We start from the raw sequence: 57,671 nt of genomic DNA on the forward strand, positions 1-57,671 counted from the left end.
GGCCAGCCGCCGTACGCGCAGGCGCACGATGACCGGGCGGCCGTCAACCGGCACGTCCCTCACCGTTCGGCGGTGATAACCGTGCACCTTCGCTGTCGGCGTCCCGCACACCGGACACGGCACCGCCACGTCCCGGGTCCGGGCCGAGACCACCACGACGTCACCGCCGTCCGCCACGTCCTCGACAACCAGCGCCGAAAGCCCCGAAAACACCGTCCCCATAAGGGAGTTGATATCCACCACAAGATCATGATCAAGGGCGGCTACTCGGCGTCACTACCGACTACGGGCCAGAGCCGAATGTCTTACAGTCCCAACAGCCTCTGAGCTGGACAACGGTGTGAGGTTCCGGTCGGGCTGGGCCATCCGGATCAGACGGTCCCGTTCCTCCTCGGTCGGGCGCAGTGTGTGGGCCACGGCGTCCATCACCTCGGCCGACATGGTTTCGCCGTAGCCCTGTTCCAGGCGTGGGTAGTACGCCTATGACACTCCCGCCAGCTGCGCCGGCTCCTCGCGTTGCAGGCCGGGTACCCGCCGTCGCTCGCATAGAGGGCAGGCCGATGTCCTTGGGATTGAGCCGGGCTCTGGGGGACCGTGGAAACTGCTTGAGCTCGGCACGCCGGTCAGTCCGGCACACAACTCGTCGTGGGTCGTACATGTGAAGACATCGCTGTCCTCCGTCTGCCAAACGTGCTCCCAGATGCGGAGGAGCGTAGCTTCTCCGGCTGGTCGGCGCGCAGTTGACGAGATCGCACACCGTGTGGCATCACCACTCGGCCCAACTGCGCGCCCACGAGGTACGTAGAGGTATGTACCCGTCGCCGAGACTCGGGCCCTGCTACGTGCCGGACGGAAGGCCGGCGCCGGCAACACTGCCGCTGACGCCGGTCATGATGGCGTTGATGATGCCCTGCTGGGTGACTGTGAGGGAGCGCCGGTTGAACAGCCCGAACCCGTACCGATCGGTTGCACCGTTGTCCCAGTAGATGGAGGCGGCGCCGTACTTCTTGGCGGTGGCCGCGACGGCCCGTGCGAAGTCCGCGCGATACCTGTTGTTCGACGAATCGAAGGATGACTTGTCGATGGCGCCGTATTCGCCCACCACCACCGGATACCCCTTCGTGACGAACACGTCGCGCATCATCTTGAACTGCGCGTCCAGATAGTCCTCCTGGCCCCAGGTCGAGGTCCTCGACGGGTTGGTCGCTGACCGGCCCCACTGCGTGATGGTGCCGCTTTCCTCTCCGGCGAAGTCCCACGGGCTGTAGTGATGAACGGAGATCATGATCCGCCGCTCACTTGCGGGAATGGAGGAGGAGCGGTACTGGTCGGACGGAAGGGCGAAGCCGTAATTCCCCGCGGTGTAATCGATGTTCGTGTTCCAGCCGGCCACGAGCAGCCACCTCGAACTGTTGTTGCCGCCCGTCTTCCGCACGGTGTCCACGAAGATCTGGTTGTAGCTGTTGATGTTCGAGTAGCACGGTTGGGTCGGGCGGCCGTACTGCCCGTCGAACTCCTCGTTCATGGACTCCAGGATCAGGCGCTGGTCGTAGTTCTTGAACCTGTTCGCGATCTGCTGCCAAGCCTTCTCGTACTTGGCCTTGATCGTCGTCTGGGAGGGAGAATCGCAGATCAGCCAGGAGCCGTTGACGCTCTTGTACCCGTCGCCGTGCATGTTGATCAGCACATGCAGGCCTCTGTTGTAGGCGTAGTTGACGACTTCTTGGACTCTGTTCAGCCAGGCTGCGTTGATCGTGTAAGTCGGGCCGGGCCCTATGGCTCCCAGGTAGGAGACCGGAATCCGGATCGTCTTGAACCCCGCCGCCCTCACTTTGTCGATGAGGGCCTGCGTCACCGTCGGCTGGCCCCACGCTGTTTCGCTGGGGTATCCGTTGGTTGTGGCTTCGAGTTGGTTCCCCAGATTCCATCCGGCGCCCATGTCGGCCACGATCTGAGAAGCGCTTGACTGTGCCACGGTATCGGCCGATGCCTGATGTGCCGCGCCGTACACAGATGCGGCAACTGTCAACAGGACGGCAAGGAAAGTGACTCTGATCTTCCCTGCTAGTGAAACCATGTGCTTTCCTCTCTTGCGTCCTTGAGGGTGTTGGGCCCTCAAGTGGATCTATTTGTAGGAGTGGGAGCGGCTGCCCGCTGTTCGGGTGGTGGTGTCCGGCCTGGAAACGTGCACAGCCGACTGCGCGGCGGCTGACCTCGCGGGCGTCCTTGGGAGGCCACGCACCCTCTACGGCCCGGATGCGCGGCGATCGCGGCGGACGCGCGCACCCGAGCCGTGTGGTTGCTCCTCAGCTCAGGACGGATTCCCAGGTGGTGGTGGAGGAGGTGGCGTCGGCGCGAAGGCGGTCGCGGGCCCCTGCGTCGCGGTAGAGGCTCCACCGCATCCAGTCCACGGAGGTGTTGACGGTGCGGGAGTCGCCGAAGTAGTTGCTGTGCCCGGCGCCGCGGAAGGTCAGGAACGCCTTTCCGGCGGGCAGTTCCCGGTACGCCTGGCGGGCGGAGGAGATCGGGCACGTTCCGTCCCGGTCGCCGTGCGTGAACAGGACCTTGGCGCGGACCGACGTGCTCGGGTTGCCCATGTCCACACAGGACATGGGGATCGCGGCGGTGATCCGTGCGTCCGGCCAGGCCGTGAGAAGGCCGTGAGTGGTCATGCCGCCCATCGAGTGGCCGGAGACACCGACTCCGACCGCTGTGTTGATGTGGCCGGCCAGCGGGTCGCTCGCCGTGTTGAGGGCGAGGGTCCGGGTGATGACCTCGGAGACGTCCTGGGACTGGTTGCCGTCGTAGACGTCCTGGCCACTGAGGTTGGCGAAGTGGGGGGCGGGGACGATGAAGCCGGCCTCGGCCAGGGGGCGGATGATCGCCAGGGAATTCTGCGGGCTGCTGCTCAAACCGTGCATGAACTCGCAGACCGGGAAGACGCCTTGGGCGACGGGGGCGTTGGTGACCGGGGAGCCACCGGGGGCGCCGGTGGCGGGGTAGTAGACGTAGGTGGTCCACCGGCGGCTACCGCGGCTCCAGGCGTACTGGCGCACGCCGACCGCGAACCGCTGGGTCGGGGCTCCCGCCCGCGCGGTGGCACCCGCCTGGCCCATGCCGAGCAGGGACATGCCTACGCCAGCGGCTCCGACCGCGCTCAGGGTCAGGAAGCTACGCCGTTGCATGGTCATGAAGACTCCTGGTGTGGGGGGTGTGCGGAGCGCTACTCGGTCAGGCGCCGGGAAGAGACGTCGGTGATGCCGCGGCGGTGGGGCTGACCCAGGTGGTGGGGGGAGTGGTCGTGGGGGTGGTCAAGTCGGCGAATCGCGCACGGTGGAGGACGTTCCGGTCCTGCCCGTGGTGGTCATCGGCGTGGTGTGGCCTTGCCGGCAGAGACGCGGCGAGCCGCTGAACACCGGCCGAACCGTGACTCATCGTGGGATCGGCCCTCCGCGCACACCTGCCCGCCTGTCTGATGGGGAGGTGTTGATTCTGCGGAAGCGGCGCAGGGGTGCCTCTCCTTCCACTCGTCGTGTGCCGCACCACTGGGAGCGTTCCCACCTGTCCTGCAACAGGTACATTCCCGATCGGGCGCCGATCTGTCAATCATTGGCGCCCAACTCTGTTGTCTTCGACGCGGATTCGACAGATCGCAGGCGCTGGAGGCACCGTGTGACGTCTTCGAAGCCCGCCCGATCACACTCGCGGCGGCCTGTTGTCAGCTGTGGCCGACGCCCGCACTCATGCCGGCGATCGTATGGGCCCTGATGTCGGGGTGCGGCCGCTGCGCGAATCGGGTCACTACGGAGCGGACATGGTCCTGGGCCGGCTGGAGCAGTCCGTCGTACACCGCGACGCAGACTTCCCGCGCTCGCGACCGGGGCCAGTCGGGCGGCAGCAGACCGATGGGGAGCAGCGGGTCCAGAATGGGGAAGTGCCGGTAGGCGTGCATGACCTCGGTCCGTGCGCGCACCGCGTCGGCACCGGTGACACGGTCGGTGCTGATGTGCGGAAGCAGGCCGCTCCAACGGTCGATGAAAGCCCGGTAGTGCTCGGCGATGCCGGGCAGGTCCCACGCCTCGACCGGGTTGCGGTCGGCCTCCGTATGCAGTTCCTCCTGCCGCGCGCGGAACACGGTCACCGCTCCCCGCGCCAGATCGGCCACCTCGATCCGCCCCTTGGGGGTTAGAGGGTGCGGTGACACCCAGAGCGCGTCGTACAGCGGCGCGAATCCGCGCCACCGCAGCGCGGTGCGCAGTGCGCGCCGCCGCGTGCTCTCCTGTTCCGGGACGGAGAAGGCGATCAGTGTCCACCGACCGTCCCATGAGTCGGGTTGGGTGGTGAAGGTGGCGATCGAACTGGCGCCGCTCCACAGATCGACGGCGGCCTGCGAGGTGAGCCGGTAGGAGCTGTACCGTCCTTGCCTGCTGCTTTCCAGCACCCCACGGCGCATCAGCCTGCTGATCGTCGTACGGGCGGCGCCCGCGGTCACCTGGAACTCGCCGAGCAGTGCCACGATCGCCGCCGACGGCAACCACGCCCGGACGGGGAACGTGTAGTCGGCGATCAATGTCACCGTGAGCCCCTGCGGCGATACGTCGCTTTGCCAGCCGGGCGACTGCACGGGGCCGGCGGCGCCGTCACCCTCGTGGGAGAAGATCTCCTCGAGGTGGGACAGGTTCGGCAAGGTCGGCTCCGGCGCGGTGGACAGGGTCGGCATCACTGTAACGGTTGTGGGATCGCCGGGTGCAGCTCCGCCGCGATTGCTCCACGAGGCGTGATCTCCGCGCGCAGCCGAAGGCGCGACGGCAGCGCCCAGGTGTGTAACACCGGTGCACTTGGAGGGCGGCGGCAGCGAACAGTCGTCCTTGGCTCCCTACTTGCGGGGGACGGCGCGTTGGGCGATGTGGGCGTTCGTCATCGTCAATGTGGTGGTCGTCGAGGTGCTGCCGGGTCGCGCAAGAACGAGGCGCTGACCGTTGCGGTTCGTGACGACTCGTCACTACGACGAATGGGAGGCGGCCTGGACAGAATCGACCCGGTGCAACGCCACCGAGGTTCTGGAACTACTTGGGGTCACGCGCGTACACGTGGATGCACTCCACGACGGCTGCAGCATCCAAAGGTGAGAGTCGGCGGCAGTCCGCGACCAATTCGGCAGCGATGGCCGCGAGCGTCCTGTGATGCTGGATCAAGGCTTGGGCCAGGATGTACAGGCGGCGCAGGCCGCGAGAGGCGACGGCCAGCTTCGGGTCGAGTTCGTGCAGGAACCAGCGCGGCTTGTTGCCGATTGCGGTGCGCCGGGCCACCGGGCGCCGTTGGTCGACCAACAGCTCGATATCCCGACTCGGCCGTCCAGGCATGCCTTGGGCAGGTCGGGCTCGCGCGGAGCGAGCCGGGCCACCGCCTCGGCATCGATCGGGACGGGCTTCCCGCGCTCCCGGGCTGAGCGTAGTGCGCCGCCATCGGCCGGGTGTGAACCCGCACTACCCCGTGCCCCCAGTCGAGCAAGTCTGCCTCGCACCGACGGGTCACGTGGCGGCAGTCCTCGACGAGCCGGGGCCTGTGGCATCAACGGGCGAAAGGCGACACAGGCGGGGGCCTGCGTTCGAGCGGACAATCAGGGCCGGTCCATCGTGCTCGTACGTGTCTGGTACTGCCTCGCTGATGTTCGCAGGCACTTGCGGCTACGGCGATCGCAGCAGCCGGGGTGGCGAGGAAGGCGTGCACTCCCCGGTGAGCGGGGAGTGCACGCCGGGGATTGCACAGCGAGCAGGCTCGTATCACTCCGTTGCGAAGCGCCCTGAGGAGGATTCTGCGGCACGCGCGGACGGCGTGTCCGACGGTGTGAGCACCCGGCGTACCGCGTCGGCGAGTGCGGGAGCCGCGTTCGCGTCGGCATCGGCGATCCCGACGCCGTAGCGGAACCGCACGGTCGCGCCGTCCTCGACGGTCAGCTCCTCGCTGAAGAACGGTGCCGGGTTGAGGCAGGCGAACTCCTCGGTCCGGGCGAACCACTGCGGCGGGTGACTCGGGTTGGCCGCGTCGTCGACCATGAGCACGAGCGACTGCGCGTCCGTCTCGTCGTGGCGGCCCGCGAAGCCCATCCACTCCATGCGCCGCCCGCGGACCTCGTCACCGCCCAGGCCTTCCTCGGTCACGAACTGCCCGCCGGTGAACGACCGAGGGCCCCGCCAGAACAGGCCGCCGTAGCCGGCGTTCTCCCGTCCCTTGGTGGTCGGGGACCCCATGGCGACGTCCGTTCCGGAGACGTTGGTCATCTGCGTCTCGAACGTCAATGCCCAGGCCTGCGGGGAGATCAGGCGCGCTCGCAGCGTCCTGCGCTCGGTGAAGAACAGCGCGCCGGACTGGGTGGTCCAGTCCAGGTCGTGAGCGAACGTCGCCGTCCCGTCGGTCCTGTCCAGGTCGACGACCCGGCGGTGGGCCTGGGTTCCGTTGTTCTGCAGCTGGACGTAGAAGCGTCCGTGGAGGTACGTGGGACCGCCCCAGAAGTTCTCCTCGCCCACGTGGGGCAGAGACCACGCGATGCCCTTGTGCCACACGTGGTCGTGGGGACGGAACAGGCTGACCACCTTGCCGGCCCGGGTGCGCAGGGGGTGGATGTAGGGCTTGGGTGATTCCAGTTGGACGGTGTCCGGCTGGTACACGTAGCGGAACAGCTCGGTGTCGCCGTCGCGGACCGTGACCGAGGTACCGAGGTCGTGTCGGATCTCAAGGGCGTTCATACGAGGGCCTCCTTGACCGGTTCCCACGGCACGGCGCCGCCGTCCATGCTGAGCGCGAAGGGGTCGTCGTCGGTCAGTTCGCCCGCGGCGACGCGGACACCGCGGAAGGCGGAGGCGTAGGTCGCCGCCGCGAACTCCAGCGTGCGGCGCGCGTCTTGCAGACATACGCCGGGTTCCTGTCCGGTCTCCCAGGCGTTGAACACGGCCTCGATCTGGAGCCTGTGGCCGCTCGTGATGTCCGGCTCGGCACCCTCGATCCAGAGGTCCGAGAGACCCTCGTGGCCGGGGGCCGGGGTGAACCGCCAGTGTTCCTCGCGGTAGCCGTAGAGGTGTTCGAGTTCGACCGTGGCGTATTCGAAGTCGAAGCGCAGGCGCGAGGTCTCCCGGGGGGACAGCAGGGAGTTGACCACCGTGGCGAGGGCTCCGTTGTCGAACCGGACGGCGGCGATCGAGACGTCCTCGGTGTCCGTGGGCCGGGCCTGGCGCTCGGCGAGTGCAGCGATCTGGGACCAGGGGCCGAGGACCGACAGCAAGAGGTCGAACTGGTGGATGCCGTGTCCCATCGTGGGGCCGCCGCCCTCGACGTCCCAGCGCCCCCGCCACGGCACCTCGAAGTACGCGTCGGGCCGGTACCAGAGGGTCTCGCAGGTGGCGACCAGTGGCCGGCCCAGTGCGCCGGAGCCGGCCAGCCGGCGCAGGCGTACCGCCGCCGCGCCGTAGCGGTGCTGGAAGACGGTCAGAACCTTGGAGCCGGTCTGCTCCTGCACCGTGGCCAGTTGGTCCATTTCGCGCAGGCTCAGTGCCGTCGGCTTCTCCACCAAGGCGGTGACGCCGGCCCGCATCACCATGGATGCCAGCGGTACATGGGTCTGCGGGGGCGTACAGATGTGTACGAGATCGAGGTCTTCGCTCTCCAGCAGAGCCTGCGGGTCGTTGAAGACGTGCGGCACGGAGAATCGGTCGGCGAACTCGGCGGCACGGGTGGGGTCGAGGTCGGCGACGGCGACCAGCCGGGCGCGTTCGGAGAGTTCGGCTAGGGCTTCGGCATGAGCGTGGGCGATACCGCCGGTGCCGATGATGGCCACGCGGTACGGCGGCCGGGGGCTGGGCATGGGTGTTTTCTCTCTCTTGGTTCCTGACCCACTTCTCGTGGGCTCCCGGGGGCCGTGGGCAGCGGCGACGGCCCCCGGAAGGAGGTCACTTGGCCGCGTCGATCTCGCCCTGGAGCTCCTTGATGAAGGCCTTCGCGGCGGCTTCGGGCGAGGTCTTCTTGAAGTAGACCTCCTGGCTGTAGCGCTGCAGCTCCGGCTCGATGCCGCTTCCGCCGTTGGGCGTCACGACCGGCGACTCACCCGGGGTCACGGCGTTCATGTAGTCGGCTGCCGCCTTGTCGGTCCCGGCCAGAGTCGGCTGGAGGTGCTTCAGCATCTCCTTGTTGGCGGGGATGCCGCGCTCCGTCTTGAGGATGTCGACGGCCTTGGGGTCGTTGAGCATGAAGTTGATGAACGCGGCCGCCTCGGCCGGGTGCGCGCTCTGGCTCGAGACCGCCCAGTACATGGAGGGCTTGAAGAAGTTCGCCTTGGTATCGCCGACACGAGGCATCTGCAGCAGCTGCACCTGCGCGCCCGCGGCCTGCTGGATGGCGGTGATCTGGGTGTTGTACGCCCCCATCATGGCCGCCTTGCCGGTGGCGAAGCTGCCGGCGGTGACACCCGCGGTCAGGTCCTCGACCATCGTCGACGTATTGACGCTGGCCCCGGAGGAAAGCAGGTCCAGACCGTACTTCCACATGGCGGCGAGCGTGTCGGGCTTCAGCGAGACGTTGCCGTCCTTGTCGAACAGGTTTTCACCGTGCTGACGAGCCCAGTACTTGACATCGCCGGCGGAGAAGCCGGGCGCGCCGGCCGCACCGTGGATCTTGCCGCCGCTCTTGTCCGTCAGCTCCTTCCCGACCTTGGCGTAGTCGTCCCACGTCCACGTTTTGTCGTCGGGAACCTCCACGCCGTACTTCTTGAACAGGTCGGTGTTCACGAGGATGGACATGACGCCGACGCCGACGGGAAGCGCGTACTGCGTTCCGTCGATCTGTCCGGTGGCCAGGGCCTGGTCGTCGAACTGCGAGGTGCTGAGGAGTTTCTTGGCCTTGTCGAGGTCGTACAGCGCTCCGCGGTCGGCGTACGAGGCGAGGTACAGCTCGTCCATCTGGACGACGTCGGGGGAGTCCTTGGCCGCGGTCGTCGTGGCGAGCGCGTCCCAGTAGCCGTTCCAGTCCTTGTACTGGCCCTTGACCGTGATGTTGGGGTACTTCTTCTCGAACGCCTTGATGACCTCGTCGGTGAGCTGGGCGCGGGCGTCCGCACCCCACCAGGTGGCGCGGATGGTGACCGGCTTGTCGCCGAGCTTGGGAGCGGACCCGGTGCTACTGCCGGAGCAGGCGGTCAGTGCGAGCGAGAGTGAGACCACCGCTCCGATCGCGACGCGTCTGAAGGGGCTGGGGTTCATGTGCTTGTCCTGTTCCTGAAGAGTGGGTCGGGTTGATGGCTGCGGTGCTCCCGAACGGCCATGACTCGGTCGCCTCCGCGTGTCCGGCAGTAGCCCCCGCGGTTACTTGCCGCCGGTGGTCGCGATGCCTCGCAGCAGGAAGCGCTGCCCTGCGAGGAAGACGAGGAAGACGGGAACGAGCGACACGACGCTCATGGCGAACACCGAGCCCCAGTCCGTCGCGCTCTGCTGGTCGACGAAGGTGCGCAGCGCGAGAGGTGTGGTGTACATGTCCGGGTCGGTCAGGTAAATGAGCTGGGTGTAGAAGTCGTTCCAGGTCCAGATGAAGGTGAAGATCGCGGTGGTCGCCAGGGCCGGGACCATCAGCGGCAGGATGACGTGGAAGAAGATCCGCGCGTGCCCGGCGCCGTCGATCCGCGCCGCCTCGTCGATCTCGCGCGGGATGCCACGGATGAACTGCACCATGAGGAAGATGAAGAAGGCGTCGGTCGCCAGGAACTTCGGCACAATCAGGGGCAGGAAGGTGTTGACCCAGCCGAGTTCCGAGTAGAGGACGTACTGGGGCACGATGATCACGTGGACCGGCAGCATGATCGTGACGAGCATGATGGCGAACCACACGCGCTTCGCCTTGAACTCGAGTCGGGCGAACGCGTAGGCCGCCAGGGAGCAGGCGAGGAGGTTCCCGAGGATCGCGCCGGTGACGACGATCGCCGAGTTGATCATGTAGTGGCTGAACGGTTGGGAGAAGGCGTTCCAGCCGTTGCTGTAGTTCTCGAAGCGCGGGTGCGTTATGGCGAGTCCCGCGCTGCGGAAGATCTGGCTGTTGGGACGCAGCGAGCTGACCACCATCCACAGGACGGGGTACAGCATCGTGAGGGCGCAGAGGGCCAACAGGCAGTGCTTGAGAGGGGCGCGCACGGCGCGCCTGAGCCGGCGTATCGCGTGCGGGCGGGGGGCGGGCAGCGAGGGGGGTACGGCTGCGGTGCGGTCAGTCATCGTAGAACACCCAGTACTTTGAGGCCCAGAAGTTGACGGCGGTGAAGGCCGCGACGATGAGGAGCAGGACCCACGCGAGCGCGGACGCGTATCCCATGTCGAAGTGGCCGAAGCCGCGCTGGTACAGGTACAGCGAGAAGAAGAGGGTGGAGTCGGCGGGCCCTCCGGTTCCGCCGGAGACCACGAAGGCCTGGGTGAAGGTCTGGAAGGCGTGGATGATCTGCAGCACCAGGTTGAAGAAGATGATGGGTGTCAGCAGCGGGATGGTGATGCTGCGGAACTGGCGCCAGCGCTTCGCGCCGTCGACGGAGGCCGCTTCGTAGAGGGAGGTCGGAATCTGCCGCAGCCCGGCGAGGAAGATCACCATGGGTGAGCCGAAGGTCCAGACGTTCAGGACGACGAGGGTCGACAGCGCGGTTCCCGGCTCCGAGATCCAGCCCTGCCCCTGGACACCGACGAGGGACAGGGCCTCGTTGACAAGGCCGTTGGTCCCGAACATCGCACGCCACAGCACTGCGATCGCCACGCTGCCGCCGATCAGTGACGGCAGGTAGAAGACGGAGCGGTAGAAGGCGAGGCCCCGTACTCCCTTGTCCAGCACCAGGGCGAGCCCGAGGGCCATTGCCAGCTGCAAGGGGACGGAGACGAGGACGTAGCTGAACGTCACCTCGAGCGACTTGTGCAGACGCTCGTCGTCGAGCATGCGCGTCCAGTTCTCGACTCCGTTGAACTGCGGCGGCTGCAACAGGTTGTACTTGGTGAAGCTGAGGTAGAGCGAGGCCAGCATCGGGCCGAGAGTGATCCCGAAGAGCCCGACGAACCAGGGCAGTAGGAAGAAGAACGCCGCCTTGTTCTGCTGTCGCGCGCCCCGTTGGGACCCGCGCAGCCGGCGTAGTTCGTTGATGGAGCTCACGGCACTGCTCCCTTGAGCGGCGGCATCGGCACACAGTGGTGCGGGCCCGTCCCGGGCCACGCGTCAACCGAAAAGTGATCGTTCACTTTGTGGGTTGCGAGGACCATAGTGAACGATCACTTTTTGCGTCAAGAGTGTGTAGTCTCTGACTTCACCGAACGTTGGCGGAAGGGTGGGGGAAGCGGATGGATGGCGCTGACACGGCGCGACGACGGCCTACGATCACCGACGTGGCGCGGCTCGCCGATGTGTCACCCCAGACGGTGTCGCGGTATCTGCGGTACAACGGCGGGCTGAAGCCGGCGACCCTGGAACGCGTGGAGAAGGCCATACGGGAACTGGACTACCGTCCCAACCTGGTGGCGCGGTCGATGCGTACGCGGAAGACCGGCCGACTGGCGATCCTCATGCCCGCCATGGCCTTCAACCCCTCGCGCATGCTGGCGGGTGCCGGCGCGACGGCGCAGGACGCAGGGTTCTTCGTGGATGTCGTGAGTGCCGGGGGCGGCGTACGCGCGAGGAGCGACCGCCTGCTGGAGCTCGCCGATTCGGGACAGTACGAGGGCATCCTCTCCCTCGCCCCCGTGCTTCCCGCCGTGGAGAGCAAACTGCACCAGAGGACGGCCGTGGTGATCTCGGCCGACTTCGACGACGAGATGCGCGGCATCGGGCAACTGGCCGACGCCACGCCCCTGGTGCGGATGATCGAGCACTTGGCGGCGCTCGGTCACTCCCGGTTCCTCCATGTGGCGGGCGACGCGCAGTTCGCCTCCGCGAGGGCGCGCAAGCAGAGCTATCTGGAGACTGTCGAACGCCTCGGGGTCGAGTCCGTCGGGGTCTTCGACGGAGACTGGTCGGGAGAGTCCGGCATCGAGGCGATACGGTCGCTCCCGAGCCATGCGCGGCCGACCGCCGTGATCGCGGCCAACGACCTCGTCGCCGCCGGCGTCGTCCGGGGCGCCCGGGAGCGCGGCTGGGACGTGCCCGGCGACCTCAGCGTGACCGGTTGGGACAACGCCGGGGTCGGACAGTTCATGACCCCGTCACTGACCACCGTCGACGTGGAGCTCGAACAACTGGGCAGTACGGCCATGGCCAAGCTGATCGCGGGTCTGAGGGACAGCGCGCCCGAGACGGCTGAGGGCTCCCTGTTCCGCATCATCTGGCGGGAGTCGACGGCCGAGCCGCCCGCGGCAGGGCGTCTCAGCCGCAGGCGGTGACCAGCGCCACGGCCGGGTGGGCGCGGAGCAGGCGGACCGTGTCCGTCCCCTGCGCCTGCACCGCCCATCCGGCCCGGCCTTGGGGGCGGGCCGAACTGGCCGCGCACGCCGCACGTTCTCAGGTGCGCATCGTCCTCAGTTCGCGTAGACGTCAAGCCGGCCGCACATCCCGAACTTCCCCCGGGCAGCGGGCTGTTCAGACCTCACAGCGGCATCTGCGAGGTGGGGGGACTCTCCTCGCTCCAGCCAGTCGAGCTGCGCCCCGGTGGCCGCGGCGGAGGCCTCGGCACCTTGTCGCCACCGCTCGCGCCACTCGGCGATGCGGGGCCGTACGAGCGCGGCGGCCACACGGTGGAACGCGGCCAGGGCCTGCGGCCCCTTGGCCTCCCGGAGTGCCCGGTAGCCCTCCAGAGCGAGGTCCCGCCGGGCCCGGGCGACGCGCTCCTGCTCCTCCTCGGGCGCGTCGACCGGAATTGCGGTGACACGGGCGTACGTCTCCGGATCGGTCAAGTACTCCGGGGGCAGAGTGAGGACCGCATCCCCCGCCTCCGGCAGCCCGCTGTTCTGCATCAGAACGGTGATCCGCAGATCACCCTCGTTGACCAGCCGGTGGATGGTGCCCGGCGTGAACCAGGCGACCGTGCCGGCCTGGAGCGGAGTGACCTCGTACCCGGAAGCGGTCAGCGTCTGCACGGCCCCGCGACCGCCGGTGACGACGTAAGCCTCTGAACACGCCAGGTGCATATGAGGGGTACCGCCGCACACTCCGTCGGCAGCAGGCCAGTCGTACACCGACAGATGCGAGATGGCGACGCCCCCGGGTAGTCCGGTGTTGGTTGCGTTCATGTGTGTGTCAACACTCCAGTTCACTACAGTAAGCGCTTTCTATCTCTCTTAATTTACGTCCCGGCCGCCCAACCCGTCAATGTTCCGTTTAAAATCAGACCCGAATAGCGAAGCCGCAAGGAGGACGATGTGAACAATGGGTTGGTAGGCAAGAGCGTCTACGCCTTCGGCGACAGTATTGTGTACGGACATGTGTATCCCCACAGTTTCGTGGACGTAGTTGCAGAGCGCGAGGGAATGTCCCTCACCAAGTTCGCCCGGAACGGCGCGACCATAGGCGCCGACGCGCATGCTTCCGGAGGGCAGATACTCACGCAGGTCGAGCAAGCGACCGACATCGCGCCGGACTTCGTCATCTTCGACGGAGGCACCAATGACGCGCAGTCCATTTTCCGGGACCGCGCGTACACGCTCAGCACCTACGTGGAAGAGTTGGAGAAGACGCTGCACGTCATGGGGCGGAAGTGGCCCACCGCCCGCATCGTGTACGTCGCCGCCCACAAGCTCGGTTCGCGGGACTGGGACACTCAGGTGGCGCTGCGCGAGGTGACCTTGGGAGCCTGCCGCACGTGGGACATCGCCGTTGCCGACGTCTTCGGAGAGACCGCGTTCGACACGCGCGATGACACCCAGCGTGCGAAGTACACATTCGACGATCTGGTCAACGGTTTCCCTGGCACAGAGGGATCGGGGACACATCCCAATGAGGCGGGTATCGCCACGTTCTACGTGCCGGTGGTGAGCTCCACGCTGCAGCATATTTCACATTGACCAGTTGGCAATCGGATCTGCCTGGCCGATATCGACCAGGCAGATCAGATTCCTCATTTTCATGACGTCAGCCTGAGCCGAACATCGTGGGTGGACGAGGAAGCGCTTACTGAATCGGTGCCCTTACCGAAATACTCACGCCACCAGCTGTCCTGGCTGTCACTGGCCGAACCCGGTACCGCGCGAGATCCGGACGTCGTCCACGTGGACTGCCCCGCGCTCACCCCCGTTCGAGTACCACGCGACCTTCGCGATCCCCGGCATCGAGGTGCGGAACGCCGCGTCGTTCAGCACGCGATGGCCGTCGATGTCCAGGTCGAAGCGCTGGTTCACGGTGTCCACGGTGAGCGTGACCCGGTACCACTTGCCATTGGTGTACGTACCGATCACGGAGTCCGTGGTTCCCTGATACGCGTGGATCTCGCCGCGGGCGAACGCGACGCTTACGGCTTGGACGCCGCTGGCGTTGTACACGTAGGGCAGCCCGAACCAGCCGGCCTGCGTGTCGTTGCGCATCACCTGCGTGTCGATGGTCACCATGCCCTGCAGCGGGGTGCTGAAGAGCCGGGCGAGGTTGGTCCCGTCGGTGCCGCCGCCTTCGATGGTGCGGGTCAGTCGGACGCTCTTGTCGGTGGCGGACGGCGTCTCCACCACGGAGACGTCGTTGTTGGTCGAGATGACTCGCCATCCGTTGGTCCCGTCCGCGAGCGTTCCGGTCGCCCGACCGTCGAAGGTGTCCGTGAACGCGATGTTGGGCGCGCCGCGTTCGAGGGCACCGATCTCCGGACCGTTCCCGATCGGCACAGGAGACCCGGCGTTGTCGAGGCCTCCGTTGCTGGTGACCGTGGCTCCGGCGTCGATGAACACCGATCCCGACTGGAGCGCGAAGTTCGTCGCCGTGCCGAGCCTCGGGCCGTTCTCGTCGCCGTAGGGTCCCGTGACGGAGGCATTCACGAACTGCGGAGCGCCGACCACGGCGTGCGCGTCGGACGTGGGCACGGTCGTCAGGTTGTCCGAGTAGCCGTTGTTGTTGTAGATGATGGTCGACTTTTGCACGAACGTGGGCGCGGACTGCCCGGAGACGAACAGGTTGTTGGTCAGCGTCGCCTTGCCGGAGACGCCGCCGGTCACCATGTTCGTCGAACTGGTGTTGGCGAAGGTGTTGTTGTAGATGTTCGCCACCGTGCCGCCCGTCTGCGACAAGTGGAGGTTCCACCGCGTGCTGCCGGTGATGACGTTGTAGCGGAGCACCACGCTGCCGAACTGGACGCTGGAGTTGCACGCGCAGAGCAGGATGCCGTCGCCGTTGTCGTGGAGGTAGTTGTACTGGAACAGCTGGTTGGTGGTGCCGATGTCGGGATCCAGGGCATTCTGGTCGGCGCCGCCCGACGAGAGGTGGGTGCCCATGATCTCGTTGTGCTGGACGGTGATGCTGTCGGCCATGTTGGTCTCGACGCCGGAGACGCCGACCTGGTCGATCACGTTGCCTTCGACGAGTCCGCCCCGGGTGCCGGTGAGGTAGATGCCGTTGCAGCCGTAGGGGGTGTTCGCCTGTGTGATGTAGTTCCCGCGGAACGTGACGTTGGTGTACGGGGTGTACCTCGAGTCGGTGGCAGTGGCTCGCTTGCCCCAGCCGGTGAAGACGGCACCGGGCGCGTCACCGGCGTACTGCTTCGTGACGATCCCGCTGAACGAGGTGTTCTTGATGGTGGAGTTCTCCACCGTGATGCCGTCGAGGACCGTGGGGGCACCGGGCGCGGTGATGTCCTGGACGCCGGTGAGGAAGGCGATGCCGCCGGTGTCCTTCGAGCGGTCCCAGCCCTGCTGGAAGGTGATGCCCGGCTTGTTGTCGGCGGTGCTGCCGCCGACCCACTTGACCTCGCCGGTGACGTCGTGCACGTCCACCGAGTCGATCACGAAGTGGTGCAGGGTCTGGCCGTTGTCACCGTGCACGCCGATGCCGCGGAAGTCGCCGAGTTTCGAACCGTCGGTCGTCCCCGTGGGTACCGCGTTCGACACGTCGAGGTTGCGGATCTCCCAGTACTGCTGGTTGTTCAGCCGCACCGCGTCGCCGACTGCGCCCTGGCCGGCGATCTTCGGCTTGGCGCCCGTTCCGTAGCTGTCGATGGCGATCGGGGCGCCGTCGGCGCCGGACCCCTTCGGCCAGAGCTGCCCGGTCCAGCTGTCACCGGCCTCGAAGCGGATGGTGTCGCCGGGCTGGAACGTCGTTGCGTTCACCTTGCTCAGCGAGCGCCAGGGCGCGCTGCTGCTGGTTCCGGCGTTGCTGTCGCTGCCGCTTGTGCTCACGAAGTACGTGGTGCCCGCGGCGAAGGCCCGCTGCGCGGGGATGAGCACGATCGACGCGAGCACGACGGCCAGCGCGCACAGTGCGGCGGCTGTCGCTCGTGACACAAGTCTTCGGTTTACGGTCATTGTCCTCTTCTTGTCGTCCGTGGTGGTGAGGTACCGGCTCCTGTCGTGACGCCTCCAGCCGAGACGTCGCGTAACGACTCGGGGCGCCGGCGGCTCGGGACCGGACGGTGGACGCACCAACGGGTGCGCGACGACATGGGCACTGGTCCGGCCGGACACGCCCCATCGGGGGTTGAGCTCGGTGGCGATTCCAAGAGTCGTGCTTCCGGTGTCACAGTGCCCTCCCGGATGTGCAGCGGGCCTTCGAGAACGTCATGCCTGCCCCTCGGGGCCGCGTCGGGAAAACGTATTCCGCGCAGTGTGCCCAGCGGTGATCGAGTGCGTCAAGGTTTCGAGCAGATGAACGTCAGCGTTGCGGAGGCCCCTGCCGGAAAGCCGACGGCGCCATGCGACAGCGAGCCGTGCGGCAGCCCGGCTGCTTCGTAAGGCGCTCGTCACTGGCTGCTCAACCCGTCGCCCGGCGGGGCCCAGCAGCGCAGGCGCATCTCATGGCCCCCGGCGCACGGGCGGGGCAGGCCGGGGGTCGGGCCTGCCCCACCCAAGGGCTCGGTTGCTCAGTCGGTCATGCCACCTTGACCAGCTTCCAGCGCTGGTTGCTGCCGCCGTTGGTGTACCACTGGTCGATGGGGGTGTTGTCGGTGGTCCCACCCTTGTACACGTCCACCTTGTACCCGTTCGACCGGGACTCGATGGTGTAGCCGCCGCTGTCGCCCGGGGCGATCAGCCACTGCTGGCTGACGCTCCCGCTGGGGGTCTTCAGCTGCAACTGGGTGCCGGGCCAGGTGGAAGCCGCGTTGATGTCGAGGGACTTGCCGCTGGTGACACCCGTGACGGTGAGGTAGCCGCCGCTGGTGTAGGCCAGTTTCCACTGCTGGCTGCCGCTGTTAGCGTCGGTCTTCTGAACGACGGGCGTGCCGTCGCTGGTTCCACCGTTGTAGGCGGTGAGCACCTTGCCGGTGCCGGCGCTGATGATCTTGTAGGTGCCGGACAGGTCGCTGACCGGCTCGTGGGTGACGGAGAAGTTGGAGTACTCGACGGGGTAGTAGCCGGCGGTGCCCAGGCCGGCCAGGCCCGCACCGTAGCTCGTGTCGGTGACCGTGCCGACGGTGTTTCCGTCGATCTTGGCGATGATGGTGCTGTTCTGGAAGGTCAGCGACAGGTTGTGCCAGGTGCCCGTGCCGGGAGCGGTGACGGTACCGCTGGCAAGGGTGGTCCAGTTCCACGCTTTGCTGCCGGCGGTGTCGGTCTTCAACAGCGACCAGGATCCGGTGTCGGACAGGCGCAGGTGGTAGGCGTTCATCCCCCCGGCGCTGAACTTCGTCTGGGTGCCGACACGGCCGAGGAGCTCTGCGGAGCTGCCGCTCTGCTCCAGCAGTACGTCGGAGCTGACCGTGTAGTTGCTCCAGCCGACGTCGCCCACGAGGGTGTAGGGCTGGAGGGCGTTCGTGGCCGGGTACCACCAGACGATCGGCTTCTGGGGTGCGGTCTGGCGCAGGCACTGGCCGGTGCGGCCCCCGGTGCAGGGGGCGGCCTGGAACGCGCCGTTCATGGAGGCGAAGTACTTCGCCTCCTGCCCGGTGCTGTAGCCGGCGAAGGAGTCCGAGTAGGGCATGACGAGCCGGTTGCGCGCGGGCGAGGTGGCCGTTCCGGCACCCTGACCGGTGGTGGTGGTCACGGTGTAGACGTGACCGGGGTCCAGGGTGAGGGTGTACGTGCCGTTGCTGGCGGTCAGGTCACTGTTCTGCACCATGCGCGGGGTGGCGCCGCCGGGCTGTGACAGGTCGGTGGACCACACGTGCAGGGCCCCGCCCGGCAGGCCGCCGGCGATGTCGAGGGTGACCGTCTGGGACGCGGTGGCGTCCATGGTCTCGAAGACGGTGCTCCAGGCGCTCTTGTCGGGCGCGGTGTAGCTGACGTAGCTGCCGTTGGCGCGGTCGCCGCCGAGGTAGCCGGAGGCGCTGTCGAGGTACTTCCAGCCGGGTGAGGTGAACTGCGTGGTCTGGGCGATGGACCAGGCGGTGCGGGAGACACTGTAGGCGCCGGACCACGGCTGGTTCGCGGTGACCAGGCCCTGGTCGTGGAAGTAGAGGTTCTGGTAGTCGGCGGCCAGCATGGGCCAGTTGATGTACGCGCTCATCTTGGCGTCGAGGTAGCCGCGGTTGATGGCACGGGCGACCGGGGCCGCCCCCGTCTCGGCGTTCTCCGAGCCGTTCTCGCTGGCCCAGAGCTGCTTGCCCAGCGACTGGGCGTCGGCGGAGGAGGAACAGGTGGTCATCGCGGACGCGTACGTGCAGGGATAGTGCGCGCCGACGATGTCCACGGCGCTGTTCAGGGCGCTGTCGGTCTTCATGGCGGTGGCGATGTTCCAGTTGGTCTCATCGCTTCCGACCAGCTTGGTCGAGGTGTAGCCGTTCGCGGCCAGGGCCGACTTCAGGTTCTCGTAGAAGGAGGCGCTGTACGTCTTCTCGTTCTGGCCGCCGAGGTAGTCGATGCTCAGGCCGTGCTGCTTGGCGCAGCCCATCCAGTCGATCAGGTAGTTGATCCCGTCCGTCGAGTAGAAGTTGCCGTTCCCGATCCAGCCGGGGGCGCCCCAGGCCAGGGCGAAGAGCTTGATGTCGGGGTTACGGGCCTTGGCCTGCTCCATCGCCCACCACTCGTAGCCGGCGTTGCAGTCGATGTCGCCCTTCGAGTGCTCGAAGCTGGCCTCGGAGCCGTCGGTTGAGTTGGTGTCGCCGCCGATCTCGACCTTGAGGATCTGCAGGGACGCGCCGTAGCCGGGCTTGAACAGGTAGTCCAGGATCTGGTTGCGCTGGGTGGACGGGTAGTCGACCAGGAGGCGGGTGTTGCCGCCGCCGCCGCTGATCGCGCCGATGCCGTCGAAGGTGCGTCCTGCGCTGGTGCCGTCGACGGTGATGGCTGTGTCGGTGGCGGCGTACGCGGGCGACACTGCTCGGCCGGCCAGCAGGGCCAGTCCCATGAGCAGGGCGGCCAGGGCCGCCAACCGTCTGATGTGCCTATCAGGCAGGCCTATGACGTCGTGCACGGGAGATCCTCCTGGGAGGGAGTGCGGGTGTGGGTGTGGCTTGCACTGAGACTCCGTCGCGTTGACCGCAGAGGCGGGGTCCGCCCGGGGGAGGAGTCTTTCCGCAGTGGGAAATCGTATTCCGCGCAGTGTGCCCGTCCGTGATCGAAGGCGTCAAGCATCGGTCAGCGGGTAAAAAATGCGGCTTTGATGCGGCAGTTCTGGTGGTCCGCAGGCGCTGTGCATGCCAGCGGGAGTGATCGGCTGTGAGGGTCGGTTCAGACGACGCGGATCGCCGTGCTGTCGCGCACCACGACCTGCCCGCGCATCATCAGATGCTCTGCTTCCGTACGGTCCGCGAGCGCGAGGCGGACGGCCTCGGCACCTGCCTGCGCCAGCGGCAACGACACGGTCGTCAGCCGCGGTGTCACGTCGATCGCGAGCTCGATGTCGTCGAAACCGGTCACCGAGACCTCGTCTGGCACCGCCACCCCGGCAGTACGGAAGGCGGACATCGCGCCGATGGCGATGGTGTCGTTGGCGGCGAGGACCGCGTGGGGCGGCTCCAGCCCCTCGGCGACCAGCCGCCGCGCCGCGTCGAACCCTCCTTGGCGGCTCACCGGGCAGTGCGAGATCCGGATGTGCCGCTCCTCGACGCCGCCGTCGCGGAGACCGGCTATGAAGCCCGCGGTACGGGCCGAGACGTTCCCCTTGCCGCGTACGCCGGCGAGGATCGTCACGTGCCGGTGCCCCGCCGCGGCGACGTAGCTGGCCAATTCCCTCGCAGGGCCGTGATTGTCGAAGCTGATGGAGTCGAACGGCATGTCGGTGTCACCGACGATCACCACCCGGCCGCCCTCGCGTTCGTAGCCGAGCAACTCGTCGAGCAGGCGCCCGCCGAGGGCGTTCGTGTCCAGGCGGCTTGACGTCAGAATGAGCGCACGCGGCCGCAGAGCACGCTGCAGGCGGACGGTTTCGAGCTGCCGCTCGGCGGTGCCGTGGGTCGACGAGACGGTCACGAACGCCCCGGCGTCACGCGCCCGCCGTTCCATCGCCGCGGCGACCATTCCCATCGACGGGGTCGTGAGATCGTCGCCGACGACCGCGATCGAGTCGTTCGCGCGCCGCATCGCCCGGGCCGCGGCGTCCGCGGTGTAGCGCAACGCTGCGGCGGCGGAGACGACCCGCTGCCTGTATTCCTCCGCGACCGTGCGGGAACTGCCGCCCAGCACTCGCGAGGCGGTCGAAACCGACACACCGGCGGCCGCCGCCACGTCACGCAGGGTGACGGTCGGCCTGGCTGAATGGGGCATCGCGCCGTCCCTCCCGCTCCTCGAAAACGAGCCGCCGCCGACGCTACCCGAGGATATCCCCGGCCAGGCCGCAGAGGTGCGGACGATACTGCCGGTGACTGACTCGGGATACGGTAGCCCGGCTGGTCGGAGGTCGCGTCGGCTCGGTCGGATTCCGCATGGCATGTGCGAAAGCGGTGAGCGCTCCGGCCTGCGGAGTGACCCTCGGTAGTGATTCCGCGACTTCCAGGCGTTGGGCGGCTCGGGCACAATGTGCGGCATGGAAGATGGAGCGGCAGCGCCTGTACGGCGTCGTGGGGAGGCCGTATCCGAGGGGCGCCAGGTGACCCTGCATGATGTGGCGCGGACAGCGGGCGTCTCACAGGCGACGGCGTCGCGGGTGCTCAACGGCAGTGTCCGCAACGTCCGGCAGGAGAACATCGACCGCGTGCTCACCGCGGCCGCGGAACTGGACTACGCACCGCACCTGTCCGCCCAGGCGATCGCGCGGGGTTCGACGAACATCGCCGCGCTGGTCGTCAGCGGTGTCGACGACCCGTACTTCTCCTCCATCGCGGCAGGTGTGACGCAGGCAGCCGAGGCCGCCGGACTCATCGTGACCATGGCGGTCGCGGACCGCTCCCCGGAGCGGGAACTCCAGATCGTCGGGACGCTGCGCGGCATGCGCCCCCGCGTGATCATCATGACCGGCAGCCGCGTCGACGGCGCCGATGCCCGCGACGCACTCGTCGAGGAGCTCCACGCCTACCGGGAAGCGGGCGGCAGCGTAGTCCTGATCAGCCAGCACGACCTGCCGTTCCACACCGTCAGCATCGACAACTACGGGGGAGCGCGGCAGCTTGCCCGCGCGCTGGTAGGGCTCGGCTACCGGCGGTTCGCGGTGGTCCGGGCGGGGACCGGCCTCAGGACGTCCCGTGACCGGTGCAGCGGGTTCGTGGAGGGTCTGCGCGAGTTCGGCATCGACGTCGACGAACGGCTGGTGGTCGAAGCCGAGTTCAGTCGCCGAGGGGGGTGTGCGGCGGCCCGGGAGCTCGTCCGGCGTGGACTGGACGGAACGGAACTCGTCTTCGCGGTCAGCGACGTCATGGCGATCGGTGTGATGACCGCATTCCGCGACGCCGGGCTCGTCCCTGGCCGGGACGTCGCCGTCGCCGGCTTCGACGACATCGGCCCGGCGGTGGACGTCGTCCCGGAGCTGACGTCCGTGAACGTGCCTCTGCAGCAGGTCGGACTCCGTGCGATGGAGCTCGCGCTCTCCGACGATGACGCCCCGCGGATCGTACCGGTCGACACGAACGTCGTTCTGCGGGCAAGCACACCCCCTCGATGACCGTGCGGGCGATCACGCGGTGAGCGTCGGTTGTCCGGGACGGCGCGGTCGTGCCGGGCGCGGGCGCTGCCCCAGCCACGTGCTTCAGGAAGCGGTGTCGTCTGTCTCGCCGAGGCCGAGGAGCGCGGTGAAGCGGGCTTCGGCCCGGTCGATCTCCCCGAGCTGAGTGAGGATCGAACCGGGGGTGGAGTCACCCACCACCTTCTGCATCAGCGGGGTGCGGTCCAGGATCGCGTCCCGGATCGGCTGCAGAGCGCGCGGCGCGTGATGGAAGACCTGCCCGAGGGCGTAGGCGTGCTGGGACTGCCGGGCGGTGTGCGGCTTGCGGGGGGCCTCGAAGGCGTCGAGTGCCTGGCGGACAGCGGCGTAGTCGCTCAGGTCCACACCTGCCAGGCGGCGGCCGATGAAATAACCGTCCTCAGTGGCCATACCGGCGCCGTACCCGGCGTACGGGGACGTGGGGTGAGCGGCGTCGCCGACGAGAGTGGCGCGGCCCTTGGACCACTGCTTCAGCGGCTTGCGGTCGCGGATCACCCAGCGCTGAACGTGCGCGGGGTCGGTCGCGGCGATCAGCTGGGGGAGCGGACGGGCGAAGGCCTGACCGAGGCTGGTCGCGGTCGAGTGCAGGTCGCCCGAGAACTCCCGGCTTGCGTCGAACGCTTCGAGCACCCACCACTGGTGGCCGCCACGTCCCTTGTTACGGATGGCGGTCCAGCTCCCCTGCACAGTGCGGGTGTGGGAGAGGACGCACATCCCGGGCTCGGTCTCGACGCTCTCGTCGAAGGTGTAGCCGCCGAAGATGTGCAGGTTGTGCTCGCGCTTGGGGCTGTCGCCCCACAGAGTGCGGCGGACCAGGGAATCGATGCCGTCCGCGCCGATCACGAGGTCCGTCTCGTGGACTCGTCCGTCCGCGAGGTGCAGTCGAACACCGCTCTCGTCCTGCTCGACGCGCTCCACCGTGTGGTTGACCTGCAGGACGCCCCTTGGCAGCGCATCAAGCAGCCGCTCGTACAGCTCGGGGCGCAGCAGGCCGATGAACCCGCCGCCGTAGTCGCGGACAACCTGCTCCGGAAGGGCCGCTCGGACCCGGCGGCGACCGCGGGCGTTGCGGAACTCGGACGTACAGGGCGCACCCAGGTCCTCGGTGTTCACCCCTAGCAGCCCGAGTGCCTTGATGGGGGGCGGCCACAGGTTGAGGATGTTGCCGGCGGGTCTGGCGTGCGGGTAGCGCTCGAACAGCACGACGTCGTGGCCGGCCTGATGGACGGAGAGCGCGGCGGCCATGCCACCGGGTCCGGCACCGATGACGGCGACGCGGCCGCGCTTGGCGGGAGGTTTCTTCATGGTGGGTTTCCTCAGCCTTGGTCGTCGTTGACCTGCCTCAAGCGACGGTGTGGAGTTTCGCGGCGGTGGCGGCGGTGATGTCGTGGTGGGTGACGCCGGGGGCGATTTCGACAAGGACCAGGCCGTTGTCGGTGACGTCGATGACGCCCAGGTCGGTGATGACGCGGTGGACGCAGGCCCGTCCCGTGAGGGGCAGGGTGCACTCGTCGAGGATCTTGGGGCTGCCGTCCTTGGCGGTGTGATCCATGAGGACGATGACGCGGCGAGCGCCGTGGACGAGGTCCATGGCACCGCCCATGCCCTTGATCATCTTTCCGGGGATCATCCAGTTGGCGAGGTCGCCGGTCGCGGACACCTGCATGGCCCCGAGCACGGCGGTGTCGATGTGGCCGCCGCGGATCATTCCGAAGGACAGGGCGGAGTCGAAGAAGGCTGCTCCCGGGAGCACGGTGACGGTTTCCTTGCCGGCGTTGATGAGGTCGGGGTCGACGTCGCGTTCACTGGGGTAGGGCCCGGTGCCGAGGATGCCGTTCTCGGAGTGGAGGACGACGTGGACTCCGGGCGGGAGGTGTCCCGGGACGAGGGTGGGCAGGCCGATGCCGAGGTTGACGTAGGAGCCGTCGGTGAGTTCGGCGGCGGCACGGGCGGCCATCTGGTCGCGGGTCCAGGGCATCAGCTGTGCACCGTCTCTCGTGCCTGGAGCGCGGAAATCGTACGCCGTTCGATCGGTTTTTCGGCGGCTTGCGCGGGCGTGAGGGCGAGGACCCGCTGGACGAAGACGCCGGGCAGATGGATCGCGTCAGGGGGCAGCTCGCCCGGCTCCACGAGTTCCTCGACCTCGGCGATCGTGATGCGGCCGGCCATGGCGGCCAATGGGTTGAAGTTGGCGGCGGCCTTGTTGAAGACCAGGTTGCCGTGACTGTCGCCGCGCCAGGCGCGAACGAGCGCGTAGTCGGTGGTGATGCCGTGTTCGAGGACATGCGCGCGACCCCCGAAGGAGCGCTTCTCCTTTGCGGGGGAAGCGAGGGCGATGCTGCCGTCCGCCGCGTAACGCCAGGGCAGGCCGCCGTCTGCTACCTGTGTGCCCACGCCTGCCGGCGTGTAGAAGGCCGGGATGCCGGCCCCGCCGGCCCGTAGCCGCTCGGCCAGGGTGCCCTGCGGTACGAGTTCTACCTCCAGCTCGCCACTGAGGTACTGGCGGGCGAACTCCTTGTTCTCGCCTACGTAACTGCCCGTCACGCGGCTGATGCGGCCGTCGGCGAGCAGTAGGCCGAGTCCTTGGCCGTCCACGCCGCAGTTGTTGGAGACGACCTTCAGACCGGTGGTGCCCTGGGCGTGCAGGGCGTCGATGAGGGCGGAGGGTATGCCGGACAGACCGAAGCCACCAACGGCGAGTGAGGCCCCGTCGGAGATGTCGGCGACCGCCTCGGCGGCGCTCGCGCTGACCTTGTTCACGTGCGGGGCCTTTCAGTCAGAGGTCGGCCGGGGGTCAAAGGGAGGAGCCGGGCAGTACCGTCGACCTGTCGCCGACGGCGACGAGACCGCCGCCGGTGATGTACGAGGCCTCGCCGGAGGTGACGAGGACGACGGCGTCGAGCACCCCGTCAGGGAGGCCGGCCCGGCGGAACGGGATGTGGCGGCGCCTTGACCGTGCCCGGCCGCGCGCGGTCCCGGTGACGACGACCCTGTCGGACGGCCTGCTCTTCGCCGCGCGGTTCACGGGCGCGTTCGCGGGCGCGTACGGGCGCGAGGGACGGTCACCGGTTCGGCGCCGGGTACCACGGTGTTGGAGACGGTGCCGATGCCCTCGACGGTGAGGGTGACGGTGTCGCCGGGCTTGAGCGGCGGCGGGTCCTGGCGGCCGCGTACCCCCCAGAGTTCGGCGAGGCAGCCGCCATTGCCGCAGGTGCCGGAGCCGAGTACGTCGCCGGGGCGGACCCAGGTGCCGCGGGAGGCGTAGGCGGTCATCTCCTCGAAGGTCCAGCTCATGTTGGACAGCAGGTCCTTGCCGACGACCTCGCCGTTGATCTCGGCGGTCAGCGCCAGGCGCAGGAATCCGTCGCTGTCGCGGTAGGGCTCCAGCTCATCCGCGGTGACGAGGTAGGGGCCGAGTGTGGTGGCGGTGTCCTTGCCCTTGCAGGGGCCGAGGCTGACCTGCATCTCGCGGGACTGGAGGTCGCGGGCGGACCAGTCGTTGTAGATGGTGTAGCCGATGATGTGGTCGCGGGCCCGCTCGGGGGTGAGGTCGCGGCCCTCGCGGCCGATGACCGCGGCGACTTCGAGTTCGAAGTCCAGCACTTGGCTGCCGGGCGGCACGGGAACGTCCTCGTGAGCGCCGAGGACCGCGTAGGGGTTGGTGAAGTAGAAGGTGGGCGCGTCGTACCAGGCGTCCGGGGCGCCCGGGACTCCGTCGATGTTTCGCCGTACGCCCTCGACGTGCTCCTCGAACGTGATGAAGTCGCGTACGGACGGCGGTTGAAGCGGCGGCAGCAGTCGCACCTGGGAGACGTGCGGGCCGCGCGGCACGTCCAGGCTTGCGTTGCCCGCCTCGCGCAGCGCCTCGGGACCGGCCTGGACCAGGTCGAGAAGCCTCCCCGTGCCGGGGCAGGGGTAGAGGGTGCCGTCGTCCTCGACGGTGGCGAGACGGCTGCGGCCGTGCTGCTCATAAGTGGCGAAACGCATGGCATTCCTAGGGAACTGGATGAGTTGACACAGGCCGGGGGCCCGGCGACATGGCAGGCGGGGGAGTACGCCGGGCCCCCGGGGTCAAGGGGTCAGACCGGCGGAGCGACGAAGACGCCGCGGTCGACGTCGTTGAGCATTTCCTTGGCGACCATCTCGTTCATCGGGTTGGACGTGCCCCACTGGTCGGCGTTCTCGGGCTTCGTCAGGTCGTAGATGTGCGGGTGCCAGGTGTCCTCGTCCAGCTTTTCGAGCTCGGTGGTGTACTCGACGGTGTTGCCGTGCGGGTCGAGGAAGTACGTGAAGGTGTTGTCGCCCGCCATATGCCGCCCGGGGCCCCAGATCTTGCGGGCGCCGGAGCGCATCACGCGGCCGGAACCGCGCATGTACTCGTCGATGCCGCGCATCTCGAAGGAGAGGTGCTGCAGGGAGGCGTGCGGACCGCTGGCGATGGCCATGGAGTGGTGCTGGTTGCTGATCCGCATGAAGTGCATGACGTCGCCCATGTGCGGCAAGGTCATCGTGTCGGACAGCCGGAAGTCGAGGTGCTGCTCGTACCAGGCGCGGGTGGCGTTGATGTCGGGAGAGTTCAGGACGACGTGCGAGAGACGGACCGGGATGGACTCCTTCTCCTCGATACGACGGTGCTGACGCGCCTCGACGTCGGCCGAGACCTCGATGGTGCGGCCGTCGATGTCGAAGAAGCGGAAGCCGTAGCCGCCGCCGGGGGTGTCGACCTGGCCCGGCTGGGAGATCAGCTGCACTCCACCCGCGAGGAGTTGCTCGGCGAGCGTGTCCACGTCGGCGGGGTTCGCCGCGCCGTAGGAGATGAGGTCGAGGCGCTTCTCCTCGGCCTTGCGCAGCCGGACGATGTACTGCTCGGGGGAGCCCTCGGCGGCCAGGAAAGAGATACCGGAGTCCTCGGCGACCTTGGTCAGGCCCCAGACGCCGGCGTAGAAGTCGAGCTGCTTGTCGTAGTCCGGCACGGCCAGGTCGACGTGTCGCAGGTGGGTGAGCAGACGGTTGGTCATGTCGGGCTCCTCAGTTGAGACGCAGCAGCGCTGCCGCGTTGCCGCCGCGTACGGCGTGGAAGTGGGGGGCGGGCAGGTCTGTGACGTCGCGCAGAGCGCCGAGCGGGTCGTCGGTGCCCATGTCGAAAGGGAAGTCGGAGCCGAGCAGCACCCGGTCGGGGCCGGCCACCCGGATCAGCTCGCGCAGGACCTCCGGGTCGTGGACAAGGGAGTCGAAGTACAACTGCTTGAGATAGCTGCTGGGCGGGTGCGCGCAGCCGCGGGCGTCGGTGCGGGCGAGCCAGGCGTGGTCGGAGCGGCCGATGTGGGTGGGCAGATAGCCGCCTCCGTGGGCGGCGACGATGCGCAACCCCGGGTGCCGGTCCAGGACTCCGGAGAAGATCAGATGGGACAGGGCGACGGCGTTCTCGGTCGGCTGGCCGACGGTGTTGGACAGGTACCACCGGTTGAGGCGCTCGTCGAGCGTGCAGCCGAAGGGGTGCAGGAAGAGGATCGCGCCGGTTTCCTCGGCCCGTGTCCAGAACGGCTCGTACGCGGGGTCCGACAGTTCGTGTCCCGGCGCGTGGCTTGAGATCTCGACACCGCGCAGGCCCAGGCCGAGGGCGTGGTCGAGGGCTTCGACGGCGAGGTCCGGGTGCTGGAGCGGGACGAGGCCGAGGCCGTGCAGCCGCTGCGGGGCCTGGGCGACGTGCGCGGCGGTGCCCTCATTGGCCAGTTCCCACGCTGTGCGGGCCAGGTCCTCGTCGGCCCAGTAGTGGTAGTGCGACGGAGACGGCGAGACCAGCTGGACGTCGACCCCGGAGGCGTCCATCGCGGCGAGCCGGGCCTTGACGTCGGTCAGCCTCGGGAAGCGGTCCCGGAACATCGGGCCGCTGACGGCGATGGCCTCGGGGCCGTTGCGGCGGGCGTCGAGATCGCGGGCCGCGGCCAGACCGGGGTGTCCGGCGACGGCTTCCTCGACCTGAGGGAGCAGGACGTGCGCGTGGACGTCGATCGTGGGTGTGGAGCTCTGGGGACTCACGGCGTTCACGGGGTCTCCTTCAGGACGGACATCGTGCGGCCCATCAGACCGGGTGCGTCGGCGTCACGGACGCCGTCCAGCTGCCACTGACCGAGTTGCACGGATGCCTCGACCACCATGCGGACACGGCCGATCCGGCGTTCGTAGAAGCCGGTCAGCAGAGCGTCCAGGGAACTCCAGTCCTGCTCCTCGCTCAGCATCTCGGCCAGTACGGAGGCGTCCTCCAGCGACATGGCCGCGCCCTGGGCGAGCGTCGGGGGACAGACGTGGGCCGCGTCACCGATCAGGACGACCCGGTCGCGGTGCCAGGAGCCATCGACGAGCAGTCGCTCGAACCAGGTGTAGTTGACCTGGGCGGGGTCGGTGATGCTCGCGGCGATCTCCGGCCACGCACCCCCGTAGGGCGCGGCCAGCCGCCGCATCTCGTCCGCGTACGTGGCCGGGTCGATGGAGGCGCGGTCGCGGTTGGCCTCGACGAGGTAGGCGTAGATGGTGTTCTTGCTGGTGGGGCAGTAACCGGCGATGTAGCACGGTCCGCCGTAGGACAGCTGCATGCGCTCCACGCCCTCGGGGCGGGGCACGGGGACGCGCCAGATGGCCATGCCGGTCGGTTCGGGCTTGTCGCTGATGCCGATCATCGCGCGCGTGCGGGAGCCGACGCCGTCGGCGGCGATGACAAGGTCGTAGCGGCCCTCGGTGCCGTCGCTGAACCGGGCGGTGACGCTGGACGCGTCCTGGATCAGTTCCTCGGCGGTGGTGCCGAGGCGCACCGTCGCGCCGCTCTCGACGACGGCCTCACACAGAATCTCCTGGAGCCGGGGCCGCTGCATGCCGAAGATCGAGGGCAGGTCGTCCCCACCGGTGTGGTGGTCCTGCTGGACATGGAACACGGTCCCGTCTGGCGCGGCCATGCCGACGGCGTCGACGGCGTAACCGCTCTCCCGGACCTCGTCCCATACGCCCACTTCGCGCAGCACGCGCAGCGCGTTGCCCTGGAGGGTGATGCCGGAGCCGAGCACGTTCCAGTCGGGTTTGGCCTCGATCAGCTCCACAGCGATGCCCGCCCGCCGCAGCAGCACGGTCACGGCGTTGCCGGACGCGCCGCCGCCTATCACGAGGACGGTGCGGGGAATGGGGTCGTTCATGGGTTCTCCCTGAGATGGTGCCGCGCGACTGCGAGCGGCGGAGGGGGTCTTGCATGCCGGGCGGGCGAAGGGGGGAGCCGTCCGGGCGCAGCCCGCCCGGCAAGCCAGGGCGCTACTTGACGGCGATGGGGTTGACCGGTGAGCCGACGGACCCGGTGATGGGCAGGGGCGCGGCGGTGAGCCAGAACTCGTACCGGCCGTCGGCGGCGCAATGTGCGGCGAGGGCGTCGAGGTCCCACATCTCACCGATGAGCAGACCGATGTGGGGGATGGCGACCTGGTGCAGCGGCTGGAAGGCGTCGTCGAACTCGTTGGGCCGCACCTCGAAGCCCCAGGTGTCGGTGGCGATCCCGGCGATCTCGCTCCGGTGCAGCCAGCCGGCCGTACTGAAGCTCAGCCCCGGGGCCGGTCCGCCCGCGTAGGCGCCCCAGCCTTCGTGACGGGCGCGGGCCAGCCGCCCGGTGCGCACGAGGACGAGGTCGCCCCGACCGACGGACACGCCGTGCGCCTCGGCGGTTGCGGTCAGGTGCTCCTCGGTGATGGCGAAGCCGTCGGGCAGTTCGCAGCCCTCACCGATGACCAGGCCCACGTCGAGGAGGACCCCCCGCCCGGCGACGTGCGGAGCCATGTGCTCGATGCCGGTGACCAGGTCGCCTTCGGAGGTGACGACCTTCTCCGCCGGGCGGCCGTTCCACGCCATGCCGTGATCGAAGATGTGCCCGAGCCCGTCCCATTGGGTGGAGCACTGCAGGGGCATGGCGATCACGTCGTCGGCGCCACCGAAACCGTGCGGAAAGCCCTGGCCGCCCAGAGCGGCCTCGGTGCCGGTGGCGAGCATCGTGTGCACCGGATTCGTACGCCGCAGCCAGCCTTGCTGCGGGCCGTCCATGTCGAAGGCCTGTGACAAGGAGAAGCTGACGCCGTCGCGGATCAGGGCCGCGCCCTCGCGGCGCTTGGCCTCGTCGAGGAAGTTGAGCGTGCCGAGCACGTCGTCCTCACCCCAGCGGCCCCAGTTCGAGTACGCCTTGGCGGCCTCGGCGATCGCCGCCTCGGGATCTGAACGGTCGATACGGCCGGCGCTCATCCGGCCTCCTCCGCGACACAGCGGGTGCGCTGGGCGCCGAGCCCGGTGACCGACCCGTCCATCACGTCGCCGTCGCGCAGCAGCCGGCCCCAGTGGATGCCGTTGCCGGCCGGGCTGCCGGTGAGGACGAGGTCGCCGGGAAGCAGTCGGGCGGTCTGGGAGATGTACGAGACCAGCCGTGCGACGCCGAAGATCATGTCCTTGGTGGACTCGTCCTGCATGTTCTCGCCGTTGAGTTTCAGGGTGACCTGCAGGTCGGAGGGGTCGGCGATGGAGCCGGCCGGGACGATCCACGGGCCGAGCGGGGTGAAGCCGGGGGCGTTCTTGCTGCGCAGCCAGTCGGTGCCGATCGGGGGCATGTCCCGGCGGAAGACGGTCGCGCGGTCGGTCAGGTCGTTGGCGATGGTGTAGCCCGCGACGTACTCCAGCGCCTTGTCCACGGTGACCCGGTAGGCGGGGCGGGAGATAACTGCGGCCACCTCCAGCTCCCAGTCGGGCTTCTCCGCCCAGGCGGGTAGCACCACGTCGTCGTAGGGGCCGCTGATCGTGGTCGGCAGGCCGATGAAGACGTACGGGAGGTCATCGGCGGCCCGTTTGTCCATGACCGCCGCGACCTGGGCGCGGGCCTCCTCGACGGTGCCCGGGGCGTCCGGGGCGCGGTGTGCGACCGCCAGGTCGATCACGTGCTGTCGGTAGTTGGCTCCGGACTGGAAGATCTGCCGGGGCTCGACGGGCGCGTGCACCGTCATCTCCGCCAGGGGCCGCCAGTCGCGCGTCGGATCCCCGGCGAGGGTGTGCAGCCGCGGCAGCTCCTCGTCCCAGCGCTCCAGGAGCGTGAGCGTGGTCAACGCGGGTTCGTTCAGTGCCGTGCGCAGGTCGAGCGCTCGGCCCTCCGGCGTCACGAGGCTCGGGAACCTGGTCTCGCCCGGTGCCGAAAGGGTGCCGATGGCGAACGGTCCGGAGAAGGGGGTGAAGGGTGCCGACGTGGCTGCGGATGTCACGGAGATTTCCTCCCGATTGCGGTGCCACTAATCTGGCCCGTAGATTGCAATCAGGGAAATTGATTTCCTGTATATAAGAATCCAGCCGGTGAATACCGATGATGCTGGCTCCGGAATTGGGATGCTTCGTGAACTTGGCCAGCCTGGACCTCAACCTCGTCGTTGCCCTGCGCGCCCTCCTGCAGGAGCGCAACGTCACCAGGGCCGGCGAGCGCATTGGGCTCAGTCAACCCGCGATGAGCGCGGCCCTGGCCCGGCTGCGCCGCCACTTCGACGACGACCTGCTCGCCCGGGTGGGCGGAGGGTACGAACTGACCGCCCTCGGGCGGGCCCTCCTCGACCGGACCACCACCGCGTGCGACCTGCTGGAGCGCGTCTTCGCCAGTCAGGCCGAATTCGACCCTTCCCGCGAGGAACATGAGTTCACGCTGATCGCCTCGGACTACGCGGTTGCCGTCTTCGGCACCGAACTCGCCCGCACCATCCAAGCCGAGGCACCAGGCATCCGGCTCAGGTTCAAACAGGTACCGAACGAATTCATCGACAGCACCGGGTCGCTGCTCAGCACCGTCGACGGGCTACTGCTGCCCCACGGCATCATCCGGGGCTTCCCCACGGTCGAGCTCTACCAGGACAGCTGGGTCTTCCTCGTCGCCGACGACAACCCCGAGGTCGGCGAGCAGCTCACCCTCGACGACCTGGCCCGACTGCCATGGGTGACGTACCAACGAGCCTACGACGCCCCCGCCGCCCGCCAGATCGCCATGCTCGGCATCGAGCCGCGCGTGGCGGTCTCCGTCGACAGTTTCCAGCTGATGCCACTTCTGGTCGCGGGCACCCGCCGGGTCGCTCTCCTTCAGAGGCGTCTCGCCGACGAGCTGGACGGACTCGCACACGTCCGCATCATGGAACCGCCCTACGACGCCGTGCCGATCCAGCAGGCCTTGTGGTGGCATCCGGTCCACATGCACGACGCGGCGCACATGTGGCTGCGGGACACGATGGCCCGGGTCGCCGAGATGATGGAGGCGGCCGGTCGGCCTACGACTACGACCTCCTGTCCGCCCAAATGAGGGTGGGGCTTTGTGCTGCATCGGCAAAACACAACGCCGAGCCACGGCCGACGCCGAATGGCGGCCGGAGCGTGGAGCCGGTTTGAGTAGTTGCTGCTGCTCTGGCTGGAACGGTTCGCAGGCCGGTCCCGTACCAGCGGTGACGATCGCTGCTTGCGCTGCGTGTACCGGGTCGTGTCCCCGGGATGGGCGTGCAGGTAATCGCGGAAGATCCACTCGTTCCGACTCCGCGGTCAGGGAGGAGGGCCGCTGCTGCCCCGCTTACAGCCCCTGTGGTCACGGACAACGGGAGGAGCGGACGGTCCATGGCTTCGTGGACCTGCGCCGAGCCCACAGATGGAGGGCACTTCCGGTCCCTCTGTATCCGGCCTGGCCGCCTCGACAACGCACACGCAGTCGTGCGTCAGGTCGGCCAGTCAGCGCAGGAGTCTGCGGATGATGGTGGTGGCGGCGCTGATGTCGGTGGGCTGCCCGGTGAGGAGCTCGCGGTAATAGAAGGACTCGGCGACCCGGACGACGGCGTAGGCGAGGGTCGGGGCGTCGATGTCGTCGGGTTCGCCGATCTCGGATTGGATGAGCCGGCTGACGGTCTCGACTAGGCGGTCCTGGATGACGCCGTCACGCGAGGTCATCACCCGTAGTGCGGTGTCGGGGTGGTCGGCGACGAACCGACGCATGGCCGGCAGTTGTGCGCTGATGGTCAGCATGGAGTGGACGAGGTCGGCGACCTTGTCGGCGCCTTGCCCGCGGCTCCGGGGATAGATCTGGGCGAACTCGGTTGTGGCGATCGCCCAGATCGCCTCGCCGATCAGGCGGTCGCGGTCGCCGTAACGCCGATACAGGGTGGCGCGGCCGATACCGGCCTCGGCAGCCAGCGCCCGTGCGTCGATCCAGCCGTCCCGCAGGAACATCGCGACCGCAGCACGCAGCACCGGCTCGTCCGGGGGCAGCGGAGGCGGAACCTCTTGCATTTGAGACATCACCGCCCTAGTGTCTCACTTAATCTGACGAGACACATGAGCACCAGTGTCTCACTTTTGGGGGGAGTTGCCGTGGCCACAGTGAGGCGGACAATGCCGTTCGCGATCTACGTCATGCTGTTCGCGGCCCTTGCACTTCAGAGCGACCTCACGGCGTTCATGGTCTGCAACCTGCTCGTGCAACTGGCCGTCTTCGTCGTGGGCGCGTGCCTGCCGGCCCACCGCACCGGGTTCATGTCCTACGTGGATGTGGCCTGGCCGTGGGGCCTGGCCCTGATCGGGGTGCAGGTCCTGGCGTTCGGCGGCCTGGATTCGCCTGTGGCTGTCGCCACTGCAGCGATCTACCTGCTGATGGGCATGCGTATGGGCGCCTGGGCGCTGCGGTTCATGGTGTTCAAGCGGCTGCCCGGCGAGTTGCCGCGGTACCAGTACCAGCGGCGCCGATGGGAGCGCGACGGGTTCCGCAACGAGAAGGTGTCGCTCCAGGTCGAGATCATGCTCCAGTGCGGCGCCAACATCGCTGTGCTCGCGGTCCCGGCCGCGCTCGCCACCGTGCGCCCGGCCGGCCTCGATGTCGTGAGTGTCGCGGCGATCGCGCTGTGGGCGGTGTTCTGGGTCTTCGAATCGGTGGCGGACCTGCAGAAGGCCCGTTTCGCCGACCGCACCCGACGAGACGGTGTGCGCCGCACCTGCCACATCGGGCTGTGGCGCTACAGCCGTCACCCCAACTACTTCGGCCAGTGGATGCAGTGGAACAGTCTCACCCTGTTGTCGCTGCCCGCGCTGATCGACCGCTGGCCACACCATCACATCGTCTTCAGCCTGCTCACGGCCCTCGCCCTAGCCTGGATCTCCTGGACCACATACCACATGCTCGTGCACTACACCGGCGCCGTTCCCGCCGAGTATTACAGCCGGCAACGACGCCCCGACTACATCCGCTATCAGCGCGTCACCAACCGGTTCTTTCCCGGGCCCCGACGGACCACTGATCAGTGAGCCCTCGCGAGTGCCCCATGGGTGACGAGGCAGAGCCGCGGGCGCGGGCGCCGTGTACCGGGCGCGCCAGCGTCCTCGCGAACTCGACCGGTGAGCCACCGGCCCTCGAGCCAGACCTCCGGCGAGCCGGGGGTGCCCGGTGAGGGTGTCCCACCCCCACAGCGAATCTCGACCCACCGCTGCCGACTCGCCTCCATCGATGCCAGCAGCCAACGGCTCAACAACCGCCTCCAGGCCATCGAACGGGAAACCGGCGCGGCCTGATCGGTACGGCCCGGAAAGCACCCTGCTGACAAGGGAGTTGGCATCTATCACAAGCTTGTGGCCAAGGGTGGCTACCCGGTGTCACCACCGACTACGGGCCAGAGCGGTTCGTCTTACAGTCCCGTACGCGAAGATCACCGTTGTGGTGAGGTGAGGACGCCCCGCGAGAGAGCGACGGTGACGGCTGCGGTGCGGTCGTTGACACCCAGCTTGACGAACGTTCGCAGCAGGTGCGTCTTCACTGTCGCTTCGCCGATGTACAGCTGCCGACCGATCTCGCCGTTGGACAGACCTTGCGCGACGAGGCCGAGCACCTGAACCTCGCGGGGGGTCAGCTGCTCCCCGGCCGGCGCCTGAAAGTGAGTCAGCAGCCGGGCGGCGACGGGCGGGGCGAGGACGGTTTCACCGCGGGCCGCCGCCCGGATCGCTTCGGTCAGGGTACCGATCGGGGTGTCCTTGAGGAGGTAACCGGTGGCGCCGGCCTCGATCGCCGGCAGGATGTCGGCGTCACCTTCGTAGGTGGTCAGCACCAGTACGCGGATGCCGGGGTGTTCCTGGCGGATGCGGGCCGTGGCGGTGGCGCCGTCGGTGCCCGGCATCCGCAGGTCCATCAGGACGACGTCCGGGTGCGTCGCGGAGGCGAGGACGATCGCCTCGTCGCCGGATCCGGCCTCGCCCACGACCCGCAGGTCGTCGTAGGCCTCGAGCATGCCGCGGAGGCCGAAGCGTACGACGGGGTGGTCATCGACGATCAGGATGTTGACGGTCATCGAGCCGGTTCCGCCTGCTCAGTGGTCGGGTGTGGAGCTGAGATCACGCACGGGCCGTAGGCTACGCGCCGCCTGCTCGCTCTGGGGCATCGGCAGTTCTACCCGGACCGTGCTGCCCTGGCCGGGAGTCGATCGCACCGTGCAGGTTCCTCCCAGGGCGTTGGCGCGGCTGCGAATGCCGAGCAGGCCGTATCCACCTCGGATGGTGGCCGGGTCGAAGCCCTGGCCGTCATCGGTCACGTTCAGTGTCATGAGGCCGTTTCCATGGCCCAGTTCGATCCGCACTGTCGTGGCGTCGGCGTGCTTGCCGACGTTGGCCAGGGCCTCCTGCGCGGTGCGCAGCAGGGCGATGTCGGTGCCGGTGGGTGCGGGGGACCGCTCGCCGACGATGGACACCTCGACGCGTGTACCCGTGTCGCGGGTATGCCGGGCGGCGAGCCGGTCCAGCGCATCCGCGAGGCTGCGGCCGGTCAGGTCGACCGGCGCCAGTGCGGCGATCAGCGAGCGTGCCTCCGCGAGGTTCTCGCGGGCGGTCTTTTCCAGGATGTCGAGCTGGCCGTCGGCGGCCGTCGGATCACGGGGCAGGGTCGTCCGTGCTGCCTGGGCGAGCATGAGGATGCTGGTGAAGCCCTGTGCCAGGGTGTCGTGGATCTCGGCGGCCAGGCGTTCCCGTTCGGCATGGACGCCTGCCTCGTGGCCCGCGCGTTCCAGTGCGGCCCGTGTCCGGGTCAGTTCCTCGATCAGCGCGGCCCGCTTGCGGTTCTGCTCGCGGATGCCGGTCAGATAGGCGCCCACGAGGATCGTCACGGTCATGGGTACCAGAACGCTCACGCCGACCATCGCCAGGGTGTAGCGGCTGACTCCGACCCGCGCCACCATGGCCCAGGCGAGTTCGGCGTAGAGGATCAACAGCAGCGGTATACGCACCCGCCACCTCGTGACCATGACGAACAGCTGTGGGCAGAGCGCGAACAGCAGTGCGCCGCCCATCGGGGCGATGGCGAGCAGAAGCGGGAACGCGACCGCCAGGGCGGCGAAGTAGGCCACCCCCCAACGCTCGTCGCGGTTTTCCATGGCCTGCGGTGCGACAAAGGCGTACCAGGCGACGATGACGGCGAGCGTAGTGAGGGCAAGCAGGCGTTGTCCGAGCGCCACGGTGACGTCGGCCGCTATGGCGACGGCAAGTGGTATCGCGACGGCGCCGACGAGGACATGCCATCCGGCGCGGTAGCGGTGTCCGAAGTCGACGGTGCTGCGTACTGCCACGCCCTGCCCACCTTCGCCCGCCGAGATCCAGCCGCCAGTTTACGGGCGCCCACATCCAGGGTGCCGGGCTCGACGCCGAGGAACGTCCACGCACCGGTGGAGCCGCGGGTACGTCGTTCGGTGGACAACGGGGTCCACCCAACCATTGTCGCCGCCGCCCCTCAGAACCGTCACGCTCGTTGTCGAGAACTTCGGCTCCGCACCTGGAGGTACCCCTTGAAGAAGAACTGGTTCGTCCTCGGCCTCGGCGCACTGCTGGCCTTTATCGGCGTGGGCTGGACCTTGCAGGGACTCGACGTCATGAAGGGCTCGGCGATGAGCGGCGTGACGCTGTGGGCGGTCGTCGGGCCGATCGTGGCGATCGCCGGTCTCGTCGTGCTGGGTGTCGGATTCGCCCGGCTACGCCGGGTCAGCCGATAAGCGCCTGCCCACTTTCCGATAGCGACGTGGAGACTCAGATGGCAGGTCGGCCGGCACCGGAAAAGCCGCCCAAGCAGTGGTACGGCGAGCTTGCCGGCGTCGCGGCCACCGCGCTCGCCCTGGGCGTTGGTGAGCTGGTGGCAGCCGCGACGGGCGGGCCTTCAGCGCCCCTCGTGGCGGTGGGGGGTGTTGCCGTGGACGCCGCGCCGACTCCGGTCAAGGAGTTCGCGGTCACGGTGTTCTACACGTACGACAAGCTGGCGTTGCAGGCGGGAATCGTGCTGGTGCTGGCCCTCTTCGCCGCGTTCATCGGCGTACTGGCCATGCGCCGGCTCCGGTACGGGCTGGCCGGCGTCGCTGTGTTCGGGGTGATAGGCGTCCTTGCGTCAACCACCCGGGCCAGCGCCACCTGGGCGTACCCCCTGCCGACGGTGGCCGGTGCACTGACCGCGGCGGGCCTTTTGGTGCTGCTGCGCCGCACCCTGCCGCGCCGTGCGGCGGCATCGGCGCAGGACCCGGGGGACGACACCGGCCCGGACACGGACATGGCGGTGCAGGAAGTCCCCACCCCCGTGAACGGCGCCCGTTCGCCGTCGGCGGATGTCGGCGTTCCGGTGGTGGACGGCGCGCGACAGCCACCGGGTCGGCGACGGTTTCTCGTGCTGGCGGGCGGGGCGATCGGTGCGGCCGTGGTGGCCGTACCGGGTGGACGTCGGCTCTGGGCACAGCGTGTGGCCGCGGCACGGGCCGCAGTTGTTCTTCCACCGCCGTCGAGCCCGGCAGCGCCCTTGCCCGCCAACGTCTCCGCCCAGGTCCCCGGAGTGGAGCCGTTCGTGACCAGGACCGCGGACTTCTACCGGATCGACACCGCTTTGACGGTGCCACAGATGGAACCAAAGGACTGGCGGCTGAAGATTCATGGCCGGGTGAAACAGCCGCTGACGCTGACGTACGAACAACTGCTGGCACGGCCGATGGTGGAGCGCTACATCACACTGTCGTGTGTGTCCAATGAGGTCGGTGGCGAGCTGGTCGGCAACGCGCGGTGGCTGGGGGTACCGATCAAAGATCTACTGGATGAAGTCGAGCCGGACGACCGGGCGGATCAGGTGGTGAGCCGTTCCGTGGACGGCTACACGGCCGGTACGCCGACGGCGGCGTTGCGCGACGGGCGCGACGCGTTGCTGGCGGTCGGGATGAACGGGGAGCCACTGCCGGTCGAGCACGGGTTCCCGGTCCGGATGGTGGTGCCCGGGCTGTACGGATACGTATCGGCGACGAAGTGGCTGACGGAGCTGGAACTGAGTCGCTTCTCCGACTTCAGTGCTTATTGGGTACGTCGGGACTACGCGGCGCTGGCCCCGGTGAAGACCCAGTCGCGGATCGATACGCCGGCCGCGGGCAAGCGTCTGGAGCAGGGCCGGGTGATGGTGGCCGGAGTGGCGTGGGCGCAACATCGTGGGGTGTCCGCGGTGGAGGTCCGGGTGGATGAGGGCCCATGGCAGCAGGCGCAGCTCGCGGCGGTGCCGTCGGTGGACACCTGGCGGCAGTGGAGCTGGCCGTGGCAGGCGACGCCCGGCAAGCATCGGCTGCAAGTACGCGCCACCGACAGCACCGGCGAGGTGCAGACAGGACAGGTGCACAAGCCGTTGCCCGACGGGGCAACCGGCTGGCACACGATCAAGGTCACGGTTGCCTGAGCCTGGAGCGGGTTCAGCCATCCTGCACGCGAGCGGCCCCAACCGACCACTCACCGGCCAAGATCATCCGCTGAATAGTTTCCGTCGGTGCGTCCCGCCGGTGCACCGGGTGGCTGACCAGGAGGTGGTCGGGCTTGGGCCGGCGCCCCGTGCGCGTGGAGGGACGCGCGCGGGGCGTGGATGCCGCTGCGGCGGGTGTCCTGAAGTGACGGCTCACCCGCCTGAGTTCAGGAGAGACTCCACTGCTGGCTCGTCGCTCCGGTGCCCGTCTCCTGGGCCACCGCCGTGCCTTGGGTGGTCGAGGCGCCGGTGATGCCGAGGTTCAGGTCGCTGCCCACGCCGGCGAGCATGTACGTGCTGCCGCTGTAGCTGCCGACCAGGTCGAGGAACCACTGCTGGTTGGTCCCGCCGTTGCAGGTCCACTGCTGCAACTGCACGCCGGTGGTGGCCGATTGGTTCGGCACGTCCAGGCACAGGCCGCTTTTCACGCTCTTCAGCGTGTAGATGTTGTCCGCCACCTTGGTGAGGGTCCACTGCTGGTTGGTTCCGCCGTTGGACGGCCACTGGATGATGTTGGCGCCGTTCGCCGTGGAGCCGCTCGCGACGTCCATGACCATGGAGCTGTTGGGGTTGGTCAGTGTGTGGTTCCCCGCGGTGGGCAGCCCGCTGCCGGTCGTCCAGGTGCCGGCGGTGGCATCGAGGGACCAGGTGGGGTATTGGCCGACGTTCACCGTCGTTCCCTTGATGGTCATCGGCAGCCAGATCAGCTTCGAGGAGCCGAGGTCGGCGGTGTTCCAGCGGTCACCGGCGTAGAGGTAGGAAGTGCCGGAGGAGCCCTGGACGGTGATGACGTTCGCCGTCTGGCTGCCGTAGGTGTGGGTGCCGGGCGCCGCGAAGTTCCGGAACGACGACCAGGGGCCACCCAGTGACGTGGCGGTGGCGTAGATGTTGTCGTTCAGGCTCCAGCCCGTCAGGTGGGAGCCGAACACGTAGTACATCCCGTTGACCTTCACCATGGCGGGCGCCTCGACGCTGCTGCTGCCACTGCCGCCCAGGACCGTGACCGCGCTGTCCACGGACAGGTAGTCGGCGGACAGCTTGTCGATGCGCAGGCCGTTATTGCGGTCCTCGCTCAGCAGGTAACCGGTTCCGTCGGTGTCCTGGAACAGGCCGAGGTCACGGCTGAGGTTGCCCAGCGGCCGGAAGCTGCCCCGGTAGGTGTAGGGGCCGCAGGGAGTGCTGCTGGTGGCCACACCGACCTTGGCCTCGGAGTAGTTCGTGCTGTCGATGTGCATGTACATCACGTACGTGCTGGTCGACGCGTTGTATATGACCTTGGGCCGTTCCACGACCCGACTGGGTCCCAGGTCGCCGCTGCTCTGCCGGGGCAACGCCTGAGCCTGGTAGGTCCAGTTGGCGAGGTTGGTCGAGGTGTAGCACGTGATGTTCTGGAACGACGTGTCCGCCGAGGTCTCGCCGGTCTTGTCCTCTCCGAACCCGTACCAGGTGCTTCCCACCTTGATGATGCCGAGGCCGTGCAGTTGCAGCGCGTTGCCGTTCTGGTCGGTCCGTGCGGCACCCGTGGTGAACGACACCGTGGCTGCCTGCGCCGCGGTCGCCGGGATCAGGAGCGCCGCAATGCCCCCGAGCAGTGCCAGAAAGGCGGTGGCGGCTCTGTGCCATCCGCCGACCGGCCGATGGGGTACTCCCTTGAGCATGGTCTTCCCTCTCGTTCAAGGCGCCGGTCGCCGGGTCGTTCGCGTCGATGTGAGGGAATGGACGTTTCGCCCCGTACACGGCTGGTCCGGACGGGGTGAGTCTCCGTCGCCCGGCGGAGATCAATGTGAAGGGCAGGCCAGACGGCAGTCAAGGATTGCGATCGGTTTTGTTTATTCTTGACCGATCAAGCCTGGGGACCCTGAGGCGACCGATCCTGTCGGCCGACTCTCCGTTGGCGGCGCATAAGTGGCAAATTGTTCCGCCAATCCGTGGCGTTGCTTCGAACGGAGCGATGACCGCCTGTTGGTCTTCCAAGCCGGCAAGCCTTACAACTTCCGTGGCAGCCAAGCTCTGTCACTTTCTGGTCGAGTTTGTTGAAACCGACCCCTGAGGTGGTTTTGCCCAGCTCGGGGACGAAGTGTCCGTCGGTCGAGTGGCCACTTCGAGCGAGTGGTGTGCTTGTAGTTCTGACGTGGAACGACCGCGACCCGGGATCGGGTGACCCGCCGCGGAACACGGGACAGCAGGGCTTGCCCGAAGTGGCGTCGCGGGTCGGTGAGAGTAACGATAACTGCGCTGCGCTGGGGTTGGACGGCGAGGCGAACACGGACATCGAGGGGACTGTCGGGCGTGGAGGGTGGGCTTGTTCCCGGGTCGGGGACGGCCGTGCAGGGGCCAGGTTCGGGCGCGGGGGTCATCAATTGGTCCGTGACGTAGGCGGTGCGGACCGGAGCGGCAGGCTGGTCGCCGGGCACGGTGGCGCGGCACGTGCCGGCAGCTTGCGGCGCGGCGCGTGTGCCGGTCCGGTGGCGCGGTTCCAGCGGACGCGCAGGGCGTTGAGGTCGGCTAGGGCCCGTCGGCTGCCGGTGATGAGCTGATGAGGGGTGTTGGCGGAGTCGTCCGTATAGGCGGTGATCCGCGCGGCGACTGTCTGGGCGCGGACGAGGAGGGCGCGTTTGAGGATTCTCTCGCCCCAGTGCTCGGGGGAGCCGGCGGGCGTGGAGACCAGGGCCATCAAGTCGTTGGGGGTAAGGCTGTCGGTGAGCAGCCCGCGGTGCTGGGCCTCGCCGAGGACGGTGACTGGGTCGACCATGTCGCCGCGGTAGACCAGTGCCGTGATGGACTGCCAGAGCGTGGCGTGCAGTGGCAGCAGGAAGTCCGCCTCCGTCAGCCACCGCATCTTCTGGACCTCTGCCGGATAGGCGGTGGCGGTCGCCAGGAGGAGGCGTTCTTCGTCGAGGTCCTCCTGGCCAGCCTGCCGTGGGACATCCAGGGGGAGTGCTGTGCGGGGGAGGGAGCCGGGGTGCGGGGCGAACTGTTCGGCGAGGGAGTCCAGGACGCGGCTGATGTCGTCGGCCATGCCGAGCGTCGTGGCTGCCTGGTTGGGCTGGCCCGGGTCGGTTGCGGTAGACGCCAGGCGCTCAGCGTGGGCGCGCAGGATCCGGCGGGCGTTGTCGGCGCGGATCATACTGGCGTACGCCGCAGCGTGCTTCGGTTGCGGGCAGAACTGGATGAGGGCGTGAATGTAGGAGGCGCTCAGGCCGGGAGCGCGCGGACGCGCGTGGTCGAGCACGGCATTGAGCCAGGCGGTGTCCTTGGCGTGGTCGTCGGGGTTGGGCGGCGGGAGCGTGCGGATCGCGGTGAACAGCGCGCCATGGGTGTGGCTGTCGAAGTGATGGGCGATCAGCGGCTCGGTGTCGGCCAGGCGTGTCGGTTCGAGGAGGAGGGCGCCGAGCAGGGCCTGCTCGGCGTAGTGGACCGGCTTCGGTGCCGGCGTGAGCTCGAGGTCATCGTCCTCGTCGGGTTCGGGGGTATCGGGCATCAGGCGGCGAGGGTGAAGTCGTCGGGGTTGAAGGGCTTGTTGAGGCGCGGGGCGAGCAGGTGGGCGGCCGTGCGAGGGAAGACGGCGTTGCCGATCTGCGAGAACTGCTGGCCCTTGTTGTCCTGCCACGGATAGTCGGCGGGGAAGCCCCGTGCACGCCCGCTTCCCGGGCGATGATCTTGATCGGGACTGGCACCGCTCGCTGCTCGCTGTCCGGGAGACCGGTGGCGGTGTCGGCGACCCAGCTGCATTCGTTGGCCCGGTGGCCGAAGAACAGGGTGCCGGAGGCCTCGTCGGCACGGCGCACGGTGGCGTTGGTCTGGTTGTTGCTGCGCGCTGACCATGACCAGCGGTGCGCCTCGGCGGCGCATGTGGGGGTCGGAGCATTCGCGGGGCGGTTCTCGCGAGCCCGTGCCGAGCGGTCGACCCGGAGCCCTCCCAGCGGGAGGCCAGGAAGGAAGGCCGGAGATGTTCGGAGCGAGCTGGTATTCGACGGCAGCGGCCATCCGGGCGGCGAGATGGCAGAGCCGGCAAATGTGCCGGATGGCGGTGAATAGTCCGATTCCATCACCGGTGATGCGGTGCTCACGTATGTCGGCGATGACGGCATCCATGGCTTGGTGCGGCTCCATGTCGTCCAGATCGGCGGGCTCGTACGTGTGAATGGGCGCCTCCGTGGGCGAGTTGAGTGGAGAGAAGGGGAGGCGCGGACTAGGCGGCTGTGCCGAAGTCGGCCTGCTTCGGGTCGGCTTTGCCGACGGCGCGTTCGGTGATGCCCTGGGAGGCGCGGGCGGAGGCGGCGGAGAGTTCGCTGGCGCCGGGCTCGAGATACCAGGGGCGCAGATCGAGCATGGCCGCGCGCAAGCCGGTGGCGAAGCACAGGGCGGTGCCCTTGGGCAGGGCGCGGATGGCGTCGGCGGCCAGGATGCGTTCCTGCCGCATGCTGATGGACGTGGACTTACCTGACTCGGAGGTCGAGGTGGAAGTGGTCTCGACGTCGTGGTCACCGATCAGGCGGGACAGCTTGTCGGCGAAGTCCGGGTCGTCGATGCCGGATCCTATGACCTTGATCGTGGAGGCGGACCACATGGCGTCCATGCCGGCGTCGCCCCAAACTTTCTGACCCTGCCGGTAGCTCTGCAGGATCGTGATGGGGATGATCCCGCGGCTGCCGAGGTGGGAATACAGGTCCGGCAGGTCCGAGATCTTGCAGACGTTGGCGGCCTCGTCGAGGATCGCCAGCATCGGCGGGTCGAGGCGTCCGCCGGCGCATTCGGCCTGGGCGGTCGCGGCCCGCATGACTGAGTCCGCGCACGCGGCGATGAGCGCCGAGGCGCCGCCACCGCCGTCCTTCGACAGCAGATAGAGCGTGTCCTTCGAGCGGACAAACTCGCTCGGCTTGAACTCCGCCACGTTCTTCTGCGGGGTCACCCATGCGGCGATCTCGCTGTTGAGCAGGGCGGCGGCGTACTGGCGGGCGGTCTCGTAGATCCCGTCGCGGGTCTCCGGCGGGCCCTCCACCGTGCCCTTCAACTGCGCGGCGACGGCGGCGAACCCGTGATCACGCAGGACGTCCAGCGGGGTCCGGTCGGCAGGGAAGGCCAGCCACTGCATCACGTCGGTGATCGGCCGCTCGGCGAGCGCGGCGGCCAGGAACAGCTGCGAGAGGATGTTGGAGCCAGCCTTGGACCAGAAGTCGCCCTGCTGGGAGGCGTCCACCGAGGCGGCGAGGAAGTGGCCGGCGAGCCTGCCGGCGCCGTCGAGGGTCTTGGCGTCGGACAGGGGGTTCCACCACATGGCCCGTTCGGCGTGGGCGATCTGCTGCGGGTCCATCGACCAGGTCCGGCCGACGGCCGCCCGCGCCTCCAGCGTGGCGGTGTAGGCGTCGCCCGCCGCCTTGTTGGAGGTGAGCAGGACCGGGCCGGGCGCGTTGAGGATGGAGGGGATCGCCAGCGACGTGGTCTTGCCGGAGCGCGGCGCCATGATCGCGACGGCGACGTCCTCGTACCCCATGCGGACTTCGTGCTTCGTGCCCTGGAGGTTGCCGAGCAGGATGCCGGTGTCGGCCGGTTCGAGGCGCTTGGCGTCCTTCAGACTCGGGCGCAATGATCTTGCCTTGGCAGTGATGGCCTTGGACATCAGCGGCTCGATGTCCCGCTGCTTGGCCATCCCCGCGACGCGCTTCCTGCGCCCGCCGCCGTCCTTGTGTCGCTTGTACAGAACGGCGGCCGTGATCCCGAGTGCGAGTAGCACGATGCCGGGCAGGATCCGGGTGCCCAGCAGCAGGGATGTGTCTCCGAGGCGGGGCCACAGCTGATCGGGATGGAGCAGGGCCTGGACGGGCTGATAGGGCGCGCGGGGACCGGTGTCGGTGGCCCAGGTGGTGAGGTTGCCGCCCAGCCACGCCAGGTTCGACAGGGGGACGGCGATGGCGAGGACGACGCCCAGGACGCGGAAGGCTATGTCGTAGCCGTCGGTGGAAGAGGTGGAGGAGGGCTGGGGCAAGGGCTGTTCCAGGTACGTGGGTGAGGAGCGCGGCGCGGGCGGGGCCGGTCAGCGGGTGCGGCGCGGCGAAGGGCCGTGTGGCGGGGGCGGGGCATTGGTCGCTGGGCAGTGCCGGGCGGCGAGGGTGCTGACGCGTCGCTCCAGGGCGAAGGCGATGTCCGGCGCGGGGAGGTGATGGGTGTGCACGGTCATGCGGTCGCGGGCCAAGCCCGGGATCCGGCTCGGATCGCGGGGGATGGGCGTCCGGTCGGCGAGCGACTGCGTCACGGCAGCGATCAGGTGCAGCGGGGTGGTGCCGGTGAACACGGCGCGCCAGATCGTCGGGTCCTGGATCACCGAGGTCTCGATGCTCCACAGATCCCGACCGGGGGCGCCGATCCGCCAGAAGTGCGCGATGTTGTCGGGGGAGGCGAGGCTGCCGAGGTGGGGCGGCGTGTGCCAGCCTGCGTCCCGCGGCGGGGCGCAGGGGTCGGGCGCTGCGGTGGGCGGGCCGGATGGATCGGTCAGGGCGTCGGTGAAGGCGGCGATGCTCTCGACGGGGGTGCGGGCGTCGAAGGTGGCCGTCCAGCCGGGGTGATCCGCAGTACGCGCGTGCCGGATGGTCCACCAGCCCGGATCGTCCGGGTCGGGGTCCAGACGGAGCTGGACGAGCTGGTCCGGGCTGGTGAGCAGGACGAGCGACATCAGCGGGTCGTGGCCGTAGCTCCAGCCGGCGGCACGGTGATCCACCCCAGGTCTCCGCCGCCCGCGAGATAGCGCGGGGTGATGAGCGCCTACTCGACGGTGTCGCTCACGCGCACCACCGCCTGGCCGCAGACGACGCTGCGGCGGCCTTGGGTACGGGCGGCGCCGTGACCAGTGCTGGCGCGGATGCCTTCGGTCGCTTCTGCGCCAGCGCGTTGATGGCGAAGAGCGCCTGTCCGCGGATCGCCCACTGGTCGAGGTAGGTCCAGGCTTCCGCGTAGCTTTCGGCGAGCGGTTCCTCGAACGCCTCGGTCCCGGGCCGGGCACTCGCGGGCAGTGCACGGCGCACGGCCAGCCAGTCGTCGTGGACGGCGTACAGCCCCTTGGTGCTGTCGCGCAGTTCTCGCACCTGCCAGGCCTGGCGCCGGGTCCGGACGGAGGTGGGCAGCTGGGCGAGCAGCTGTTCGGCGACGTGCATCAGTTCGTCGGCGTGGTCATATACCCGGCCGAAAGAGATCAAAGTGTCGGAGTCGCGCTGGCGTTGGCGCTGGCCGTAGGTGTCCTCGTCGTAGGGCTGGTGCGTGTCGGGGTCGGAGTGCTGGTCGGAGTAGGCGTCCCAGGCGGCGAGGATCTGCCTGCTTTCCCTCAGGTAGATGGCGACTTGGCTCAGATGGAGGCCGTGCTCTGGGCTCGCGGGTTCCAGTGGAATGGTCAAGAAGGGCCTTCGGGCATACAGGTGTGACGGCGAGGGGGTGCGGCGCGGCCGGGGCCGCGCCGCGTGGTTCAGCGGCCCCGGGCCGCAGCAGCGGCCAACTCGGCGGCGGGTGCCGGGACGGGGTGCGTGGTCGGCGCGCCACTGCGGCGGGCTTTGCGGGCGGCGGCCCGGATGGCCTTGAGGCGCGACTCGTGGGCGGCGGCCAGTTGCTCGCCCTGGGCGCCGCGTTCCACCTGGGTGACCAGGTGGGGGTGCGGGACGTCGTAGTGGCCGCGCGGTACGGGCGCGGGGTCGGTGAGGGCGGTGGCGAAGGCGGCGAGCAGGTGGCGGGGTGTGCGGTCGTCGAAGTACGCGTGCCACAGCCGCTGGTGGCCACCGAGACCGGTGGGGAGCGCGACGTCGGCGCTCCAGCTGAAGTAGTCGCTCGTCAGCGTCGCCCGCCGCTCCATGGTGGTGATGCCGTCCGGATGGCGCGCACTCTCATTGCCCCGCTCGTCGCGCTCGTAGGTCCAGTCCGCCGCTTGCAGGGTCGGCCACACGTCTGGCTCCGTGGCCGGGGCGGGGTGCAGGAGGGCGTCGGTGAATCCGGCGATGATCTCGGCGGGTGTGTTGCCGCCGAACGACGCGTGCCAGCGCTGTGAGGAGATCCGCCACCAGGCGGAGTACGTGTCCGCAGCGGGTTCGAGCACGAGCGTGTGGCGGAAGTCGGGGCTGGCCAGGACGACATGGGGAAAGTCGGGGTCGGCGTAGTTCTTCCAGCCGCCGGCCCGCAGCGCCTGGGTGACATGGCGCGGGTCGCCTGGCCCGGCGAGATGACGGGGACTGGTATCGAACCAGATACGAGACCAGGGGTCGTCGGCCTTGCTGACGATGTAGGGGCGGGTCACGAAGTCGTCGGCGGACCTGCGGGCTCGAACGCCTGGCCGCCCACGCGCTGGATCTCCCAGTCCAGGACGTGCCAGTCCGCGGACTCCTGGGCGGCGTCCCGGAGCCCGTCGATGATCAGGCGGATCTCGTCGGTCTGAGGGCTGGCGGCCTGCTGGGAGACGAGGCGCGCGGCGCTGCGCAGGACGTCGCCGAGCAGGATGGGGACGCCGCTGTCCTCGTCGAGGAGGCGAGCCAGCAGCGGCAGCACGTCGGTGACGGGCGGGTTGGTGCGTAGATAGTCCTTGAGCTGGGTCAGGGTTGCCGTCGCCTGCGCGATCTGGTCGGAGCTGGGGGGTGAGGGGTTGGGCATCAACGTCCTTGAGTGAAACGTGGTGGTGAGCCGGGCCAGGCTGTGGACAGCCCTGTGGATATCTCCTGCGGCGAGGGCGTCGTCGCAGTTCAGATCGGCAATGAACCTCCTTGCCATCGAGGAAAGTTGGGGACACGGCGGCGGGCGTGTCCACCCGAGGCCGGTCAGCGGCGTCGGCCGTCGGACGTCGCGTACGGGCGAGCGCCGGGGCTGGAGCGAGCCCGGTTGGTGGCGAAGGAGCTACGGGCCCATGTGGCCGCTCTGGCGGCGGTGATCCGGGCCTGCTGCCACGCGCCGAGCTGGGACGGTAGGACGGACACGGAGGTGGTGCGGATCCGCTGGGAGGGCGGGACGCGGCCCAGGGGCCGCAGCACGGGCTGCGGGTCCGCGAGCGCCGTGCTGAATGCCTGCACCAGATGCATCGGCGTGGTCGGCGTGAGCATCGCCTCCCACACCCGGCCGTGTTCGTTGCGAGCGCCGACCCACCAGTGTGCCTGGCCGGGGCCGGACTGGTGGAAGCGGACGAAGGCATCGCCGTCCGGGCTGCGGGCGGAGAAGTGCTGGCCTCGCTCGGTCTCCCAGCCCTGTTGCTGCAGGGGCTCCCACACGTTGGGGGCGTGCGCCTTGCGCTCCGTGAACAGGGCGTCGGTGATACCGGCGACGATTTCGACGGGCGTCTGCCGGCCGAAGGTGGCGTGCCATGCCTCCTGGTGCGCGGTCTGCTTCCCGCTGATGGTCCAGCCGCCGGGCTGGGTGAACGGGTCGTATCCGATGCGCACGGACTTGTCCGGGCTGTCGAAGACGAGGGGGCCGCCGCTCTTGGACTTGTCCTTCCACCCGGAGGCGCGCAGGTACTCGGTGACGTGGCGCAGGTCGCCGCCGCCTGCGAGATAGCGGGGCTCGACGAGGTAGTGCTGCTGGGCCTGCTGACCGGCGGCGCCCCAGCCGGACCACGGCTTGTTCTGTCTCACCGGTGCCGCCTGACGACCATCGCCGATCCGGCGGGCGTGGCGAGCTGTTTGATCGTGCCGGTGTGCTCGTTGAGGTCCTCGCCCACGCTGTCGAGTTCGTTGGCCGCGCGGCCCAGGGCCAGCCACACCTCGGGGTGCAGGATGCCGCGCTGGGAGTGGTCCTGGGCGAAACGTGAGCCGGTGGCGACCAGGTCGGTGACTCGTCCGAGCAGGCCCTCGTCGTAGTCGAGGACCCCTGCCGGCCGATGTGGCCCGCGAATGGCAGGCGCACCGCCGCGACCGGCTGTCCCGGCATACCGACCCGACCCCCATGGCCGACCCGGACCATCCGGAAGCCTGGCGGGCGGAGCTGCTGGCGGCGCGAGATGCCGTGGCTGCCGGAGCGACCGCACCCTCGGCTCACCGCGGGATCACCGCGGGGCGACACCGGCCGGGGCTCAAGGACCAGCTGGCCGCCGTCGGCTCCTACATCCCTCTGGCCGTGCGCGCAGAGCTGGCCCCGTACCGGTACTACGCGCACGACAACATGTACGCCGCGTACCTCACCTTGTACGTCACCGCGTACACGATCGGCGAGGTACTCCTCGCCCGCGGCTGCTGGCGCCTGGCCCAGCGCAGTAAGCGCACCTCCGTCCGCGTCGGTCTGCGAGTCGTCGCCCTGGGCGCCATCGTCACCTTCGGATACAGCGGCGTGCGGACCGGCAATGTCATCGCGGGTGCCTTCGGCATGTCCCTCGCCGGCTGGGAGAACTTCGCCTGGACGTGCGGCGACGTCGGCGCCATGCTCACCCTGATCGGGTGGCTGGTGCCCACGATCACCGACCAGGCCAAGAACGTCCAGTACCGGTTGAGGCAGTACCTCAGCTACTACCGCCTGCGCCGCCTGTGGCTGGCCTTCTACAGCGAAGCCCCCGAGATCCGCCTGCCGGTCGACCAGGGCGACCCTGCCCGGAGCCGCCGCTTCCGCAGCATCGGGTTCAAGCTCTACCGACGGGCGGTCGAGATCCGCGACGGCCGCTTCGTGATCCGTCAGTACCTCGAAGCGGGCGTCCGTGAAAGCAGTGAAGCCCACCACAGGGTGCGAGGGCTCTCGGGCGAGGAACTGAACGCCGCTGTCTCTGCCGACCAGATACTCGCCGGCATCGCCGCCCGCAAGACGGGCGAACGTCCCCATCCCAACCGGCTCACCGACTTCGCCGATACCGACCCCGAGACCAGCCAGCCGATGGACGACATCGATGCCCTCCTCGCCGTCGCCCGCCACCTTCCCCGCCAACGTGCCCGCACCCTCCACCCCGAGCGAGCCTTCGCATGACCGACCTGACCCGCCAGCCCGCGCACGTCCAACTGCGCGCACTGGACCGCCGCGAGATCTCCAGCCGCGAACTGCTCGACCTCCACCTCGATCGGATCGACGCCAGCACCCTCAACGCCGTCATCACCCGTGACGACGATGCGGCCCGGCAAGCCGCTCACACCTCCGACGAGCGCCGAGCCCGCGGCGAGGCCAGCGGGGTCCTCGACGGCCTTCCGATCACCATCAAGGACAGCTTCGAAACGGCCGGCCTCCGCACAACCAGCGGAGCCCAGGAACTGGCGGACCACATTCCCGACCAGGACGCCGACGCTGTCGCGCGGCTCCGCCACCAAGGCGCGGTGATCATGGGCAAGACCAACACCCCCGCCTACTGCCAGGACCTCCACACCGACAACGCCCTCTTCGGCTCCACGCTCAACCCGCACGACCCAGCGCGGACGGTCGGCGGCTCCTCCGGTGGACCTGCCGCGGCGGTCGCCGCCCACCTCACCCCCGCCGACCTCGGCAGCGACCTTGCCGGCTCGCTGCGCTTGCCGGCCCACTACTGCGGGGTGTACGGACTGCGGCCGACTCACGGACTCGTCCCGGCCCGCGGCCATGTTCCCCGGCCGCCGGGCTGGCTCACCAGCAGCGACATGGTCACTCCCGGCCCTCTGGCCCGCCACCCCCGAGACCTCGAGCTGCTGCTTACCGCGCTCACCACACCGGCACCGGCCGAGGACACACCCTGGCACGTAGACCTGCCGACGGCCAGCGAGAGCAGCGACGAACTGCGCATTGCGATCTGGGCCGATGACCCGAACTGCCCCGTCGACCGCGAGACCGCACAGGCCCTCATCACCCTTGAGGAAACTCTGATCGCAGCCGGAGCGTTGGTCCAACACACATCTGGACCTGTCGGCTTCGCCGACGCCACGCGCCTGTTCGAACAGCTGCTACACGCCACCGCCACGGCCACCACCAACGACGAAATCGCTGACACTGAGCTCGCCGCAGCACGACAGCTGCAGGACGACGACTCCAGCCCTCGCGCGATTTTCCTCCGCCACCGGACCCAAACCCACCGTTCCTGGCTGCGCGCGAACGAAGCACGCGCCCAACTCCGATCGGACTGGCAACGCTTCTTCACGGAACAAGACGTCCTCGTCACACCAGCCGCTCCCACGGCCGCGATCCCGGTAGGCAGCCGGACACTCGCGGTCGACGGCCAGGAGCGGAGCTTCTTCGATCAGACCAACTGGGCCAACCTCACCAGCCACATTGGCCTCCCCAGCCTGGTCGTCCCAGTGACCAAGACCCCCCAGGGGCTGCCCATTGGCGTCCAGATCATCGGCCGGCCGTACGCGGACCGCGTTCTGCTTGCGGTGGCGGACGGGCTGGCATCCCTGCCTGCCTCTGAGTGAGGACGCAGCTCGGCCCGCCGACGATGCCCGGGAAGGCGGTAGGGGAGACGGTGATCAAGCTGGCGGGTGCGGCACCACCAGGACTGCATGCTGAAGTCGACGGGACGGCCTTGCCCAGTTGCGGGTCGGCGAAGCAGTTCCCGCCCCGGACGGCCGGTAGTCATCCGCGCGTTCCAGCCTCTCTGCAAGATCGGGGCGCTGTCGCCGCAAGTACGCTCGGGCCTTGAGCGCATGAGCTGGTTGAGAGACGATCTTGATGCGGTCCACGTCCTCAAGCAACGGGCGTTCGCGTTCGCCGCTCTGCACGACCCCGCCTCCCGCACCTACTACGACAAGTACCGGGCCAGAGGAAAGACCCACACCCAATCCCTCCTCCGCCTCGCCCGACAACGCATCAACGTGCTCTTCGCGATGCTCCGCGACGGCACCTTCTACAAACCCAGAACCCCACGCCCCGCTTGACGAAAGACATAGAGGCACCCCCCCTTGCGTGGGTCAGGGTCGCCACACGGAGGGCCTCGGGCAGTAGCCCTTATCGGTCGGCCCGGCGCGGGCCCGGCCACACTGTCGCTGATCGCAGAACGGGTGGCCCCGGTGCCAGGCGCGCTCGTCACAGGCGAAGACGTCCTGAAGCGCCGGAAGGTACCCCGCCCGCCGACAGCGGTCCGTAGCCGACCGGCGCGGACGGCGTCGCCGATCCCGTCGATGAACAGCCGTCCCGGTAGCCGACCGGCAGCCCAGAGCCGGAACTCACGGCCACCGCTCGGGATGGCGTGAGTCACCAGACGAACGTCCGCCATGGATGCAGGACATCATGAGTGTTCGGCCGCCGGCAGAGCGTCTGCCGTGGCGGCGCTCTGCCGGAGCAGGTCGGTCGCTCCGGCGAGCGCGTGCAGTTCGACGATCATCCGTGTGATCCGTTGGTGAGCGCCCGGATCCATGCCCTTCCCCCAGGTGCCGCTGTCGTCCACCACCACGGCCTGGGTCGGTGCGGTGACACAGCCCAGGGCGCGGGCGACCGCGCGCAGGTGCTCACTCGCCTGAACGGCCGTCAGCGAGGCGCCGACCGCCACCACACCGACGGGTTTGCCGCGCAGCGCATCCGCACGCAGATGGTCAAGGCAGATCTTGAGGATGCCCGAGTAGCTGCCGTGATAGCAGGGTGTGACCCAGATCATGCCGTCCGCCCGCTCGGCCTGGGCTCGCAGGTCGGCGAGGCCGGACGAGTTTTCGGCTTCGACGTGCAGCAGTGGGAGCGCGTACTCGGCGAGGTCGCGTAGGACGGATGTGCTGCCGACGCCTGCCGTCTCACGGCAGACGAGCTCCGCGACGGAACGGGTGCGGGAGAAGGGGGCGGCGGCGCCGGTCAGGACCAGGATGCGGCGGGGCTCGGCGGCGATCACGAGTGGGCCTTCCCCGATGAGTGGCCGTCTCCGGGGGCGTCGACCGGAATCACGCGGGCCGACGCGTCCACCCCCGGTTGCTCGGGGTGCAGGGCCCGCTGCACAGTCCGTAGCAGCGGGTCGGTGTCGTAACCCGCGTACTGGGCGGCGGCCAGCCGTACCGGATCGCCGGAGTGGTAGCGCTCGTACTGCATCTGGCGTTGGCCGAAGGCGCTGCCGGTGGCGTCCCAGGCGAGCTTGAGCATCCGGACCCGCTGCTCCGCGTCGACGCCGTTCGCGCCTCGGAAGTATCGCTCGATGCCGGGCCACAGTTCGCTGCGCATGTCCTCCTCGGCCGGGGTGCTCAACAGGCTTCCACCGCCCAGAAGTTGGATGACCTCGATCATCCTGCTGGTCATCCTGGGGAAATGGTAGCGCAGGGCGAGCACGGGGGCGATCGCCGGGGTGAGGGTGCCCCACTCGCTCACTTCGGCGTCGGCCTCGGCGGCCAGGATGCCGGCCCGGGCCAGTTCCAGGGCTCCCAGTACCTCGCCGAGCATCTCCTTGACGTGCAGAAAGGAGTTGGTGCCGGACATCTCGGCCAGTGAAACGGCGATACCTGCGAGGAGTTCGGCTTTGACCGCACCCCTGATGATGCCGTGCTGACCGGTGTGGTGCCGGGCGGTCGTCGCGTCGTAGAGACGGTTGGCGGCGTCGACGTCCCCGTGGAAGAACACCCGGTCCCAGGGGACGAGTACGTCGTCGAAGACACAGGTGGCGTCGATCTCCTCGTACGGGGCGAGGGGGGTGCTGACCAGCCGGGAGGGGTCGGCCACCAGGGGTTCCCGGCAGACGATCCGCAGTCCCGGCGTGGCCACCGGGATCGCGAAGGCGACGGTGTACGCCTCGTCGCCCGGCCGGTATCCGGGAAGCGGGAAGACCACGATCTCGTCGGCGACGGGCACCAGGGTGCCGATGAGTTTGGCACCGCGCACCACGACGCCCTCGCTCGTCTCCCGGACGATCCTCATGTGGACGTCGGGGTCGTCCTGCTCGTGAGAGGAACGGGCCCGGCTGACCGGCGGGTTGATGGCGGTGTGCGACAGGAACGGGTCGCCGGCCAGACAGGCGGCGTGGTACGCCGTGACGTTGCGGCCGAAGCGCGGGTCGGCCTTGTCGAAGAACGGGGCGGCCGAGGCGAAGGCGGTGACCGCGGTGTTCACGAAGTCGGGCGAGCGGCCGAGCAGCCCGAAGGTGGTCTCGGCGGTGGCCCGGAACGCGGCTCCGCGCCGCCGCAGGTCGCGGAAGTCGCGCGGTGCGGCCAGCGACAGGGGGTGGCGCTCGGCACCGTCCTGGTAGGTGAGCACCTCGCGCAGCAGCGGGTCGTGCTGCTGGTCGTACAGGCGGGCGATGGTGTGCGCGGCGGCGGCCAGGACGGGTTCGGCGAGTACGTCGTCGACGCGTCGCCCGGCGAGCCAGACCTCACGTCCGTCGCGGAGTCCGGCCAGGTATTCGGCTCCGGTGCGTATGGTCATGCCCGCCCTCCTGCCGTGACCCGGCCGGATTCCGCGGTGAGGCCGGGGCCCGCTGCCACGGCGGCCGGCGGGTGGAGCGGGTGGCGGGCGTGGCGCAACAACTCCTCGGGGGTGCGCCACAGGGTTTCCAGCGGGGTGCCGTGGTCGAGCAGCCACTGGTCGTCGTACGTCTCGTACAGGTAGTTGGCACCGGTGTCCGGGGCAATGGCCAGGACCGGCTCGCCGGGGTTCGCGGCGGCGTAGCCGAGGGCCGCGAAGACCGCCGCGCCACCGGACTCGCCCAGCAGCAGACCCTCCTCGGCGGCGAGCACCCGGCACACCGACAGGGCCTCGGTGTCGGTGACCCGGTGCAGGGAGTCGACCGGCCGGGAGTCCAGGTTGCCGGGGCGCCAGCTCAGACCGATGCCCCGCATTCGGTACGGCTCGAAGGGATGGCCGAAGGCCGCGGAGCCGACGGCGTCGACGGCCCGGACATGCAGGGCGGGGAACTGTTCCTTGAGGGCGGTGCTCAGCCCGCCGAGATGCCCTCCGGTGCTCACCGTGGCGACCAGTGCGGACAACCGGTCGAAGTCCTTGCCGATCTCCTGGGCGGTGTACAGCCTATGCGCCTGGGGGTTGTGGGGGTTGTTGTACTGGTCCAGGGTGTACGCGCCCGGGATTCGCTGGACCAGTTGGCGCACCCGCCGGATGCGGGCCGTCTGGTAGTTGCCGTTTCCGTCGGGCCGGTTGACCGTGTCGAGTTCGGCGCCGAGGCTTGTCGCGTAGGCGAGCACCGACTGGGGTGTCTTGGGGTCGACCACGAGGATCACCCGGTAGCCCTTGATGGCGCCGATCAGGGCCAGGGACTTGCCGAGGTTGCCCGAGGTCGACTCGACGAGCGTCGCTCCCGGCCGCAACAGGCCCGCGTGTTCTGCCTGCTCGACCATGTGCAGGGCCGCGCGGTCCTTGATGCTGCCGGACGGATTCGTGCCCTCCAGCTTGACGTAGATGCGGTCCTGCGGACGTGGCAGGAGCTTGCGCAGCCGTACGACCGGGGTCGCGCCGAGGGTCTCCAACAGGTTTTCGTGGATCACGATGTCTCCATGCGGGTGTCGGGCCGGTCAGCGGACGACGATCAGTTCCCGGGGCAGGGTGGTCAGCAGCCGGTTGCCGTCCGGGCCGACGACGAACGGGTCCTCGACGTGCACACAGCCGAACCCGAACTCGTAGTACGGCGTCTCGATGTTGACCACCGTGCCCTCCCGCAGTGGGTCCGTGCTGTCCGGGCGGATCAGCACCGGGTCGTAGACCTCGACGCCGATGCCGTGCCCGACGTGACTGCGCCGGTAGTGCGGGATCCCGGCGTCCCGGACCGCGCCGACGGTGAGCTCGAAAAGCTCCTGGCCGGTCATGCCGGGGCGTGCGTGGTCCAGCGCGGCCTGTTCGCCGGCGAGCACGGCCTCGTAGAGGCGGGCCACCCGCTGGTCGGGTTCCCCGAGGGTGGCCACCCGGGCGATGTCGCACCAGTAGCCGTCGACCACGGCCCCGACGTCGAACCACACGGCCTGGCCCCGCCGCAGTGCCGTCGTGGTGGGCAGACGCTGGCCGGCGACGGCGTTCGCGCCGATCCGGATGAGTGTGAAGCGCGGCGTACCGCCCTGGGAGACGACCGACCGGTTGAACTCCCGGACCAGCTCCCGCTCGGTGACGCCTTCGCGCATCACGGCGACCGTGGCCCGGATCGCGTTCTCCGCGACGCGTGCGGCCGCTGCGACGAGTTCCGTCTCCCGGGCGGTCTTCACCTGGCGGACATGCCGCAAGTGGGCGGCGCCGGGTACCAGTTGCCAGCCGGTCAGCCGCTTGCCGAGTTCGTCGAGGAACTCCGCCGGCACTCCCTCTTCGTCCACGGCGACCCGGCCGCCGCCCGGGCAGACCTGTTGCACCGCGTGGGTCAGGGCGGCGAGGGCGTCGTCGAAGCGCCGGTCGTCGGAGACGGTCCGCAGGAGGTCGTCCTCGTGGTTCAGGGTCACCTCCTCGGGCAGCTCCCGGTAGAAGGGGCCGTAGGCGATCGCCTCGGCGATCCGCTCGTCGGCGTCGAGGAACTGGTCGACCTCGCAGCGCCCGCAGACGAAGACAGCGCCCGCCTCGGTGTCCCGGGGCAGCACGGCGAAGGCCCGTCCCGAATGCGGGAACATGTCCAGGTGCACGCTGCTGACGCCGGTCAGATACGTCAGGTTCTCCGCGGTGGTGCTCACCAGAGCGTCCAGGCCGAATTCGCTCATTCTCCGCTGGAGACGGTCGTAATTGACGCGCATGAGATTCGGTTCCCTCAATTCCCTGAATACGGTTTCGGTTCGTCGCATCTCAGCATTACGACCGCCGACTGAAGCGGTCTTGCACATATGCGACACCCCGCGACCGATCCGCCAGGGAGCCGCTACTTTCCGCCATACCCGGCCGGTCCGGATCAACCGATTAATGCCAATTTATTCGTGTTCAATGTCACGGTTTTGGCATACCAAACTCGGGACCGGTGACGTCACAGTCACCCTGCGCGAAATCTACACATAACCCAAAGGGGGCGGAAAAGTCTCTACCGGGACAGCCAATGCGCCTAGCGTTCAACCGCCAACTAGTTATTCAGTAAGCCCTGGAGGAAAGCCGTGACCGATAGCCCGTTCATGGCATCCCGCGCGAAGGAGGTGGTGTGGAGAACATCCGCAATTTCTCCGCATGGCCATGTACTCGGATACCGGGGTTTTCGCGTGGGAGAAGGGCGGAGCGGAAGCCGGCTGATAACGCCGGACGGGATGGTCAGGCTCGTGTTCGGCTTCGGCGGACCCCTGCGCGTCGTCGACGCGGTGAACCCGACGCGGCGGGTGACGGCCGCCTCGCTGGCCATCGGAACTCACGCAACCGCGGCCCTCGGCGAGTACACCGGGCCGGTGCACGGGGTGACCGTCCTGCTGACCCCGCTCGCCGCGTACCGCCTGACGGCGGCTCCGATGGAGACGTTCGCCCGCCGCACGGTGGACCTGGCCGACGTACTCGGTGCACGCCTGCGGAAACTCGTCGGCCGGCTCGCCGAGTGCCCCGACTGGGACTCGCGCTTCGCGCTGCTCGACCGACTGCTGGCCCTCCGGCTGCTCAACGGCCCGCCCTGCGCGCCGCAGGTCGACTGGGCATGGCGGAGACTGCACCGCACCGCCGGGCGGACTCCCGTCAGCCAACTGGCCACCGAAACCGGATGGGGCCACCGCCGGTTGCAACGCCGCTTCCTCCAACAGGTCGGCCTGCCACCGAAGTCACTCGCCCAGGTGTTCCAGCTGCAGGAGGCGCTGCGCCAGCGCCGAGAGGGCCGGACGTGGGCCGACGCGGCCGGGGCGGCCGGCTACCACGACCAGGCGCACTTCACCCGGAACTTCAAGGCGCTGATCGGCTGCACCCCCGGCCGCTTCCCCGCCCTCAGGGTCGACCCCGAGGGGTACGGCCCGCTCGACGCCCTTCCCGACCACATCACCACCGC

At 68.7% G+C, this 57,671-nt stretch carries 50 protein-coding genes and 4 pseudogenes (1 of these 54 running past the window's edge); 12 read left to right on the plus strand and 42 right to left on the minus strand.

The genetic code is table 11. The annotated features are described in order from the left end of the window. The 10 genes from RNB18_RS49315 to RNB18_RS49360 form a co-directional block, all read right to left on the minus strand. Positions 1–243: transposase family protein (locus RNB18_RS49315; RefSeq protein ID WP_449657652.1), on the minus strand; the 243-nt coding region annotated here is incomplete at its 3' end. Positions 244–838: 595 nt separating this feature from the next. Further along, on the minus strand, positions 839–2,077 hold the full coding sequence (locus RNB18_RS49320) for a glycoside hydrolase family 5 protein (protein WP_311720680.1): 1,239 nt from the start codon (positions 2,075–2,077) through the stop codon (positions 839–841). Between the two features lie 229 nt (positions 2,078–2,306). Then, positions 2,307–3,191, minus strand: coding sequence for an alpha/beta hydrolase family protein (locus RNB18_RS49325; RefSeq protein ID WP_311720681.1), 885 nt, complete (start codon positions 3,189–3,191; stop codon positions 2,307–2,309). A 527-nt stretch (positions 3,192–3,718) separates the two neighbouring features. Next, on the minus strand, positions 3,719–4,720 hold the full coding sequence (locus tag RNB18_RS49330) for a PaaX family transcriptional regulator (RefSeq protein WP_311720682.1): 1,002 nt from the start codon (positions 4,718–4,720) through the stop codon (positions 3,719–3,721). Between the two features lie 346 nt (positions 4,721–5,066). Continuing rightward, positions 5,067–5,309: a hypothetical protein gene (locus RNB18_RS49335; RefSeq protein WP_311720684.1), complete on the minus strand. Its 243-nt coding sequence runs from the start codon at positions 5,307–5,309 to the stop codon at positions 5,067–5,069. A gap of 474 nt (positions 5,310–5,783) precedes the next feature. After that, a complete protein-coding gene (locus RNB18_RS49340) occupies positions 5,784–6,746 on the minus strand; it encodes a DUF6807 domain-containing protein (RefSeq protein WP_266520735.1) in 963 nt (320 codons plus the stop codon). Beyond that, the gene (locus tag RNB18_RS49345) at positions 6,743–7,858 is read right to left on the minus strand and encodes a Gfo/Idh/MocA family protein (protein WP_266520733.1); all 1,116 of its coding nucleotides are present in this window, start codon (positions 7,856–7,858) and stop codon (positions 6,743–6,745) included. Before RNB18_RS49345 ends, RNB18_RS49340 begins: the two co-directional genes overlap by 4 nt. Positions 7,859–7,943: 85 nt before the next feature. Continuing rightward, positions 7,944–9,248 (minus strand): ABC transporter substrate-binding protein, encoded by a 1,305-nt coding sequence (locus tag RNB18_RS49350; RefSeq protein WP_266520731.1) that lies wholly within the window; start codon positions 9,246–9,248, stop codon positions 7,944–7,946. 102 nt (positions 9,249–9,350) lie between these two features. Beyond that, positions 9,351–10,247, minus strand: coding sequence for a carbohydrate ABC transporter permease (locus tag RNB18_RS49355; RefSeq protein WP_266520729.1), 897 nt, complete (start codon positions 10,245–10,247; stop codon positions 9,351–9,353). Then, positions 10,240–11,151 (minus strand): carbohydrate ABC transporter permease, encoded by a 912-nt coding sequence (locus tag RNB18_RS49360; RefSeq protein ID WP_394817792.1) that lies wholly within the window; start codon positions 11,149–11,151, stop codon positions 10,240–10,242. Before RNB18_RS49360 ends, RNB18_RS49355 begins: the two co-directional genes overlap by 8 nt. Before the next feature lie 239 nt (positions 11,152–11,390). On the opposite strand from RNB18_RS49360, the gene RNB18_RS49365 reads away from it, so the two are divergent. After that, positions 11,391–12,380, plus strand: a complete 990-nt coding sequence (locus RNB18_RS49365; RefSeq protein WP_311720685.1) for a LacI family DNA-binding transcriptional regulator — start codon at positions 11,391–11,393, stop codon at positions 12,378–12,380. Between the two features lie 135 nt (positions 12,381–12,515). Here the strand turns inward: RNB18_RS49365 and RNB18_RS49370 are convergent, their stop codons facing one another. Next, entirely contained in the window at positions 12,516–13,226 is a 711-nt protein-coding gene (locus tag RNB18_RS49370; RefSeq protein WP_069761679.1) for a cupin domain-containing protein, read from the minus strand. A 129-nt stretch (positions 13,227–13,355) separates the two neighbouring features. On the opposite strand from RNB18_RS49370, the gene RNB18_RS49375 reads away from it, so the two are divergent. Next, positions 13,356–13,997 carry an SGNH/GDSL hydrolase family protein gene (locus tag RNB18_RS49375; RefSeq protein WP_311720686.1) on the plus strand — a complete coding sequence of 214 codons (642 nt, stop codon included), beginning with the start codon at positions 13,356–13,358 and terminating at the stop codon, positions 13,995–13,997. Positions 13,998–14,156: 159 nt separating this feature from the next. Here RNB18_RS49375 and RNB18_RS49380 read toward each other — a convergent pair whose 3' ends face one another. From RNB18_RS49380 to RNB18_RS49390, 3 genes are all read right to left on the minus strand, one after another. Further along, the gene (locus RNB18_RS49380; RefSeq protein ID WP_311720687.1) at positions 14,157–16,409 is read right to left on the minus strand and encodes a right-handed parallel beta-helix repeat-containing protein; all 2,253 of its coding nucleotides are present in this window, start codon (positions 16,407–16,409) and stop codon (positions 14,157–14,159) included. Between the two features lie 583 nt (positions 16,410–16,992). After that, positions 16,993–19,473 carry an RICIN domain-containing protein gene (locus RNB18_RS49385; protein WP_311720688.1) on the minus strand — a complete coding sequence of 827 codons (2,481 nt, stop codon included), beginning with the start codon at positions 19,471–19,473 and terminating at the stop codon, positions 16,993–16,995. Between the two features lie 257 nt (positions 19,474–19,730). Next, the gene (locus RNB18_RS49390; RefSeq protein ID WP_311720689.1) at positions 19,731–20,765 is read right to left on the minus strand and encodes a LacI family DNA-binding transcriptional regulator; all 1,035 of its coding nucleotides are present in this window, start codon (positions 20,763–20,765) and stop codon (positions 19,731–19,733) included. A 322-nt stretch (positions 20,766–21,087) separates the two neighbouring features. Between RNB18_RS49390 and RNB18_RS49395 the strand changes: the two genes are divergently transcribed. Then, a complete protein-coding gene (locus tag RNB18_RS49395; RefSeq protein WP_311720690.1) occupies positions 21,088–22,095 on the plus strand; it encodes a LacI family DNA-binding transcriptional regulator in 1,008 nt (335 codons plus the stop codon). A gap of 84 nt (positions 22,096–22,179) precedes the next feature. On the opposite strand, the gene RNB18_RS49400 is transcribed toward RNB18_RS49395, so the two are convergent. The 10 genes from RNB18_RS49400 to RNB18_RS49445 all read right to left on the minus strand — a co-directional run bounded on the left by RNB18_RS49400 (position 22,180) and on the right by RNB18_RS49445 (position 31,403). After that, complete coding sequence (locus tag RNB18_RS49400; protein ID WP_311720692.1) at positions 22,180–23,439, minus strand: FAD-dependent oxidoreductase; 1,260 nt, start codon at positions 23,437–23,439, stop codon at positions 22,180–22,182. Between the two features lie 37 nt (positions 23,440–23,476). After that, positions 23,477–24,112 carry a CoA transferase subunit B gene (locus RNB18_RS49405; protein WP_069761688.1) on the minus strand — a complete coding sequence of 212 codons (636 nt, stop codon included), beginning with the start codon at positions 24,110–24,112 and terminating at the stop codon, positions 23,477–23,479. Next, complete coding sequence (locus tag RNB18_RS49410; RefSeq protein WP_266520706.1) at positions 24,112–24,894, minus strand: CoA transferase subunit A; 783 nt, start codon at positions 24,892–24,894, stop codon at positions 24,112–24,114. Before RNB18_RS49410 ends, RNB18_RS49405 begins: the two co-directional genes overlap by 1 nt. A gap of 34 nt (positions 24,895–24,928) precedes the next feature. Continuing rightward, entirely contained in the window at positions 24,929–25,159 is a 231-nt protein-coding gene (locus RNB18_RS49415; protein ID WP_266520704.1) for a hypothetical protein, read from the minus strand. Continuing rightward, on the minus strand, positions 25,156–26,121 hold the full coding sequence (locus RNB18_RS49420) for a fumarylacetoacetate hydrolase family protein (RefSeq protein ID WP_266520702.1): 966 nt from the start codon (positions 26,119–26,121) through the stop codon (positions 25,156–25,158). The genes RNB18_RS49415 and RNB18_RS49420 overlap by 4 nt, the downstream gene beginning before the upstream one ends. A gap of 92 nt (positions 26,122–26,213) precedes the next feature. Next, a complete protein-coding gene (locus RNB18_RS49425) occupies positions 26,214–27,152 on the minus strand; it encodes a VOC family protein (protein WP_266520700.1) in 939 nt (312 codons plus the stop codon). A gap of 10 nt (positions 27,153–27,162) precedes the next feature. After that, positions 27,163–28,182 (minus strand): amidohydrolase family protein, encoded by a 1,020-nt coding sequence (locus RNB18_RS49430; RefSeq protein WP_266520697.1) that lies wholly within the window; start codon positions 28,180–28,182, stop codon positions 27,163–27,165. Continuing rightward, complete coding sequence (locus RNB18_RS49435; RefSeq protein WP_311720694.1) at positions 28,179–29,318, minus strand: FAD-dependent oxidoreductase; 1,140 nt, start codon at positions 29,316–29,318, stop codon at positions 28,179–28,181. Before RNB18_RS49435 ends, RNB18_RS49430 begins: the two co-directional genes overlap by 4 nt. A gap of 112 nt (positions 29,319–29,430) precedes the next feature. Continuing rightward, positions 29,431–30,402 (minus strand): cyclase family protein, encoded by a 972-nt coding sequence (locus tag RNB18_RS49440; protein ID WP_266520692.1) that lies wholly within the window; start codon positions 30,400–30,402, stop codon positions 29,431–29,433. Continuing rightward, positions 30,399–31,403 carry a fumarylacetoacetate hydrolase family protein gene (locus RNB18_RS49445; protein ID WP_266520690.1) on the minus strand — a complete coding sequence of 335 codons (1,005 nt, stop codon included), beginning with the start codon at positions 31,401–31,403 and terminating at the stop codon, positions 30,399–30,401. The genes RNB18_RS49440 and RNB18_RS49445 overlap by 4 nt, the downstream gene beginning before the upstream one ends. Positions 31,404–31,531: 128 nt before the next feature. On the opposite strand from RNB18_RS49445, the gene RNB18_RS49450 reads away from it, so the two are divergent. Next, positions 31,532–32,476, plus strand: coding sequence for a LysR family transcriptional regulator (locus RNB18_RS49450; protein WP_266520688.1), 945 nt, complete (start codon positions 31,532–31,534; stop codon positions 32,474–32,476). A gap of 416 nt (positions 32,477–32,892) precedes the next feature. On the opposite strand, the gene RNB18_RS49455 is transcribed toward RNB18_RS49450, so the two are convergent. After that, positions 32,893–33,447 (minus strand): QsdR family transcriptional regulator, encoded by a 555-nt coding sequence (locus RNB18_RS49455; RefSeq protein ID WP_266520686.1) that lies wholly within the window; start codon positions 33,445–33,447, stop codon positions 32,893–32,895. An 81-nt stretch (positions 33,448–33,528) separates the two neighbouring features. Between RNB18_RS49455 and RNB18_RS49460 the strand changes: the two genes are divergently transcribed. Beyond that, positions 33,529–34,455 (plus strand): DUF1295 domain-containing protein, encoded by a 927-nt coding sequence (locus RNB18_RS49460; protein ID WP_266520684.1) that lies wholly within the window; start codon positions 33,529–33,531, stop codon positions 34,453–34,455. A 398-nt stretch (positions 34,456–34,853) separates the two neighbouring features. Here RNB18_RS49460 and RNB18_RS49465 read toward each other — a convergent pair whose 3' ends face one another. Together RNB18_RS49465 and RNB18_RS49470 are read right to left on the minus strand one after the other, a co-directional pair. After that, positions 34,854–35,489, minus strand: coding sequence for a response regulator (locus RNB18_RS49465; RefSeq protein WP_266520681.1), 636 nt, complete (start codon positions 35,487–35,489; stop codon positions 34,854–34,856). A gap of 18 nt (positions 35,490–35,507) precedes the next feature. Next, on the minus strand, positions 35,508–36,755 hold the full coding sequence (locus tag RNB18_RS49470) for a sensor histidine kinase (protein WP_266520680.1): 1,248 nt from the start codon (positions 36,753–36,755) through the stop codon (positions 35,508–35,510). 216 nt (positions 36,756–36,971) lie between these two features. Between RNB18_RS49470 and RNB18_RS49475 the strand changes: the two genes are divergently transcribed. Further along, positions 36,972–37,175: a hypothetical protein gene (locus RNB18_RS49475; RefSeq protein WP_311720695.1), complete on the plus strand. Its 204-nt coding sequence runs from the start codon at positions 36,972–36,974 to the stop codon at positions 37,173–37,175. Between the two features lie 38 nt (positions 37,176–37,213). Further along, positions 37,214–38,875, plus strand: coding sequence for a molybdopterin-dependent oxidoreductase (locus RNB18_RS49480; protein WP_266521042.1), 1,662 nt, complete (start codon positions 37,214–37,216; stop codon positions 38,873–38,875). Positions 38,876–39,102: 227 nt separating this feature from the next. On the opposite strand, the gene RNB18_RS49485 is transcribed toward RNB18_RS49480, so the two are convergent. From RNB18_RS49485 to RNB18_RS49530, 10 genes and pseudogenes are all read right to left on the minus strand, one after another. Next, the gene (locus RNB18_RS49485; RefSeq protein ID WP_311720697.1) at positions 39,103–40,593 is read right to left on the minus strand and encodes an RICIN domain-containing protein; all 1,491 of its coding nucleotides are present in this window, start codon (positions 40,591–40,593) and stop codon (positions 39,103–39,105) included. A 698-nt stretch (positions 40,594–41,291) separates the two neighbouring features. Continuing rightward, positions 41,292–42,416 (minus strand): DnaB-like helicase N-terminal domain-containing protein, encoded by a 1,125-nt coding sequence (locus tag RNB18_RS49490; RefSeq protein ID WP_311720698.1) that lies wholly within the window; start codon positions 42,414–42,416, stop codon positions 41,292–41,294. Beyond that, positions 42,416–42,869 (minus strand): annotated as a pseudogene (locus RNB18_RS54225) (DNA cytosine methyltransferase); the annotation flags it as partial. The gene RNB18_RS49490 and the pseudogene RNB18_RS54225, both read right to left, overlap by 1 nt. 258 nt (positions 42,870–43,127) lie before the next feature. Then, positions 43,128–44,921 (minus strand): type IV secretory system conjugative DNA transfer family protein, encoded by a 1,794-nt coding sequence (locus tag RNB18_RS49500; protein ID WP_266520675.1) that lies wholly within the window; start codon positions 44,919–44,921, stop codon positions 43,128–43,130. 48 nt (positions 44,922–44,969) lie between these two features. Further along, on the minus strand, positions 44,970–45,650 hold the full coding sequence (locus RNB18_RS49505; RefSeq protein ID WP_311720699.1) for a DUF317 domain-containing protein: 681 nt from the start codon (positions 45,648–45,650) through the stop codon (positions 44,970–44,972). A gap of 61 nt (positions 45,651–45,711) precedes the next feature. Continuing rightward, complete coding sequence (locus RNB18_RS49510; protein ID WP_311720700.1) at positions 45,712–46,320, minus strand: hypothetical protein; 609 nt, start codon at positions 46,318–46,320, stop codon at positions 45,712–45,714. Positions 46,321–46,388: 68 nt separating this feature from the next. After that, complete coding sequence (locus RNB18_RS49515) at positions 46,389–47,207, minus strand: DUF317 domain-containing protein (protein ID WP_311720701.1); 819 nt, start codon at positions 47,205–47,207, stop codon at positions 46,389–46,391. Continuing rightward, a complete protein-coding gene (locus RNB18_RS49520) occupies positions 47,204–47,557 on the minus strand; it encodes a hypothetical protein (protein WP_311720702.1) in 354 nt (117 codons plus the stop codon). Before RNB18_RS49520 ends, RNB18_RS49515 begins: the two co-directional genes overlap by 4 nt. Before the next feature lie 164 nt (positions 47,558–47,721). After that, positions 47,722–48,528 (minus strand): DUF317 domain-containing protein, encoded by an 807-nt coding sequence (locus RNB18_RS49525; protein WP_311720703.1) that lies wholly within the window; start codon positions 48,526–48,528, stop codon positions 47,722–47,724. Continuing rightward, a complete protein-coding gene (locus RNB18_RS49530) occupies positions 48,525–48,656 on the minus strand; it encodes a hypothetical protein (protein WP_311720704.1) in 132 nt (43 codons plus the stop codon). Before RNB18_RS49530 ends, RNB18_RS49525 begins: the two co-directional genes overlap by 4 nt. A gap of 107 nt (positions 48,657–48,763) precedes the next feature. On the opposite strand from RNB18_RS49530, the pseudogene RNB18_RS54230 reads away from it, so the two are divergent. From RNB18_RS54230 to RNB18_RS49540, 3 genes and pseudogenes are all read left to right on the plus strand, one after another. Further along, positions 48,764–49,036 (plus strand): annotated as a pseudogene (locus RNB18_RS54230) (zinc finger domain-containing protein); the annotation flags it as partial. Beyond that, complete coding sequence (locus RNB18_RS49535) at positions 49,010–49,843, plus strand: MAB_1171c family putative transporter (protein WP_449657653.1); 834 nt, start codon at positions 49,010–49,012, stop codon at positions 49,841–49,843. The pseudogene RNB18_RS54230 and the gene RNB18_RS49535, both read left to right, overlap by 27 nt. Next, a complete protein-coding gene (locus RNB18_RS49540; protein ID WP_311720706.1) occupies positions 49,840–51,249 on the plus strand; it encodes an amidase family protein in 1,410 nt (469 codons plus the stop codon). The genes RNB18_RS49535 and RNB18_RS49540 overlap by 4 nt, the downstream gene beginning before the upstream one ends. Before the next feature lie 150 nt (positions 51,250–51,399). On the opposite strand, the pseudogene RNB18_RS49545 reads toward RNB18_RS49540, so the two are convergent. Beyond that, positions 51,400–51,531 (minus strand): annotated as a pseudogene (locus tag RNB18_RS49545) (ElyC/SanA/YdcF family protein); the annotation flags it as partial. A gap of 3 nt (positions 51,532–51,534) precedes the next feature. Between RNB18_RS49545 and RNB18_RS49550 the strand changes: the two are divergent. Then, positions 51,535–51,711, plus strand: a pseudogene (locus RNB18_RS49550) (IS110 family transposase); the annotation flags it as partial. A gap of 350 nt (positions 51,712–52,061) precedes the next feature. Here RNB18_RS49550 and RNB18_RS49555 read toward each other — a convergent pair. Genes RNB18_RS49555 through RNB18_RS49570 form a run of 4 tightly spaced genes read right to left on the minus strand, consistent with a single transcriptional unit; the run spans position 52,062 to position 56,508 of the window. Continuing rightward, entirely contained in the window at positions 52,062–52,652 is a 591-nt protein-coding gene (locus RNB18_RS49555) for an NADPH-dependent FMN reductase (protein ID WP_311720707.1), read from the minus strand. Then, on the minus strand, positions 52,649–54,166 hold the full coding sequence (locus tag RNB18_RS49560; protein WP_311720708.1) for a 4-hydroxyphenylacetate 3-hydroxylase family protein: 1,518 nt from the start codon (positions 54,164–54,166) through the stop codon (positions 52,649–52,651). The genes RNB18_RS49555 and RNB18_RS49560 overlap by 4 nt, the downstream gene beginning before the upstream one ends. Continuing rightward, positions 54,163–55,239 (minus strand): PLP-dependent cysteine synthase family protein, encoded by a 1,077-nt coding sequence (locus RNB18_RS49565; protein WP_311720709.1) that lies wholly within the window; start codon positions 55,237–55,239, stop codon positions 54,163–54,165. Before RNB18_RS49565 ends, RNB18_RS49560 begins: the two co-directional genes overlap by 4 nt. A gap of 27 nt (positions 55,240–55,266) precedes the next feature. Further along, a complete protein-coding gene (locus RNB18_RS49570) occupies positions 55,267–56,508 on the minus strand; it encodes a Xaa-Pro peptidase family protein (RefSeq protein ID WP_311720710.1) in 1,242 nt (413 codons plus the stop codon). 447 nt (positions 56,509–56,955) lie between these two features. On the opposite strand from RNB18_RS49570, the gene RNB18_RS49575 reads away from it, so the two are divergent. Then, positions 56,956–57,671 carry the 5' portion of a helix-turn-helix domain-containing protein gene (locus RNB18_RS49575; RefSeq protein ID WP_311720711.1) on the plus strand. 142 nt of this gene lie beyond the right edge of the window, so the window shows 716 of its 858 coding nt (coding positions 1–716); it begins with the start codon at positions 56,956–56,958; the stop codon falls past the right edge of the window.

The sequence above is a fragment of the Streptomyces doebereineriae genome (assembly GCF_031845645.1).
In the GTDB taxonomy this organism is placed as follows: Bacteria; Actinomycetota; Actinomycetes; order Streptomycetales; family Streptomycetaceae; genus Streptomyces; species Streptomyces canus.

Excerpts from the sequence above, each read along its gene's own strand:
- RNB18_RS49320 (WP_311720680.1), bottom strand. The coding sequence starts at position 2,077 with ATGGTTTCACTAGCAGGGAAGATCAGAGTCACTTTCCTTGCCGTCCTG.
- RNB18_RS49325 (WP_311720681.1), bottom strand. The coding sequence starts at position 3,191 with ATGACCATGCAACGGCGTAGCTTCCTGACCCTGAGCGCGGTCGGAGCC.
- RNB18_RS49330 (WP_311720682.1), bottom strand. The coding sequence starts at position 4,720 with ATGCCGACCCTGTCCACCGCGCCGGAGCCGACCTTGCCGAACCTGTCC.
- RNB18_RS49340 (WP_266520735.1), bottom strand. The coding sequence starts at position 6,746 with ATGAACGCCCTTGAGATCCGACACGACCTCGGTACCTCGGTCACGGTC.
- RNB18_RS49345 (WP_266520733.1), bottom strand. The coding sequence starts at position 7,858 with ATGCCCAGCCCCCGGCCGCCGTACCGCGTGGCCATCATCGGCACCGGC.
- RNB18_RS49350 (WP_266520731.1), bottom strand. The coding sequence starts at position 9,248 with ATGAACCCCAGCCCCTTCAGACGCGTCGCGATCGGAGCGGTGGTCTCA.
- RNB18_RS49355 (WP_266520729.1), bottom strand. The coding sequence starts at position 10,247 with ATGACTGACCGCACCGCAGCCGTACCCCCCTCGCTGCCCGCCCCCCGC.
- RNB18_RS49370 (WP_069761679.1), bottom strand. The coding sequence starts at position 13,226 with ATGAACGCAACCAACACCGGACTACCCGGGGGCGTCGCCATCTCGCAT.
- RNB18_RS49390 (WP_311720689.1), bottom strand. The coding sequence starts at position 20,765 with ATGCCCCATTCAGCCAGGCCGACCGTCACCCTGCGTGACGTGGCGGCG.
- RNB18_RS49400 (WP_311720692.1), bottom strand. The coding sequence starts at position 23,439 with ATGAAGAAACCTCCCGCCAAGCGCGGCCGCGTCGCCGTCATCGGTGCC.
- RNB18_RS49405 (WP_069761688.1), bottom strand. The coding sequence starts at position 24,112 with ATGCCCTGGACCCGCGACCAGATGGCCGCCCGTGCCGCCGCCGAACTC.
- RNB18_RS49420 (WP_266520702.1), bottom strand. The coding sequence starts at position 26,121 with ATGCGTTTCGCCACTTATGAGCAGCACGGCCGCAGCCGTCTCGCCACC.
- RNB18_RS49425 (WP_266520700.1), bottom strand. The coding sequence starts at position 27,152 with ATGACCAACCGTCTGCTCACCCACCTGCGACACGTCGACCTGGCCGTG.
- RNB18_RS49435 (WP_311720694.1), bottom strand. The coding sequence starts at position 29,318 with ATGAACGACCCCATTCCCCGCACCGTCCTCGTGATAGGCGGCGGCGCG.
- RNB18_RS49440 (WP_266520692.1), bottom strand. The coding sequence starts at position 30,402 with ATGAGCGCCGGCCGTATCGACCGTTCAGATCCCGAGGCGGCGATCGCC.
- RNB18_RS49455 (WP_266520686.1), bottom strand. The coding sequence starts at position 33,447 with ATGCAAGAGGTTCCGCCTCCGCTGCCCCCGGACGAGCCGGTGCTGCGT.
- RNB18_RS49465 (WP_266520681.1), bottom strand. The coding sequence starts at position 35,489 with ATGACCGTCAACATCCTGATCGTCGATGACCACCCCGTCGTACGCTTC.
- RNB18_RS49480 (WP_266521042.1), top strand. The coding sequence starts at position 37,214 with ATGGCAGGTCGGCCGGCACCGGAAAAGCCGCCCAAGCAGTGGTACGGC.
- RNB18_RS49485 (WP_311720697.1), bottom strand. The coding sequence starts at position 40,593 with ATGCTCAAGGGAGTACCCCATCGGCCGGTCGGCGGATGGCACAGAGCC.
- RNB18_RS49490 (WP_311720698.1), bottom strand. The coding sequence starts at position 42,416 with ATGCCCGATACCCCCGAACCCGACGAGGACGATGACCTCGAGCTCACG.
- RNB18_RS49520 (WP_311720702.1), bottom strand. The coding sequence starts at position 47,557 with ATGCCCAACCCCTCACCCCCCAGCTCCGACCAGATCGCGCAGGCGACG.
- RNB18_RS49540 (WP_311720706.1), top strand. The coding sequence starts at position 49,840 with ATGACCGACCTGACCCGCCAGCCCGCGCACGTCCAACTGCGCGCACTG.
- RNB18_RS49560 (WP_311720708.1), bottom strand. The coding sequence starts at position 54,166 with ATGACCATACGCACCGGAGCCGAATACCTGGCCGGACTCCGCGACGGA.
- RNB18_RS49570 (WP_311720710.1), bottom strand. The coding sequence starts at position 56,508 with ATGCGACGAACCGAAACCGTATTCAGGGAATTGAGGGAACCGAATCTC.